We start from the raw sequence: 55,131 nt of genomic DNA, 5'->3' as shown, positions 1-55,131 counted from the left end.
GACAAGATCAATCTGGGCGGCGGGCGTCTCAAAAGCGTGAAGCAGGATCCCGACATGATCACGCTGGTAGTGGGCGACAAGTCGATGTTCGGCAACTCCACGATCACGATGATGTTCGATCCGAACAATTTCGAACTCAAGCAATGGACGATCACCGACGCGCAGAACCTCGACACCACGGTGATGGTTTTCAACCTGCGTACCGGGGTGCGCTTCACCGACGATATGTTCAAGATCGACTACCAGCGCATCGCGACCAAGGGCAAGCAGCGCTGATCTGTTCGAGCGCGGTTGCATTCACCGGATAAATGGTTAGTTTCGCGACCATCTTCAGATTGTCGCGAGTCTTTCCCATGGGTTTTTCTGTTGCTACGTGGAATATCAATTCCATTCGCCTGCGCATGCCGCTGGTCGAACAATTTCTGCGCGATTACCAGCCGGACGTGCTGTGCCTTCAGGAAACCAAATGTCCCGACAACCTGTTTCCCTTCAAGCCGCTGCGCGCGCTCGGCTATGAACATATCGAAATCAGCGGCCAGAAGGGCTATCACGGCGTTGCCACCATCTCGCGCCGCCCGCTTGTTGAGGCGGAAAAGATCGGCTTTTGCGACATGGGCGATTGCCGCCATTTGAGCGCGGTGGTCGAAGCAGGAAGCAAAAAGCTGCGCATCCATAATTTCTATGTGCCCGCCGGTGGTGACGAGCCCGACCCGGAAATCAATCCGAAATTCGCCCACAAGCTCTCTTTTCTGGAAGAAATGCGCGAGATCGTCGCCGAGCGTCCCGATGGCTATTCATCGCTTCTGGTCGGCGATCTCAATATCGCACCGCTGGAAAACGACGTCTGGTCGCACAAGCAGCTTCTCAAGATCGTCAGCCACACCCCGATCGAGACGCAGACGCTCGAAGACCTGCGGGTCAAGGGCGGCTGGAGCGATCTCATGCGCCATCTCATCCCGGCAGAAGAAAAAATCTATACCTGGTGGAGCTATCGCGCCAAGGATTGGAATGCTGCGGATCGCGGACGCAGGCTCGATCATATCTGGGGTTCTGCCGATCTGGAAAGCGACATCAAGGACTTGCAGATATTGCGTGAAGCGCGCGGCTGGGAGCGTCCCTCCGATCATGTGCCGGTGATCGCGACTTTCGATCTCGATTGAGAGCGATTTCACTTTCGACTATTTTGCGTTAGAGCTAACCCGTAGACAGGTTCAGGGAACAAAGTTGATGACAGGCCGCTCCGCCATTTCTTCCGTGCTTTTGATTGCAGCCCTTGCAACCGCGCTTGCCGCTTGCGGTCGCAAGGGGCCGCTTGAGCCGCCGCCTGCCGCCACGATCACCAACGATCAGGGCCGCACGATTGAAAAGCCGAAGGAAGACAAGCCCTTTATTCTCGACAAGCTGTTGTAATTCCTGAACCGACAGGGGCTGTTTCCCGTGAATCATTTTGAGTATCGCAATGGCGTTCTTTACGCCGAAAATGTCGCCATATCTGAAATTGCCAAGGCGGTCGGAACCCCGTTCTATGTCTATTCCCGCGCCACGCTGGAGCGCCATTATCGCGTTTTCAGCGAAGCCTTCGCCGATATGGACACCCTCATTGCCTATGCATTGAAGGCCAATTCCAATCTGGCCGTGCTCAAGACTTTGGCCAGGATGGGCGCAGGCGCCGACACGGTATCGGAAGGTGAAATCCGCCGCGCGCTCGCCGCAGGCATTCCGGCAAATAAAATCGTCTTTTCCGGTGTCGGCAAAACCCCGCGCGAAATGGATTTTGCGCTTGAGGCAGGCATTTACTGCTTCAATGTGGAATCGGAACCCGAACTGGAAATCCTCTCCGCGCGCGCGGTCGCGCTCGGCAAGACCGCCTCGGTGTCGCTGCGCGTCAATCCCGATGTCGACGCCAGAACCCATGCCAAGATTTCGACCGGAAAATCCGAAAACAAGTTCGGCATTCCGCGCGTGAAGGCCCGCGAGGCCTATGCCCGCGCCGCCAGCCTGCCCGGCCTCGACGTGGTGGGCATCGACATGCATATCGGCAGCCAGATCATCGATCTCGAACCCTTCGACGATGCCTTCGCGCTGATGGCGCAACTGGTGCGTGAATTGCAGGCCGACGGCCATAATATCCGCCATGTGGATGTGGGCGGCGGGCTGGGGATTCCCTATCGCACCGACAACAATCCGCCGCCGCTGCCGGTCGCTTATGCTCAAATCGTTGCAAGGCATATCAAGCCGCTGGGCTTGAAAACCCTGTTTGAACCCGGACGCCTGATCGCCGGAAATGCCGGGCTTCTGGTGACGGAAGTCATCTTCGTGAAGGAAGGCGACGCAAAGAACTTCATCATCGTGGATGCGGCGATGAACGATCTCATCCGCCCGACGCTCTATGAGGCGTTTCACGAGATCAGGCCGGTCAGGCTTCCTGCGGATGATGCGCCGCGCATCCGCGCCGATTTCGTCGGCCCGGTCTGCGAGACCGGCGATTATCTGGGACTGGATCGCGAGGTTGCAAAGCCCGCGCCCGGCGATCTGGTCGCGGTCTGGACCACGGGGGCCTATGGCGCAGTCTTGTCGAGCACCTATAACAGCCGCCTTCTGGTGCCCGAAGTGCTGGTCGATGACGACCGCTTCCATGTGATTCGCCCGCGCGGCACCTATGAAGAACTCCTCGCGCTCGATTCCGTGCCCGATTGGCTCTGATTTATAGGTGCAAGCCTCGCCTTTGCCATGATGCGTGTTATTCTAAGTAGGACGACTTAACCGGAACACGCATCAGAAAGCCCGGATGATCGAGCGAAGCCAGAACAGCAAGGATTTGCGTGCAAGCGACAAGACGCTTCGCCTGTTTTCCGGCGAAGATGGAGCCTTGCGCGGCCTTTATTGGCGCAGCCTGCTCACAATCGCGTTTGAACGGCTCTGGCCGCTGGTGCTGCCGCTGGTGCTTCTGGTCGCGCTTTTTACAAGTGCGGCCTGGTTCGGCCTGTTCGCGCTTATGCCGCGCTGGCTGCATATTGCCATATTGAGCCTGTTTGCGCTGGCCGCTTTGGCCGCGCTTTATCTGCCGCTGCGCTTTCGCTCTCCTTCCGCTGATGAAATCACCGCGCGGATCGAAAGGACCAATGGCCTTGTCCATGAACCGCTCGCGGTACAAAGCGCGCAACTGGCGACAGGCGCAAACGATCCTCTCGCGCGCGCCTTGTGGCACGAACACCAGCGCCGCATGGCCGAACGGCTCACCAATCTGCAATCCGGCCTGCCGCGCCCGCATATTCCCCAGCGCGATCCCTATGGCCTGCGGGCCGTGGTTGCACTGCTCTTCGTCACCGCCTTTGCCTATAGTTTTGGTTCCGGCAGCGGACTTGTTAGCGATGCATTCTATATCCCTGCCGGCAAGGGAGAAGCCGCAGCCCGCATCGACGCCTGGGTCACGCCGCCCCCCTATACCGGACGCGCGCCGATTTTTCTCAATGCGAATACGAATGTGGATACGCAGGCAACGGCGAGCGATGAGGCCATCAGGGTTCCTCAGGGCAGCATCCTCTCCCTTCGCGTGATCGGCGGCAGTTCCGAGCGCCTCACGCTCACCGACGCTACGGGTCAGCGCCGTGAAATCGCACCGGTTGCGGCCCCCGATACGGCAAAGGACGCCGCAGCGGAGACAGGCGAACAAGCCGCCGTCGATGGCAGCCGCAATTTCCGCCATGACCTTCAGCAAGACGCGACCTTGACGCTCTCGCATAGCCCGGCGCAATGGCGTTTTGTCGTAACGCCTGACAATCCCCCCACCATCCGCTTCACGAAAGAGCCGGGCCATGCCCGCAACGGCACCTTACAGCTTGCCTATGAAATCGATGACGATTACGGCCCCGCCGCAGCCTATGGCGAAATCGTGCCGCTCGACATGGACGATGAAGAGGAATTGCTGCCGCTTTATGAAGCCCCCGACCTGCCGCTTGTCCTGCCGCGGCGCGGCATCAGGGAGGCTACGACCTCGAAGGATTTGAGCGAACACCCATGGTCAGGCCGCAAGGTCGCGCTGACGCTGGTCGTCGAGGATGCCGCAGGCAATATCGGCCGCAGCGAAACGAAGATCATGACCTTGCCGGAGCGGCCCTTCTCCAACCCGCTGGCGCGCGCCATAGTCGAGCAACGCCGTATTCTGGCGCTCGACGCCATGCAGCGCGACCATGTGCGCGATATGGTCTCGGCCCTCATGCTGCGCCCGGATGAAACCATCCGGAATATGGCCCATTATCTTGGGCTTGCGACCATCCGCAGCAGGCTTCGCCTCGCGGAAAGCGACGACGCCTTGCGCGAGACGGCGGATTATATGTGGCAGGTGGCGCTGGGTATCGAAGACGGTAATCTGTCGGCTGCGGAGAAGCGGCTGCGGCAGGCGCAGGAAGCCCTGCGCGATGCGTTGCAGAACGGGGCATCGCAGGAAGAGATCGAAAAGCTCTCGGCTGAATTGCGCAAGGCGATGCAGGATTTCCTGCGTGAATTCGCCCAGCGCCAGCAGCAGAACCCCAATGCCCGCAATATGCCCATGGACCCCAATGCCCGCATGCTGACCGACAAGGACCTTGAGCGTATGATGGACCAGATCGAAAATCTGGCGCGTCAGGGCTCGCGTGATCAGGCCGAGCAGCTTTTATCGCAATTGCAGGATATGATGAACAATCTGCAAATGGGCCAGCAGGCCCGACCCGGCCAGCAGGGGCAAGGGCAGCAAGGTCAGGCGGGGCAGATGCAGCAGCAGATGAACAAGCTTGGCGAAATGATGCGCAAGCAGCAGCAATTGATGAATGAGACGTTCAAGCTCGACCAGCAGATGCAGCAGCAATTTGGCGGCAGCGATGGCGAGTTTGATGAGGATTTTTTCCCCGGCGATGATGGTTCGATGGGAGAAGGCGGACAATCAGGGGACGTTCCGCCGGACATGGCGCAAGCCATGCGCAAATTGCAGAAACGCCAGCAGGACCTTCAATCGGAACTGCAAAAACTGACTGACGACCTCAAGGGCATGGGCATCGATCCCAATCAGGACTTCTCCGATGCGGGAAAATCCATGGGCAATGCTGGTGACGCGCTGGGTCGCAGCGAAGGCGCGGAAGCAAGCGATCAGCAGGGCAATGCGCTTGATGCGCTGCGCCGCGGCGGTCGCGACATGATGCGTCAGATGCAGCAGGCCATGGGACAGGGCGAGCAAGGTCAGGGACAAAGTGGCGAGAATGGCCGTGATCCCCTTGGTCGCAGGCCCGGCAATGGCGGGCCGGACTTTGGCAATGACGTCAAGATACCCGGCGAGATCGATATTCAGCGCGCGCGCGAAATCCTCGATGAAATCCGCCGCAAGCTTGGCAATGCGCTCACCCCGCAAATGGAGAAGGAATATCTCCAGCGGCTGTTGCAATTCGACTAGAGCATTTCCAGCAAAAGTGTGAAACGGTTTTGCGTCTGGATAATGCGTAAAAACAAATAGATAGAGCGGTTCCGATGTCTCCGTTTAAACAGGAACCGCTCTAAATTAATCCCTCACATGCCCGACATAGGGCAATTGCCGGAAGGCATGGGCGACGTCCATGCCATAGCCCACGACGAAATAATCCGGGCATTCAAAGGCGACGAAATCGGCATCGAGTTCCACCTTGCGCCGCATGCTCTTGTCGAGCAGCACGGCGATGCTGACGCTGCGCGCGCCGCGTTCGAGCATCAGGTCGCGCACGAATTTCAGCGTCTTGCCCGATTCGAGAATATCGTCGATCAGCAGCACGTCGCGATCGCGCACATCACTGTCGATGTCGCGCAGCAGGCGCACTTCCCCGCTGGTCGTGCCTGCGCCATAGCTCGACACGGTGATGAATTCGACATCCGGCTCCACGCCTGCGCCATGCATGGCGCGAATGAGGTCGGCTGCGAAAATGAACGACCCCTTGAGGATTGAAACCGTCAGCAGATCGTGAAACCCGTGTTTTGCAATATCCTGCGCGAGCGCGAGATTACGCGAGGCTATATCGTCCGCGCTGAAAAGCACATCTATGGTTTTGCCGCCCACTACTGGCATTTGCGGGTCTCCTGCTCTGGCGCCGCGAGGGGATGAAAGCCACGGTCTATAGCATGGTTTTGCAAAATTCCATCCCGTGGCGTAAACAGCTTATCCGTTTCCCAATCTTTCGATTTGTTATAGCCTGCCGCCATGCACCCGGACATTATCGAACTGCGCTCTTTTTACGGCACCACGCTTGGTCATCTGACCGAGCGCGCGATCCGTATGTCGCTGGCGGCCCTTTGGGAACCCGTGGCCAATGAAAGGCTGGTCGGGCTTGGCTACAGCCTGCCCTATCTCGATCGTTTCAGCGCCGATACCGAGCGCAGCTTTGCCTTCATGCCCGCCGGTCAGGGCGCAATCGCATGGCCTTCGGCGGAAAAATCCGCGACCGCCCTGGTTTTTGACGAGGACTTGCCGCTGCCCGATTCCTCCATCGACCGCATATTGATGGTCCATGCGCTCGAATATGCGGAAAATGCCGCCGAATCGCTAAAGGAAATGTGGCGCGTACTTGCGCCCAACGGGCGGCTCGTCATCGTCGTCCCAAACCGGCGCGGCGTCTGGGCACGCCTCGACCATACGCCTTTTGGCAGCGGTCGCCCCTATAGCCGCACGCAATTGACCGCGCTGCTGCGCGAAGCCAATTTCACCGTCAACAACTTGAGCAATTCGCTGCATTTTCCGCCTGTAACCCGGCGCTGGATGATGCGGCCCTGCATGGCGATGGAAGGGATGGGGCGAAAATTATGGCCGCTTTTTGCGGGCGTTCTGGTGGTCGAGGCGCAAAAGCGGCTCTATCAGGGCCTGCCGGTCGCCCGGCGCTCCTCACGCCGCGTCTTCGTCCCCGCACTCGCCCCCCATGGCACCCCGGTCAGCGGCTTGCGCAAGGGCCTCCACAACCGCCGCAAATAAGGTTTTTCTCGACTTGCGCGCGATGGCGGTTTATGCCCGCATCGTAACCTTATCCCTAGTCCTTTTTGGCGGAGCCAAATCATGACCGAACAGCAAAACCTCACCCGTCCCCAGCCCAAGGCCGGCCTGCTCGATATTGCAGCCTATGTGCCGGGCAAGGAACATGTGGAAGGTGTTGCCAAGGTCTATAAGCTCTCCTCCAACGAGACGCCATTGGGACCCAGCCCCCATGCGATCGAAGCCTATCGATATTGTGGCGACCATCTGGCCATATATCCCGACGGGCAGGCGCTGGCGCTGCGGCAGGCAATTGCCGAAACGCAGGGGCTCAATGTCGCCAACATCATCTGCGGTAACGGCTCGGACGAGCTGCTGGGGCTTTTGTGCCAGACCTATCTTGCGCCGGGCGATGAATCCATCATCACCGAGCATGGTTTTGCCGTCTACAAGATTCAGACGATGGCTGCGGGCGCAACGCCCGTTACCGTCAGGGAAAAGAACGAGCGCATCGATGTCGATGCGATTCTGGCCGGTATCTCGCCGCGCACGAAACTGGTTTTCATCGCCAATCCGGCCAATCCGACCGGCACCTATCTGCCGTTCGAGGAAGTGCGCCGCCTGCATGCGGGCCTGCCCAAAAATGTGCTGCTGGTGCTCGATGCCGCCTATGCCGAATATGTGCGCCGCAATGATTATGAAACGGGCCTTGAACTGGTCTCGTCGAGCGAGAATGTCGTCATGACGCGCACCTTCTCCAAAATCCACGGCCTGCCGGGCCTGCGCATCGGCTGGATGTATGGGCCTTTGCATGTCATCGATGCGATCAATCGCATTCGCGGCCCCTTCAACATGAACTCGGCCGCAATCGCCGCAGGCTCCGCTGCGATCCGTGACCGCGCGCATGTCGAAAAGTCGGTGGCCTACAACGAAAAATGGCTGAACTGGCTGAGCGAGGAATTTGCGAAGCTCGGCCTGCGCGTCACGCCGTCGGTGACGAATTTCCTGCTGATCCATTTTCCCGAAGATGCCGCCCATAGCGCGGACAAGGCTGATGAGTGGCTCTCAAGGCGCGGCTATATCCTGCGCCGCGTTGGCGGATACGGTTTCCCCAACGCGCTGCGCATGACAGTCGGACCGGAAGAAGCCAATCGCGGCGTCGTGGACGCCCTCAAAGAGTTTTTAAAATAGCACCATGTCGAAAATTCATTTCAACAAGATCGCTCTGGTCGGTATCGGCCTGATAGGCTCGTCACTTGCGCGCGTCATCCGCCGCGAGGGTCTGGCCGATCATATCGCCATCGCAACCCGCAGCGCGGATACGCTGGCACGCGCCCAACAGCTTGGCCTTGGCGACAGCTATTCGACCGACAGCGCTGAAGCCGTGCGTGATGCGGATCTCGTCATCATTTCAGTGCCGGTCGGCTCGTCGGGGACGGTCGCGCGCCAGATCGCGGGCAATCTCAAGCCGGGAGCCATCGTCACCGATGTCGGCTCCACCAAGGCGTCGGTGATTGCGCAGATGCAGCCGGAACTGCCCGAAAACGTCCACTTCATTCCGGGCCATCCGCTGGCAGGCACGGAATATTCCGGGCCGGATGCAGGCTTTGCCGAGCTTTTCACCAATCGCTGGTGCATTCTCACGCCCCTGCCTCAAACGGATGCGGCAGCGCTTGAAAGGCTGACTGCCTTCTGGACGGCCTGCGGTTCGCGCCTCGACCAGATGGACCCGCAGCACCACGATCTGGTGCTGGCCATCGTTTCGCACCTGCCACACATCATTGCCTATAATATCGTCGGCACGGCCAGCGATCTCGAACAGGTGACGAAATCGGAAGTCATCAAATATTCGGCCTCCGGTTTTCGCGACTTCACCCGCCTTGCCGCATCGGACCCCACCATGTGGCGCGATGTGTGCCTGCACAACAAGGATGCCATCCTTGAAATGCTGGGGCGCTTCTCGGAAGACCTCGCTTCCTTGCAGCGCGCGATACGCTGGGGCGATGGTGATGCGCTGTTCGACCTTTTCACGCGCACGCGCGCTGTTCGTCGCGGCATCATCGATGCGGGACAGGAAATCGATGCGCCCGATTTCGGGCGTCAGGCGGCGCAAACTAAAGCTGGGGTAAGCGACCCAGCGGAATAAAGCCCGCACTGGCGCGGCCCTTGCGAACGGCAATCTCCAGCACGGGATTGCCGTTTTCGTCTTTGGGCATGGCAGAAAGCGCAAACAGGACCGTGGCGATATTGCCGCCCTGCTCGGGAAACAGCACCTGCCCCGCCTGCGCGAAGGATTGCGGATTGACCATCGTCACCTTGAGATCGGCGTCGATCAGCCCTTCCATATCGACCGAAAAAGGCCCCGCCACCGAAACCATCGCGCCATTGGGCATCGAGAGAAAAGCCTGATTGATAATTCCGCCATGCCCGCGCAGGCGCTCGCTCATTGGCGAGGGGCTTGGAGCCAGAAATGTTGCGGCATTGGAAATCTGAATATCCGCCAGACCGTCGATTTCCGGGCTTTTGGCCTGTCCGATAACCGCAGGCGCAAGCTTGAACGCCGCAAAGCGGCCATTGAGCTTCAGCAGGTCATCCACGCTGCTCAGCCGCATATACATGTGCTCCAGCATGCCAATCGGCTTGGTGGTTGTCGTTTCGGTGCGCCTGCCGACCGCGACATCGCGCGCATCAAGCTCGATTTCTGTGGGGAACGGACGCGAAAGCCGGGTATTGGAGGTAAATTTGCTCCAGTTGACTTCCAGCGGCTGCAACCCCGGAAACTCGATCAGGGCCGGTCCGGCCATCTCGTTGCTGAGCGAGCGCGGCGCATAGACCGGTGAGCCGGAAGTAAAGCGCCCTGCCCGCAAGGCCATGCCGGCCGCTGGCCGCTGCCATGAAATGCTCTCGCAGACCACGTCGATACGCAACGGATAGCCGCCCATATGCAGGTTTTCACATTGCGCGCCCACGCCCTGCGCCGCAAGCTTCGCCATATCGGCTCTGGCGCGCGTTTCGAGACGGTCTGCGACATAGAACCAGCCCGCCGTATAGGCGGCGATGACAACAAGGAGAAGAATCGCAATCGTGACAAGGCGCTTTCTGGATTTCCTATGCCCTGTTCCGGTTTGCACCATTGAAAATGCCCTGTATCTGATCGGATGACGATAAATGTGGGATATATCGACATGCACCTTCAGTGTTGCCTGACGGGATGCGAATTTCAGTTCCACCACTAGTGCTGACCATATTATGGCAGGATTGAGTCTAGGAAAGGATGGCCGCACAAAAAACCGGGACTAATCATTATTTTTGACGAAAAATCGCCATGTTCCGACAAATATTGATACATTCATGGCAATGCATACTGACAATCGACACGATAACGACTTCTGGGTATTCGGCTACGGTTCGCTGATGTGGCGGCCCGGATTCGCGCATGTGGAAACCGTGCGCGCGCGCTTGCATGGCTATCGCCGCAGCCTGTGCATCTACTCCCATGTTCATCGCGGAACCCCCGACCAGCCCGGTCTGGTGCTGGGCCTCGATGCCGGAGGCTCCTGCCTTGGCATGGGCTTTCGCGTTCCCGGCGACATGACGGACGAGGTGATGGTCTATTTGCGTGAGCGCGAAATGTCTCACAGCGTTTATCATGAAAAATGGCTGCGCCTGCAGCTGGCCGATGGCCGCAAGGTCGAGGCGGTGACCTATGTGGCCGACCGCCGCCACGCGCAATATGCCGGCCTGCTGAGCCATGAGGAAGCCGCGGCAATCATCACATCCGCGCATGGCGAATCGGGCGCGAATATCGACTATGTCACCAACACGGTTGCACATTTGCGCAATATGCGGGTGCGCGATCATACGCTCGAACATATCGATGCGCTCATTCGCAGCAATGCCGCTTAAAGCGCATCCCGAAAAGTGTGAAACGGTTTTCGGAAAAAGATGCGCGTTAAAACAAAAACTAAAAGCGTAAGAGCGAATCTGAAAGATCGCGACACGCTTTAAACCGCCCTCAACTGCATTCCAGCGCCATGGCCCTCTTGTTCTTGCGCCGGGCAAACGCTACATCTCGGCAAATTCTCAGGGAGAAATGTTTAATGATCGCATTGTTTCGCACCATTGATCTGGCGCTTGATATTTACACATGGATCATCATCGCGAGTGCCATCTATTCATGGCTCTACGCGTTTAATGTGGTCAATTCCTCCAATCGTTTTGTCGCTTCGATCGGTGAATTTCTCTATAAGGTGACAGAACCTGTCCTGCGCCCGATCCGCAATATCCTGCCCAATCTGGGCGGCATCGACATTTCGCCGATCATCCTGCTGCTGATCATCTTCTTCATCCGCCAGTTCATGTGGACGACGCTGCTTCCGGCGCTCATATAGCAGACGCAAAAAACGCCCGGCATCGACCGGGCGTTTTCATTGAACAGGGATGGGCTGATTATTTTCCCTTGGCGCGTTCGATTGCCTCGACAATGAACTTGCGCGCATAGTCTTCGTCGCCCCAGTCGCCGATCTTCACCCATTTGCCGGGTTCCAGATCCTTGTAGTGCTCGAAGAAATGCTGGATCTGCTTGAGCGTGATTTCCGGCAGGTCGGAATAGTCATGGATCTTTTCATAACGCCGCGTGAGATGCGGCGACGGCACGGCGATGATCTTCTCGTCCTTGCCGGAATTGTCTTCCATGACCAGAACGCCGATCGGGCGCACATTGATCACGCAGCCCGGAACCAGCGGACGGGTATTGCACACCAGAACGTCGATCGGATCGCCGTCTTCCGAGAGCGTATGCGGCACGAAGCCGTAATTGCCCGGATAGGTCATTGGCGTATAGAGGAAACGGTCCACAATCAGCGCGCCAGCCTGCTTGTCCATCTCGTACTTGATCGGCTGCCCGCCGACAGGAACTTCGATGATCACGTTGACGTCTTCGGGCGGATTGGAGCCGATGGAGATGGCATCAATATTCATGATGTGTCCTTTCGTGTCGCGCTCTGATAACGGGTTTGAAGGTTAGGTGCAAGAAAAACGAAACTTCAACCCAACGCGACGAATTGTCGTCACGCGCGGTCTTGTCGAAGCGGGAAAATACAGAATTTGGCCTATCGCTCACGCGCCAAGTTCCTTGAGGCGCTCAATTGCAGTGGGCGGCATGGGCGGAGGATTGGGATCGCGGCTTGCCGCAACCAGCAGTTCGTCACAGGCGCCCTCGGTCGTTTCGATCAGCCGGCGCAGAAACTCGTCCTTGTCCAGCCCGGGCGGAATCGGCGGCAGGATGCGGGCGCGGATGGTGCCGGGATGGCGCAGGAACTTGCGCCGCGGCCAGTAAAGCCCGGCATTATGGGCAATCGGCAGGACCGGAAGATCGAGCGCCTCATAAAGATGGACGATGCCGTATTTATAATGCGGCGGCGCGCCCGGCGCGCGGCGCGTGCCTTCCGGATAGATGAGTATCTGGCGGCCTTCGGCAATCGCCTTTTCCGCACCCTTGGTGATGGAATGCAGCGCCTTGACGCGCGATCCGCGATCGACGGGGATCATTTCCATCTTGGCGACATACCAGCCGAAGAGCGGAATGCGCATCAGCTCGCGCTTGAGGATCAGCACCGGATCGTCGAGCCGCGGCAGAAAGGCGAAAGTATCCCATGCGGACTGGTGCTTGGGCGCGACGATATAGGCGCCGTCGGGGATGTTCTCCAGCCCTTCGATGACGCAATCGGTGCCTGCGATATATTTTTGCAGCCACAGATTGCCGCGCGCCCAGGCTTTCGGAATAATCCACGCCTTCTTGCGCGGCAGCAGGAAATAAAACGGCGTATAGACGACCATCTGCACGGCTGTGCAGACATAGAACGCCAGATTGAAGAGAATGGAGCGCAGATAGAGAAGCATCGTATCGGCGAGGACCTTGGCTGGCTCCGCTTGACCCGCATGGCTGCGGATCGATCGGGCGAAAATTGATGGCTTTCCTTGAAAGCGACGGCACCCGATATAACAGGATGCACGGTTTTTTCCATATGGATTTCACGCATTGCCGCAAAACGGATGCGATCAGCGGTTTTCGAAAAGCGACGCCCAGCCGACACGGATAGCCGCGCCCAGATATTTGACATATTCGATGAGCAGCACCCGCAGCGTGTCGCCTTCCGCCACCCAGCCATGTTCGCGCTTTTCGCCATTGACCACCGGATAAGGAATGAATTCGACATCGTCCATGCGGCTCGACATTTCGAGAATGCTGCGCGGAATATGATAATTATTGGTGACGACGATCACGCGATGATAGTCATTGGCGCGAATCCAGTGCTCGCTTTCGGTCGCATTGCCCGCCGTATTGAGCGCGGAACGATCAAGATCGACGCAGCAATCGAATAGCGCCGGTTCGCTATGCGTCGCGCGCTGAAGCGATTTCTCATTGGTGGAAGGATGAACGCCGCTGATCAATAGCCGCTTGCCGCGCTTTTGCGCAAGAAGCTCCAGCGCGGCGCGAATGCGCGATTGCCCGCCGGTCAGAACCACGATGGCATCGGCGGGCTCTTCGAGGACAGGCGGCTGCATGCCCGTCACCTTTTCGCCAAAGACGACAAAGCCGATCAGAAAGGCGATGAGGGCCAAAAAGAGGAAAATGGATACGGGCTGAAGTCGTCGGAACACGCGCATGATGACAGACCACATGAATTTACCCACAACAGATAGAAGAGCGAACGGCGCAAGGGCGGGGCGTCGTCGACGCCAAGCCACATCTGCCATCGACGATACCGCCTCTGTCCGTCTGCCTGTAATCATATTGCTATCATAACCAGCATTGCGGCGATAAGCCGGAAGCCTGCCGGAATTTTTTGCCTTCCGGCCCATATTGGCGAAGAAGACGCTCATTCGGGACGCACTCCCGAACTATCCATCGTCGCAAGCTGGCGCACCACCGTCAGCCGACTGGTCAGCATGGTGAGAACACTCACCAATATGATGATGACCCCCGCACCGATATAACCGTCGCGCCCCATCGCGAAACTGCCGAACATCGCTGCTGCCTGATCACCTTCCGGCGTTGCCATGTGCCGCGATGCCCACCACGAAAAGACCAGAAAAACGAAAATCGCCGCCACGCCGCCGAACAGGGCGCCCTTGAGCGCGGTGCGGAAGAAATGCCATTCGAATTCGCGCGCCACGAATTTCGGTTCCGCACCGATCAGGTGCAGCACCTCGATAATATGGCTATTGCCCGACATGGCGCCGCGTGTGGCGAAAATCACCGTCAATATGGTGGCGGCAACCACCAGCGAAAGCACCGTGGTGCCGACCAGCACGGTCGTATTGGCCATGGAAACGAGCCGGTCCACCCATGTGCGGTGATCGTCGAAACTCGCGCTTGGCAGGGCGCGGGTAATCTCCGCGCGCATGGTTTCGAAATCCGGCGGCGCGGTCTCATCGATCGTCACGACCACGAGGCGCGGCACCGGCAGCTCGTCAATATCGAGGCCGCTGCCCAGCCACGGCTCCAGCAGACGCGCGGTCGCATCCTTGTCGATGATGTTCAGGCTTTTCACACCGGCAAAGCCGCGCGCGATGGTGCTTGCATCCTGCAGGGCCTTTTCCATGTCCAGCCCGTCGACGGGACGAATCTGGATCGTCGCCTCGCGGGCGATCTGGCTCTGCCAGGCGGCAGCGGAAGCACGCACCAGCGTGACGCCGCCGAGCGTGAGACAGGCAAGAAAGGTCATGATCGCGATCACCATTACCAGCGCCGTGCCGGTCACGCTGCCATCGGGCACGATAGGGCTGGGCCCCTGCCTCTTGCGGCGCTTGCCGATGCGCACCATCAGCATGTCCTTGAGATCGTCAAGACGCTCATGGAGATCGTCCTTGAATTTTCGCAAGGCGCTGCGGCGTTGGTTGGGAGCCTCAATCATAGATGTCGAGCCGCCCATGTTCGAGAATCATGCGGCGCGCATTGACCTGATCCATGAGGGAAAGATCATGCGTGGCGATTATGACGGCGGTGCCGGAGCGGTTGAGTTCGGTAAACAGGCGCAGCAGGCGCTTGGCGAGCGGCGGATCGACATTGCCCGTCGGCTCGTCCGCCAGGAGCAGTTCCGGCTGGTCGATCAGCGCCCGCGCGATGGCCGCACGCTGTTTCTCGCCGCCTGAAAGCACCGGCGGCAGCACGCTCATGCGATCACCAAGCCCGACCCAATGCAGCAATTCCTCGACCTCGTGGCGATAGGTCGCCTCCTCCTTGCCGCGCACGCGCAAAGGCAGGGCGACATTCTCATAGGTGGTCAGGTGATCGAGCAGGCGGAAATCCTGAAACACGATGCCGATGCGGCGGCGCAGCAGCGGCACGGCCTTGTGGTCGAGCCGCGCGACATCGCGCCCGAAAATATTGATCAGGCCGCGCGTGGGTTTCAGGGCCATGAAAAGCAGACGCATCAATGATGTCTTGCCCGCCCCCGATGGCCCCGTCAGGAACTGGAACGAACGCGGCGGAATATGGAAGCTGACATCCCGCAGGATCTCAGGCCCCATTCCATATCGCAGGCCGACATTCTCGAAACGTATCACAGGTGCACTTCTTCTAAACTGGCCACAGGCATATCAGCCATCGCGGATGAAATCGATAGAATATCGACCTTTATCCTACATGGTTAATGTGAGGTTAACCGAGCCGGAATCACCCTGTAAAAATATATGGGCCTGTAAAAATATATGGGAATGTGGATGGGACAGGAAGCCTGAACCCGGTCACTCCCAGCAGCCCAGATTGCGGCCCTTGAGATTATGGGCGTCTATATCGACGGCAAGGCGCGCATCCTCACGCAACAAAAACATGGCCGTGCGCTGCTTGAGATCGATCTTCTGCCAGCCCGCGCATTCAGTGGGCATTGGCGGCTTGCTGTCGATCCTGACGGTCTCGCTCCATGCTCCGGCAGCGCAGCCCGAAAGCACCGCGCCCAGCATGGCTGCAAACGCAGCACGCAGCATCGATCTGCCTGTTCGTGCCTCAGGACCATTATTCAAGGCTGGCAACTCCCTGTTAGGCGCGCCCGCATGCGCGATGCTTCACTATATCGCAACATTCAGCCGGGCCGCAATATGGGCCGCTATTGCTCCAGCGATTAATTTCAGCCGACAATCATTCGGAAGTCATTTAAAAGAATATACTAATATAAATAAAGTTCTACGATAGAAAATGTCCGTGTAGATTATAGTTTGACTATTTTCTCCCCTGACAATATCAAGATAGACTTCAATTGCCAAATGCAGAACGAAATATACATCCCAAACAACACATGATCGACACATCACTACACCAGATCGGGGGCATCCATGTCGAACAAACTCGCGGCTGAATTTTTTGGTACTTTCTGGCTTGTATTCGGAGGTTGCGGCAGCGCCATTCTCGCAGCCGCCTTTCCCGAACTCGGCATCGGCTTTCTTGGCGTGGCCTTTGCTTTCGGCCTCACCGTGCTGACCATGGCCTTTGCGGTAGGCGGCATTTCGGGCGGGCATTTCAATCCTGCCGTTTCGCTCGGCCTGATGCTTGGCGGGCGTCTTCCCTCCAGGGATCTCATTCCCTATTGGGTGGCGCAGGTGCTGGGTGCTATCGTTGCCGCCGCCGTGCTTTACCTGATTGCCTCGGGCAAGCCCGGCTTTAGCGCAGGCGGCTTTGCGTCGAACGGCTATGGCGAGCTTTCGCCCGGCGGCTACAGCCTGATGGCAGCCCTCATCATCGAAATCGTACTGACGGCATTTTTCATCATCATCATTCTGGGATCGACTTCCTCGCTCGCGCCGGCAGGCTTCGCCCCCATCGCGATCGGTCTTGGCCTCACCCTGATCCACCTGATCTCGATTCCCGTCACCAATACATCCGTCAATCCGGCGCGTTCCACCGGCGTGGCGCTGTTTGCCGAAACGGCGGCGTTGAGCCAGCTCTGGCTGTTCTGGGTCGCACCTCTGGTCGGCGCTGCAATCGGCGCGCTCATCTGGAAGGGCCTGCTCGGCAAGGACTGAACCGGACCGGTCGACAGGAAGAGAAGGCCGCTGAAAACCGGCCTTTTCGCTTAATGGCGTTTTGCTCACAAAATTGTTTCTTGTTAACAAATAGATGGGTAAGAAGGGATCGTCCTTTTCAAGATGTCCCGAGCAATGTCCCCTACAAGAGCCACTCACGCGGATCGTTACGCCGCATTTCGCCATGCAGCCTTCAGGAAATACTGGGCTGCCCGGTTTCTGAGCGCCTTTGCGGTGCAGATCGTCAGCGTGTCTGTCGGCTGGCAGATCTACGACCTTACCCGCGATGCGTTCAATCTGGGCATGGTCGGGCTGGTGCAGTTCCTGCCTGCCCTGCTGCTGGTGCTTTTCACCGGCGCTGCGGCGGATCGCTTCGGCAGGCGTCTGGTCATGGGGCTGTCGCTGGTGCTCGAAGGCATCGTGGCAGCCCTGCTGCTGGCACTCACCATCTGCGGGCTGTTCGAGCCGCTGACCGTCTTCGCAGCCCTTTTCATCTTCGGCATCGCGCGCGCCTTCCTCGGGCCTTCCTCCGCTTCGCTGGTCGTCAATCTGGTGCCGACCGAAGACTTCGCCAATGCCGTATCATGGAACTCCTCCGCATGGCAGGTCGCAACCATCGTCGGCCCGGTCGCGGGCGGGCTTCTTTACGGGGTTTCGCCGGTCGCAGCCTATAGTGTCGCCTCGGTCTTTCTCATGGCAGGCTCCGCGCTGGTCTTTGTCATTCCCCGGCCCGCGCAGCATAGCGTGATGGAAGAGCGCTCTTTTTCGACCCTGCTGGCAGGCTTTCGCTACATATGGAAGGAAAAGATCGTTCTGGGCGCGATTTCGCTCGATCTTTTCGCCGTGCTGCTGGGAGGAACGGTCGCGCTTCTGCCCATCTATGCCCGCGACATTCTCGATCTTGGCCCATGGGGCCTCGGCCTGTTGCGCTCGGCTCCGGGCATAGGTGCGGTGCTGACCGCCATCTGGCTTACCGGCCATCCGATCCGCGATCATGCCGGACGGGTGATGTTCGTCTGCGTGGGCCTGTTTGGCCTGTTCAACCTGATCTTCGGCGTTTCGACGCTGACCTGGCTTTCGATCATCGCTCTGGCGCTTGCGGGCGCTGCCGACATGATCAGCGTCTATATCCGCGAAACGCTGATCCAGCTCTGGACGCCCGACCATGTGCGCGGTCGCGTCAATGCGGTGAATATGGTCTTCGTGGGCGCATCCAACGAACTGGGCGAATTCCGCGCCGGCCTGATGGCTGCAGCCCTTGGCGCGGTACCGGCGGTGGTGATCGGCGGTGCAGGTTCGATCGCGGTGGCAGCGCTATGGGCCGCGATGTTCCCGCATTTGCGCAAGGCGCGCAATTTGCAGGGCCGGACCTGACTGCCGCTCGCAGATCAGTCAGAGATCGGGCGCGGGGCGGCTTTTGTTCATGCGCGTCTCGATCAGGCTGCGGTCCGGTTCGCTGATACCGGTCAGCTGCGCGATACGCCACATGACATCCACTTCGACCTCGCTCGCGGTACCATCGGCATAAACGATGTCCCACATGAGCGCGATGAAATCGAGCCGCGCCTGATAGTCGAGATGGCGCTTGAGCACGGAGGTAAAGGTAGACAGGCTGACAGCCTCCTGATCCGCCGCCTGCGCCGCCTTGATCAGCTGCTTGAGCGCATCGCCCTTGAGGCCGTATTTCTGGGCAAGCAGGGTCGAAAGCCGCGCGCGTTCGCTTTCGCGCGTTTCCCCGTCCGCATCCATGACGTGAAACAGCAATGCAGCGGCCGCAAGCCTTGGATCGTCGCCTGAAAATCTCTCGCCCCGATCAAGCAGCCCGCCTCCGGGCAAATCCTTGATAAAATCCAGTAAACGCTCGAACATTCACCCTCACCAGTTCGTCCACGCGGCCCAACGACCGGCAATAATGCGGATCGTTGTTTAGAAGCTTTGAAATTAGCTGGATGATCGCGCCGCACAAGGCGGCAAAGTGCTTTGCGCGGCGTTTGCAGCGCAAGACATGACAGCCGTTGTTTTTAGGCAACGTTTTGCGCCGGATGCGCTCTAAAACAGCCGCAAACCGTTCTGCGCCCTGTGCGGAACATCATCTTCCGCAATCCCCGGATCGTCCACGATAATATGGGCCGGACCAGCCGCCTCATCGTCCTTTTCTTGCGCAACGGCTTCATCCGGCATGGCGACCCTGACGGGTTCGGCTGCGGGGATAACGGGCTTCGCCTCTTGCGCGCCGTGAACCTCGACCGGCGCGGGCGATTTCCGCTCGACCGCTGCGGCAGGCGCTGGAACCGTAACCACGGCTCTGCTTTCAGCGCTCTCCTCTTCCGCTTCCATGATTTGCGGCTTTTCGACCTCGATCACGGGAGCGAGCTGTTCGACCGGCACTTTCCATTCGAAACTGTTGAGCCTTCCCGTCACTGGCGAAACAGGCGACCATTGTTCGGACACATAGCCATCGGCGGTCCATGCCGGATCGCGCGGGGCCTTGAGCGCCTGCGCGAGCCATTGCCGCACTTTGCCCTGATCGCCAGTTTCGGCTTCCTCAATATCGGCCAGCAGCAGATAGGCGCTCTCGCGCGGAGCACTGCGCACCACCTGTTCCGCATTGTCGCGCGCCAGAGAATATTCGCCCGCCTCATAGGCCGCACGCGCCAGCGCGAGACTGCCCTCGGCATTGTTGGAGCGCAGCGAGACCAGATGACGCGCGCGCTTCAGGCGATCCTGCACGGTATCGCCGGAACGCGCATAAATATAGGTCGAGGCAATATCGGGATGCGGCGAGCGCTTCCATGCCGCTTCAAGGATTTTCGAACCCTTGCGCACATCGCCATCGGCAAAGAGCGCGCGCGCGGCAACCACCGCCGCAGGCACCAGATCGGGGGCAAGCTTGTTGGCTTCGAGCGCCAGCGCTTTTGCATGCACATGATCGACATCGATGGTCGCCATGGCCTTGGCGGTGAGAAGTGCCGCGCGCTCCTGCTTGACCACATGCCTGCTATGCGCCAGCGCCTGCTTGCGTGCATCCACAAGCTTCAAGGCTCCATCCCAGTCACCTTCGGCGCAAAGCTGGCCCATGACGGAAGAAGACGCCCATTCAAGCTGCGGCGCAGTCTTGGCGGCTTCCGCGGCATAATGACGAGCCGCCTCATAGGCGCCCACGCGCTGCGCCTCGATATAAAGCCCGCGCAGGCCCAGAAGCTTTGTTTCCGGGTCTTCGATCATCTTTTCGAAACTCTTGCGCGCATCATCCGTGCGGCCTTCGAGCATCGCCGTCTGCGCTTCGAGCAGCTTTATCAGCGGCTCCTGATCCGCGCTCAAAAGCTTGCCTGCCTGCTGGGTCATGCGGCGCGCCGCTTCCGCATCGCCTGCGCCCGCAGCGATCAGCCCGGTCGAAATCGACTGATAACCGCGATCACGCTTGCGCGCGCGGAAATGACGGCGCAGCGTATAGGGCGATTGAATGATGCTTTTGACGAGCCACCACAGGATCAGGATTGCCGCGACCAGCGCCACGATACCGGCGGCAGCGGTAATCAGCGGCACATTATAATGATTGCCTGCAAAAGTGACGTCGAGTTCGCCCGGACGATCCGCCAGCCACGAGAAGCCGAAGCCGAGAGCGGCAATGAGGACGAGATAGAATATGACACGCAGCATCGACGCCCCCTTAATTTCCGGCTGGCGCCGCAGCGTTGCCCGTCGCAGCCTGCGGTTTCAGGCTTTCGGCCACAAGCTGCTGGATCAGCGCATCCGCATCACGCCGCGCCTTCAACTGACCGGCAAACTCCTCTGAAACCGCCTTGGCATCGGCTGGAAGCTGCTCCCATTCGCCAAGGGCGCGTTCAAGATCGCCGGTCTGAAGCGCTGCTTCCATGCGCGCCGTCACCGGCCCGACCCCGGAGCCGCTGACATTGCCCGCCACCGGGCGCACATTGACAAGCCCTTTCGCGCTCGCCTTGAGCTGATCCCAGATACCGGCATCTTCAGGCAGCTTGTTCTGCGTGGCGATGATCGCATTGGCGACAAGGCCGAATTGCGCATTGAGATCGGCCACGGTCGGCACGCCCTTCTCGGCAAAAGCCCCCAGCCCTTCAACCGACGCATCCTGCGGCGCAAGGGCTGCATAGGTCTCAAGCTCGGCCTTGAACGAGCCGCCGCGATCGATCGCGGTCTTGAGCGCATTGGCGGCGATCAGCACGGATGCATCCGGCTGGCGCGCTGCTTCGCTCACTCTATCCTGAAGCGAAACCAGCTTCTGTTCCAGAGAGGAAATCGTGCCGCTATTGCCCGAAACGTCTGCTGCGGCCCGCTCGGCCTGATTCTTCGCCGCATCCAGTTGCGATTCGAGCGCTTCCAGCCGCGCCGTCAGCGCTTCGACATCGGCCGGTGCGCCGCCTTCGGCAGCTTTCGGCAGTGCATCGAATTGCTGCTGCAATTCCGAAAGGGTTCCGGCAACGGCTTCCGCCTTGATTTCCGCCGCCTGCACATTCTTTTGCAATTGGGCAAATTCCGTCCTGCTCGCTTCATCGAGCGGCGCAGGCGTGGGGTTGGCGCGCAGATCAGCTACCTGCTGCTCCAGCCGCTCAAGCTGTTGCGCCGTCATGCGTGCGCCGGGAGAAGGAATGACATTGCCCCATTGCAGCGCGAACAGTCCGCCCAGCGCGATCACGCCACCGGCGACGCCTGCCAGAAGATGAGAAAGGCCCGATCCCGGTTTGCGGGCAGGCGGTGGCGGAGTATTCGATGATGAGGCGGCGGGCCTTGCCGTTTCTCGCACAGCTTCCGGCTTGACGCCTGCGGTAAAGGGCGGCTTTTCCATGGTGTCGGTTTTGGGCGGGGCTTTGGATGGCTGATCGCCGACAGGTTCGGCAGCGGGGATCGCCTTGGATGCAGCCGCTTCGTCAACGCGTTTCACATCGGAAGGATCGAGATTGATCGTTACGGGCTTACGGGCCGGTTTGGAATGTCGCGGAGTGCCGGATTTCGCCATGGGTCCTCTCGGGGTCCTCTCGTAGTCGCCGTTTACTGTTCTGAATCTTATCAGATAAAATCACCAGATGAAGGAAGGTTGCGCGCAAAATAGTCAAAGTTTGGAAAACAAACGAAAAATACCTTCCTCATCGGGATGGTCGGCGACCAGCGCCTGCGCCCGCCATTGCGGCAGCAATTGATCAGCAACCCGGCCCGAAATGCATAAAAACCGCGTTTGCGCGTCAAAAGGCGGCTCGATCTTCCGCATGGTTTCAACAAAGATCCTTGCCGCCAGCCCCGAATAAAGCAGCACCGCGACAAATGGCCCTTTGCCTGCAATAGCGTGGATTTCAGCGCTCGAATAGTCGACGGGCCGCGCGTCATAGACATCGCGCACTGTCATATCGAGGCCCGCCCTGGCGATATGTTCCTCGAAGATCGGCTGGCGCACCCGCCCGGCGAGATAAAGCACTTTCGCGCCTTCGGGCAGGGAGCGGGCCATGGTTGCGGCAAGGCGCACGGCATCGCCGCCGCCCTCGATCACCTGCGCAAAGCCCGCCTCGCGGGCAGCGCGCGCCGTGCCTTCACCGACAGCAAAAAGCGGCAATGTCTTGTAGGGCGCAAGCCTTTGCGGCGTGATATGCCGAAAGGCGCTGGCGCTGGTGACGGCGAGTGCCTCAAAGGAGAGCACAGGCATATCGAAATCAAGCGCCACGGTGCGACTGACGGGAAAAAGCACCGGCAAAAAACCCGCATCAGCAAGCCTTTGCGCCGTCCGCGCCGCAGCCACTTCCGGCCTTGTCACCAGAACCCGGCCCCCTGTTGATGTTTTTAACCGCGCTGCCAATGCTACTCCCAGCCATCAAAGAAATGCGCGCCCGCCATGGCGCGAACCCGCTTTGCCGCATCCGCGCCAAGCAGGGCTGCATCGCTTGCAGTACCTTGCGCGCTCACCTCATGCGCTTCGGTGCCATCGGGGGTCAGGATCATGCCGCGGAAGGAAACAGTGTCGCCATTCACAAGTGCAAGCGCGGCAATCGGCGTGCGGCAGGAGCCGTCGAGACTTGCCAGAAATGCGCGCTCGCAGGCAAGCGCGACATGCGTATCGCGATGGGCCAGAGGCTTGAGCAGCGCATCGATGCGGTCGTCGCCGATGCGGCTTTCAATACCGATTGCGCCCTGTCCCGGTGCAGGCAAAAAGGTTTCGGGATCGAGAAGATCGGTGATCACATCGGCAAGGCCGAGCCGCCGCAGCCCGGCGCAGGCGAGGAAAGTGCCGTCCACTTCGCCTTCTTCGAGCTTGCGCAGGCGCGTGAGCACATTGCCGCGAAACATCACCACTTGCAGATCGGGCCGCAGCCGCCGGATCATCGCCTGACGGCGCAGCGATGACGAGCCGATCACCGCGCCCTGCGGCAGATCGAGAAAGCGTTTTGCCGTGCGGCCGATGAAAGCATCGCGCGGGTCTTCGCGCTCAAGAAAGGCCGAGAGGTGCAGCCCATCGGGCAGGACGGTCGGCATATCCTTGGTCGAATGCACGGCAATGTCGATGCGGCCATCTTTGAGTGCTGCTTCGATCTCCTCGGTAAAAAGCCCCTTGCCGCCGACCTGCGCCAGCGGGCGATCCTGAATGCGGTCGCCAGCGGTGGACATGGGCAGGATTTCGATGGCGTCTTCCGCCAGCCCATGGGCTTCCTGCAAACGGCGGCGCGTTTCATAGGCCTGCGCTAAGGCCAGCTTGCTGCCCCTTGTGCCGATTTTGAGCGTGCCATTCTTCAAGGATGCTGTTTGCATATCGCGCCGTCCATGATACCGGGTTTCCAGAAATTATGTGACAGGCAGGGTCTATCCGCAAATGCGCATTCTTGGAATAGAGACAAGTTGCGACGAAACAGCCGCTGCTATCGTCGAACGCGACGATAAAGGCAGGGGCCATATTCTGTCCAATGTCGTGCTCAGCCAGATCGCCGAACACGAGCCCTATGGCGGCGTGGTGCCGGAAATTGCCGCCCGCGCCCATGTGGAAGCGCTCGACAAGCTGGTCGAGCGCGCATTGCGAGATGCGCAAATGAAGCTCGATGAGGTCGATGCCGTTGCTGCCACCGCTGGCCCCGGCCTGATCGGCGGGCTGATTGTCGGGCTGATGACCGCCAAGGCGCTGGCCATGGCGGCGAACAAGCCCTTTTATGCGGTCAATCATCTTGAAGGCCACGCGCTGACCGCGCGCCTGACCGACCAGCTTGAATTTCCCTATCTGCTTTTGCTGGTTTCAGGTGGCCATACGCAGATGGTTCTGGTGCGCGGGCTTGGAGATTATGAGCGCCTTGGCACCACGATCGATGATGCGCTGGGCGAGGCTTTCGACAAGACCGCCAAGCTTCTCGGCCTGCCCTATCCCGGCGGTCCCGCCGTCGAACGCATGGCGCTGCAAGGCGATCCCAAGCGCTTTGCACTGCCGCGTCCGCTCAAGGGCGAGGCGCGGCTCGATTTTTCCTTTTCGGGTCTCAAGACCGCGGTGCGCCAGACGGCGAGCGAAATCGCGCCGCTTTCCGATCAGGATGTGGCGGATATATGCGCCTCGTTTCAGGAAGCGGTTGCCGATACATTATCGGATCGCGTCAAACGTTCGCTGGAGCGGTTCAAGGATGAATATCCCGATTGCGCTGCGCCTTCGCTGGTCGTAGCGGGCGGGGTTGCGGCCAATAAGCGGCTGCGCGCAGCGCTGGAAGCGCTTTGCGACAGCCACGGCTTTCGCTTCATCGCGCCGCCGCTCAACCTTTGCACCGACAATGCTGCCATGATCGCATGGGCGGGCGCGGAGCGTGCAGCAGGAACGCAGCCCGATTCGCTTGATATTGCGCCGCGCTCGCGCTGGCCGCTCGATGAAAAATCCGCCCCCATATTCGGCACCGGACGGCGCGGGGCAAAAGCATGAGCGGCAAGACCAGGATTGCCGTTCTGGGCGGCGGCGCGTGGGGAACCGCCCTTGCCGCCATGACTGCCTCAAGCGGCCATGATACCCGGCTTTATGCGCGTGACCATGAAATGGTCGCGATCCTGAACGCGCAGCATCAAAACCCGCATTATCTGGGCGATATAGAACTGCCCAAAGGCATTCGCGCCAGCACCGATGCCGCAGCCGTGCTTGACGGAGCCGATACGGTTCTGGCTGTCATTCCGGCACAGGCGATGCGCGACGGGCTGTCAAAGCTCAAAACCCTGATCCCGCAATCCGCCCCCGTCATCCTCTGCGCCAAGGGGATCGAACGCGGCACCGGACGGCTGATGTCGGAGGTGGTGGCGGAGGTTCTGCCCGATCACACGATTGCAGCGCTTTCCGGGCCGAGTTTTGCCACCGATGTGGCGCGCGGCCTGCCCACCGCCGTCACCATCGCCTGCGCGGATGCAACCATTGCGGAAGAACTTGCGGCGATCCTTTCCGGCCCCGCCTTCCGTTGCTATTCCACCACCGATCTCAAGGGCGTTGAAATCGGCGGCGCGCTCAAGAATGTGCTGGCGATTGCCGCAGGCGCTGCCATCGGGCGCGGCTATGGCGCCAGCGCGCAGGCAGCGCTGGTCACGCGCGGCTTTGCCGAATTGCGCCGCATCGCGCAGGCCATGGGCGCAAAGCCCGAAACCATCATGGGGCTTTCGGGCCTGGGCGATCTGATGCTGACCTGCTCGTCGCCGCAATCGCGCAACTATTCCTATGGCCTTGCGCTCGGACGCGGCGAAGACCTTTCCAACAGGCCATTGGCAGAAGGTGTTGCGACCGCGCCCATTGCAGCCGAACTCTGCGAAAGACATGCGATTGCAGCGCCGATCATTGCGGCAGTAGCGGCATTGCTTGCTGGCAAAATCACCATCAACGAGGCCGTGACGGCCCTCATAAACCGACCACTCAAAAGCGAGGATTGACCATGCTTTTTGCAATCATGTGCAACGACAAGCCCGACCACCTGCAAGTGCGCCTCGATACGCGCGCGGTGCATCTTGAATACCTCAACGGTCTGGGTGAGACGCTGAAATTCGCCGGTCCTTTCCTTGGTGATGTCGGCAAGCCCAATGGCAGTCTGATTGTCGTGGAAGCGGCTGATAAGGCAGGAGCGGAAAAGATCGCCGCCAATGATCCTTATGCGCAGGCCGGTCTTTTCAGCGACGTCACCATCCGTCCGTGGAACTGGTCCGTCAACAATCCGGCGAATGCATAGGCGGAGCAAATGAATTACTGGCTGTTCAAGTCCGAACCGTTCAAATGGTCATGGGAAATGCAGAAGGCCCGTGGCGAAAAGGGCGAAGAATGGGACGGCGTGCGCAATTATCAGGCACGCAACAATATGCGCGCCATGCGGCTTGGCGATCGCGGCTTCTTCTATCACTCCAATGAAGGGCTGGAAGTGGTCGGTATTGTCGAAATCTGCAAGCTCGCCCATCCCGACAGCACCACCGATGATCCGCGCTGGGAATGCGTGGACATCAAGGCCGTCTGCGATGTGCCAAAGCCCGTCACGCTCAAGGACGTGAAGGCCAATCCGAAGCTTGAGAATATGGCGCTGGTCACATCGATGCGTCTTTCGGTGCAGCCGGTAACGGAAGACGAATGGATCGAAGTCTGCCGCATGGGCGGTCTGGACGCGAGCAAGATCTGATGCACGGCCCCGCACAAAGCGGCGCGCGTGATTTCATTCTGGCCAATACCGGCCTGCAAGCGCCGCCGCATGTGCCGGAAATCCGCCTCTATCTGGCCGATGAAGCCCACGCCCTCTGGCACAGGACGGAAGAAGAGCTGGCAACCATCGGCCTGCCGCCGCCCTTCTGGGCTTTTGCATGGGCGGGCGGTCAGGGCGTCGCGCGTTATATTCTCGATCATCCTCAAAGCGTGGCTGGTCAAAATGTACTGGATTTTGCATCCGGCTCAGGACTTGTCGCCATCGCCGCTATGAAAGCAGGGGCAAGAAGCGTTGTCGCATCGGACATAGACCCCTTCGCGCTGGCCGCGATGCAGATCAATGCGTGGGAAAACAGCGTTGCGCTTTGTGCCGTTCCGGATGATCTCATCGGGCAGGATCACGGCTGGGACGTGGTGCTGGCGGGCGATGTTTTCTATGAAAAGCCGCTCGCGGATCGTCTCATTCCGTGGTTTTCAAAGCTTTGCGCACGCGGCGCGCGGGTGATCGTCGGCGATCCGGGGCGCGCCTATCTGCCCAAGGAGCGGCTTGAGCAACGCGCAGTCTATACGGTGCCGGTGACGCGCGAACTCGAAGATGCCGAAGTCAAGCGCACCACGGTCTGGGCTTTTATCGCCTGACGCGAATGATCGTGCGCTCATTGATGTGGGGCAAAAGCCGCAGCATATCGGCGCGCTTCAATGCGATGCAGCCTTCGGTGGGCATATAGCCGGGCCTTGCGAGATGAAAGAAGATCGCGCTGCCGCAGCCGCGTTTGCGGGTTGCGATATTCCAGTCCATGACGATGCAGACATCGTAAAGATTGTCCTCGCGCCACATTTTTTCGTGGCTGGCTGAAAAGGGCAGCGACACCGGGCAATTATAATTGGCGTCATGCGGCGCGTCGCACCAGCCATCAAGACGGCGAATCGGCCTTAACGGCAGAGGTGAGTGAGGAAGACGGCCCCTGTCGCCACGCCGGTAGCCATAAAGCAGCCGCATGGCGGCAAGCGGCGTTGCACCGTCGCCCTCGCGCTTGAAGGCACTGATGCCGCCCTTGCCGAGCGCACAGGGGAGAACGAGATGTCCTGCAACGAGCAGCCCGCGCGTTTTATGGCCGGGTTTTGCCCGCACCTCGATCATCGCAAGGCCCCGTCTGGTTAAAGCCGTTTTCATGCCCATATCTATGTTTGGCTCATCGCTTGTGCTGGCGGCTTCAACTTGCCGCCATTAAATGCCATAAAAGCATCAAGAGCCATTTGAATCAAAGCGTAACGAGGACAGGCATGACCGAGCGCACAATTCTTATTGTGGATGACGACGAAGACCTTCGCAGCATTCTCGTCGAGCAACTGGAGCTATGCGAAGAATTCCTGATTCGTCAGGAAGACAATGCCACCAAGGGCATACAGGCGGCGCGCGAAGGCAGCGTCGATCTGCTGATCATGGATGTCGGCCTGCCGGATATGGACGGACGCGAAGCGGTGAAACTGCTGCGCAAGGGCGGGTTCAAGCCGCCGATCATCATGCTGACCGCGCAGGATACCGAATCGGATACGATTCTCGGCCTCGAAGCCGGTGCGAATGATTATGTCACCAAGCCGTTCAAATTCGCCGTGCTGCTTGCGCGCATCCGTGCGCAATTGCGCCAGCATGAGCAGAGCGAGGATGCGACCTTCACCGTCGGGCCCTATACGTTCAAGCCGGGGCAGAAATTGCTGCTGGACGAGAATGGCGGCAAGATACGCCTGACCGAAAAGGAATCGGCCATCATCAAATATCTCTATCGCGCCGGCGACAAGGTGATTGGCCGCGATATATTGCTTGAAGAGGTCTGGGGTTATAATTCCGGCGTCACCACCCATACGCTGGAAACCCATGTCTATCGCCTGCGTCAGAAAATCGAGAAAGATCCATCCAATGCGGCACTTCTGGTTACAGAAAGCGGGGGATATAAGCTTGTCCCCTGATGGACTGCGTCTGTTGCGGGTATAATGACACACTATGGCCCTTGATGACGACATCCGCATTCTTGGTACTGTAGGCCTGTTCGAGTCTTTCACGCCCGAACAGCTGAGACTGCTTGCCTTTGGCGCAGAGCGTCTCGTTCTGCGCGCGGGCCGCGAACTGTTTCGCGAAGGCCAGAGCGCAGATTGCGGCTATATCGTCGTTTCGGGCAATATCACGCTGTTTCATGAAACAGATACGGGGCGGGTCACGATCCGCCCGGTCGGCCCCGGTGCGATGCTGGGCGAGATGGCGCTGATTGCGCAGACCACGCGCCTGACCAGTGCGGTGGCTGAAGGGGAAACCGAAGTCATCCGCATCAGCCGCGCCATTTTCCGGCGGATTCTGGAAGAATATCCCGAAGCCGCCGCCTCGCTGCACACCCATATCAGCCGCAACCTGCTGCAACTGATCAGCGATATAGAACAGGTCGCGCCACGCCTTGGCGGCGAGGAATGATTGCCGGTCAGGCCCTTGCGATACGCTTCTTCCAGTAGCGAATCTGACGGCGCACTTCCTGCGGAGCCGTGCCGCCGAAGGACTGGCGGCTCCTGACCGATTTTTCCACCGTGAGATAGCCGAATACCGCATCGGTGATGCCGGGATGGATCGTTTGCAATTCTTCGAGCGAAAGCTTTGCCAGATCGACCTTCTTCCCCTCGGCCAGCGCCACCGCACGCCCCGTCACATGATGCGCCTCGCGGAAGGGCAGGCCAAGCTCACGCACCAGCCAGTCGGCCAGATCGGTCGCGGTCGAATAGCCAGAACCCGCAGCCTTCTTCATCGCCGCCACGTTGACGGTGATGTCGCGCACCATGCCGCTCATGGCGGCAATGGCGAGTTCGAGATTTTCAGCCGCGTCGAAGACCTGTTCCTTGTCTTCCTGCATATCCTTGGAATAGGCCAGCGGAAGGCCCTTCATGATGGTCAGAAGGGCGACAAGCGAGCCGTTGATGCGGCCCGTCTTGGCGCGCACCAGTTCGGCGGCGTCAGGGTTTTTCTTTTGCGGCATGATCGACGAGCCGGTCGAGAAAGCATCCGAGAGGCGCACGAAGTTGAATTGCGGCGTCGACCAGATGACGATTTCTTCGGCAAGGCGCGACAGATGCCCGGCGCAGATCGCGGCCAGCGACAAAAATTCCAGCGCATAATCGCGGTCGGAAACGCTGTCGAGCGAATTGCGGGTCGGTTCGCGAAAGCCGAGCGCCTCAGCCGTCATATGCCGGTCGATGGGAAATCCGGTTCCGGCAAGTGCTGCAGCCCCCAAAGGTGATTCGTCCATGCGCTCGATCGCATCGCGCACGCGCGACAGATCGCGTCCGAACATTTCCACATAGGCCATGCAATGATGGCCGAAAGTGACCGGCTGCGCCGTCTGCAAATGGGTGAAGCCGGGCATGACGGTCGCGGCATGTTCCTCGGCGCGCTCCAGAAAAGCCTCGATGAGATTTTTCAGCGCCTGCGCCGTCTTTTGCAATTCCTGCTTGACCCAGAGGCGGAAATCGACCGCCACCTGATCATTGCGCGAACGCGCCGTATGCAGGCGTCCGGCGGCGGCGCCGATCAGCTCGGCCAGGCGCGATTCGATATTCATGTGAATATCTTCAAGCTTGCGCGAGAAGACGAATTTGCCACCTTCGATTTCCTTGGCGATGGTTTTCAGCCCGGCTTCGATCTGCGCGTGATCTTCTGCCGTAATAATGCCGGTCTTTGCCAGCATGGCTGCATGGGCGAGCGAACCTTGAATATCCTGCGCATAGAGCTTGCGGTCATAGCCGATCGATGCATTGATCTCTTCCATGATCGCATCGGGCCCTGAGGCAAAACGGCCGCCCCACATCTGGTTGCTTGATTTTTGTTCGCTCATGCTCATATGCCCCGAATGACGTTTGGCGGAATACTGGAAAGAAGTGATACTCGATGACAGAAGACAGGGAAAAGGCGAAATCCGAACATCCGAAGCAATCGGGAAATCGCAGGATCGTCCTTCTTGCCGCCCTTGCCGGTGTCATTGCCGGTATCGGGGCGGTATACGTGATGGAACGGCCTTCTGGCAATGCGGTTGACAGCAATGTTTTGGCGCAGGTCGATGCGGCCCCCGCGCAATGCGCGCTCAAAGCCGAGGCCCTTGCAGCGCTCGATGCAGCGGCAACGGGTGATGTCGCGGCCATGCGGGCTGCGGAAAAGCCGGTTTCCGTCTCGCAGATCGCCTTTACTGGCCCCGACGGCAAACAGATGACGCTGGGCGATTACAAGGGCAAGGTGCTCTTGGTCAATCTCTGGGCGACGTGGTGCGCGCCCTGCCGCGAGGAAATGCCGGAACTCGACAGCCTTCAGGCGCAGAAGGGCGGCGAGGATTTCGAGGTGGTGGCCATCAACATCGATACCGGCTCCGATGAAAAGCCCAAAAATTTCCTCGATGAGATCGGCGTGAAAAACCTCGCGCTCAACCGCGATGCCTCCATGTCGAGCTTCAATGAATTGAAGCGCAAGAACCTTGCTTTCGGCCTGCCGGTGACACTGCTGGTCGATGGGAATGGCTGCCAGATCGCCTCCATGAACGGGCCTGCGCCATGGGACGGGCCGGATGCGATCCGCTTGATCGACGCTGCCAGAGCGCTCTGATTACGCGGCTACGAAACCCGCGCGCTTGAGGCGGACAATCGCCAGATCGAGCGCGGACAGGAACGTCGAGCGGTCACGCGGCGAAAACGGCGCAGGCCCGCCCGTCACTTCCCCGGCGGAGCGCAGGCTGTCCATCAGGTTGCGGGTGGCCAGCGTATTGCCGATGCTGGCCTGCGTGTGAACACGCCCATTCGGCGCAATGACTGACGCGCCTTTTTCGATCGCGCGGCTTGCCAGCGGAATATCGGCAGTAATGACGATTGCGCCGGGATGGGAATTTTCCGCAATCCAGTCGTCGGCAGCATCGAGACCGTCGGAAACAATCACCCTTTCAACGCGCTCGGCATCGCGCGGAATGGCCATGAAACTGTTGGCGGCCAGAATGACAGGGAGGCCATGCCGCTCCGCCACGCGGTAAATTTCCGCTTTGACGGGGCAGGCATCGGCATCAACGAGAATGCGAATTGTTTTGGCTTGAACATCCATGCTGTTTCTTAGAGCATTTCCAGCAAAAGTGTGAAACGGTTTTGCTGGAAATGCTCTAAAAGGATGGGCTTTTCTTTACGGCAATGATCAATCGATGCTGAGTTCGGGCTGCTGCTCGCGCTTGCGAAAATTCATGATCGCGGCGTTGATTTCGGCCCCGAGAATGAAAATCGCCGAGAGCATATAGAGGAAAACGATCGCCACCATGATCGAGGCGAGGCCCGCATAGGTGGTGACGTAATTGGCAAATGTTTCCAGATATTTGGCGAAAGCGGTGGCGGCGGCCAGCCATGCGAGAAGTGTCAGCCCGATGCCGGGAAGAATATCGCTCAACCGGCGTTTTCCGGCAGGCAGCCAGATATGCACGATGAAGAGCGCCAGAACCAGAACGCCGACCGCAATACCGTAGCGCCAGAAGGCGATGGTGCCGGTAAAGGGTGCTATATCGGGGAACCACTGTTCGGCAAGGCGCACGGCAAGCGGCGCGAGAACCAGCAGAAAGCTGATGACCATGAGGCTGAGCGTGCCGATCAGCACGAAGCCAAGGCTTTGCAGGCGGCAGAAAATGATCGAGCGCTGGTCGGTGACGCGATAGGCGCGGTTGAGCGCGATCCGCAGGGCCTCGATGCCGTTGGAGGCAAAATAGGCCGCAGCGATCACACTCAGCGTCAGCAACCCGCCGCGCTGCACGGTCAGCACGTTCATGACTTCATTGGCGATGGGGGCTGCGATATTGGAAGGCCACATATCGAAAATGACATGGACCGCCGTATCGGCGAACTCCTTGGTGCCGAGAAAACTGGCCAGTGATGTTGCGAAAATCAGGAATGGAAAAAGCGCCATCAGGCCCGACAGCGCGATATGGCTTGCAAATGCCCAGCCATCGTCGCTGCTGAAATGCCCATACACGTCGAAAGTGATCTGACGGAGAAAACGTTTGATTTTTCGCATCCGCAGATATTCCCCTTCTTTTCGCCGGGCAAGGAATCGAACCCGCCCTAAATCCCGCATAAGACTTAGGATTGCAAGGGCATTACCATTTTAAAGCGCAGGCGAATCAAGCACTGTTGCAAAATGGGATGATATTCCAGCTATCCATTGGAGGCGTCGAAGCCGCATCCGCATTATGTGGTTACGCAATCCGCGAAACCGGCTATTCTGGAGCAATATCTGCTTTGGTCATGCCGGGATCGCTCGGATACCGGCTGACCGCCGATTGCGGAACTTAACGCGCGCTCGGCGGGCAGGTCACGGGAAGGAAATAGAATGGACTTTTTGTTCAAGGCAGCGGCCATGGTCGCCATGGCGGCGGTGGCCATCGTGCTTATTATCGGGCTGCGCAACATGATGCGGGGCGGCGACGCCAATTTCTCAAACAAGATGATGCAGTTGCGTGTCCTTCTGCAATTTGTCGCCATAATACTGATTGTCGGGGCGATCTATTTCGCCCGCCAGACGAGTGGACAATAATTGGCAGGCGGCGAAGATGGTCAAGCTCAACAAGATTTACACCCGCACCGGCGATAATGGCACAACCGGCCTTGCCAGCGGGCCGCGGCGGCTCAAATCCGACCTGCGCGTGGAAGCCTATGGCAACGTGGACGAAACAAATGCCTGCATCGGCATGGCGCGCATTCATACGGGTGGAGACGGCAATCCCCTTGCTGAAATCGACGCCATGCTGGCGCGGGTTCAGAACGATCTTTTCGATCTCGGTGCCGATCTGGCCACGCCTGACGACGGCAAGCCGCTGGCCTATGAACCTTTGCGCATCGTTGCCTCGCAGGTCGAAAGACTGGAAGCGGATATTGACCGGCTCAATGCCGATCTTCAGCCCTTGCGCTCCTTCATCCTGCCCGGCGGCTCGCCCGCATCTGCCGCACTCCATCTGGCCCGCACCGTCTCGCGCCGTGCCGAACGGCTGATGGTCGCCCTCGCCCGCTGCGAAGGCGAAACCGTATCTTCGCAAGCGCTGCAATATATAAACCGGCTTTCCGACCTACTCTTTGTGGCCTCGCGCACCGTGAACGATAATGGCGCAAGCGATGTTCTTTGGGTGCCCGGTAAAAACAGATAAGCCAAAACAGATAAGCCAAAATAGGTAAGCGTTCATTCCTCGTGTACGCGGATCAGCCCTTCCTGCGTCACCGAGGCGATCAACACGCCTTCGCGCGTATAAAGCGAGCCGCGATTGAAGCCGCGCGCGCCCGATGCGCTCGGCGTATCCTGCGTATAGAGCAGCCAATCATCAAGACGGCAGGGACGATGAAACCACATGGCATGATCGAGGCTCGCCGCCTGCAGGTCACGATCAAAAATGCTGCGCCCATGCGGATGCAGCGCCGTGTCGAGCAGCGTCATATCCGAAAGATAGGCGAGGATCGCCGCCTGAAGCGCGCGGTCATCGGGCACGATGCCTTTTGTCCGCAGCCAGACATGCTGGCTGGGCGGCAGCTTCTCGCGTGAGAGATAATGCGTCAGCGAAACCGGCCTGATCTCGATGGGCCGCTCGCGCTCCCAGTATTTGCGCACATTGGCGGGGGCCAAATGCAGATATTTCTCCTTGAGCTCGCGCTCTCCGGCCAGATCTTCAGGCATCGGCAAGCCCTCCGGCATGGCGATCTGATGATCCAGCCCGCCTTCATCGACCTGAAACGACGCCGAAAGCGAGAAGATTGCCTTGCCATGCTGCCTAGCCAGCACACGCCTTGTATTGAAGCTTGAACCGTCGCGGATTCGGTCGACTTCATAGATAATCGGAATCGCGGGATCGCCCGGACGCACGAAATAGGCATGAAGCGAATGCACATGCCGCTCTGCGTCGACCGTGCGTTGCGCCGCCATCAACGGCTGCCCGAGCACCTGCCCGCCAAAGACCCGCTGCCAGCCGACCTGTGGGCTGTTGCCGCGAAAAAGGTCCATTTCAAGCGCTTCGAGATCGAGCGTCGCAAGCAGCGTCTCCATTGCCTTCGTCTGTTGCTGCCGGACCTCCGGTTTCTTTCTCGATGAGTGGGACTTTTCATTATCGGACATGGACAGCCTCTCCCCTGCGCCACTATATGGGCTATAGTGCGGATCAGTTCTTTGGGCCTGCATGATAGAATCTGTCAAGGGATTGGCCAAATACCGGAAAGGAAATGATATGTCTGCCGGAAAGAAGCAAGAAACAACGGCTATGGACGATGTGGTGATCGCAGGCGGCGGCTATGTCGGCCTTGTCACCGCCGTTTCCATCAAATCCGCAGCCCCGCATCTTTCCGTCACCGTCATTGACGCAGCCCCCGCAGGCGCATGGAAAACCGATCCGCGCGCCTCTTCCATCGCCGCCGCTGCCGCGCGCATGCTCGACAAGATCGGCTGCTGGCAGGAAATCGTAACCCAGGCGCAGCCCATCACCGAAATGGTCATCACCGATTCGCGCACTTCCGATCCCGTGCGCCCGGTCTTTCTCACCTTTGCCGGTGATGTGAACCCCGGCGAGCCTTTCGCCCATATGGTGGAAAACCGCGTCCTCAACACGGCCCTGCACAATCGCGCCGACGAACTTGGCATCACCTTTATCGAGGCGGTGACGGTCGAAAATTTCCAGACCGGACCGGAAGCGGTCTCGGTTCGGCTCGGCAATGGCGATACGTTGCGCACACGCCTGCTGATTGCCGCTGACGGCGCAAAATCGCGCCTGCGCGATCAGGCGGGCATCAAAACCGTCAACTGGGATTACGGCCAGTCGGGCATTGTCTGCAACGTTTCCCATGAACACCCGCACAATGGCCGCGCGGATGAGCATTTCCTGCCTGCCGGGCCTTTCGCGATCCTGCCGCTGCCGGGCAATCGCAGTTCGCTGGTCTGGGCCGAACGCACCGCCGATGCCGAACGGCTCATCCGCGCCGATGATTTCGTCTTTGAAGCCGAACTCGAACAGCGTTTCGGGCATCGCCTTGGTGCGCTGACCATCGAAGGGCCGCGCCGCGCCTTCCCGCTCGGCCTCACTCTGGTTCGCGAATATGTGAAGCCGCGTTTCGCCCTTGTCGGCGACGCCGCCCACCGCATTCATCCGATTGCCGGTCAGGGCCTCAATCTGGGCTTCCGCGACGCCGCCGCCATTGCCGAAATCGTCGTCGAAACCGACCGGCTCGGCCTCGATATAGGTTCGTTCGCAGCCCTTGAGCGCTATCAGGGCTGGCGGCGCTTCGATACGGTGCAGATGGGCGTCACCACCGATATTTTGACCAGGCTTTTCGCCAATGACAATCCGGCCATCCGCTCGATCCGCGATATTGGCCTCGGCCTCGTTGATCGCGTTCCGGCATTGAAGAACTATTTCATCAAGCAGGCGGCGGGTCTTTCGGGCGATACCCCGCGTCTTTTGCAGGGCGAACCCATTTAATACTGGAAGCGGACGGCAAGCGCCCTATGTCGATGGAAAGCAACCGACAGAGCAGGAGAAGCTTCCATGGACAGAAAAGCAACGGCCGTCTGGCAAGGCACATTGAAGGAAGGCAAGGGCACGCTGACCACGCAAAGCGGCGCTCTCAAAAACCTTCCCTATGATTTCAAGGCCCGCTTCGAGGATGAAAGCGGACAGGCAGGCACCAATCCGGAAGAGCTTCTGGGCGCGGCCCATGCAGGCTGCTTTGCCATGCAGCTTTCAGCCTTCCTCGCCGAACACGGCACGCCTGCCGAAAAACTGGAAGCAACCGCCACCGTCAGCGTCGGCCCCGCTTCGGGCGGCGGTTTTGCGATCAGCCGCAGCGCATTGACGCTCACGGCAAGCGTTCCCGGCATTTCCGCCGACGATTTCGACAAGCTGGCCAAAAAGGCCAAGGAATCCTGCCCGCTCTCCAAGGCGCTGGGCGCAATCGAAGTCACGCTTGACGCAAAACTGAACTGAACCTGCTTTTTTATGGGGGGCTGGCGACAGCCTTCCATATTTTTATTTATTCATTTTTCAGCCCGGATTTTTTCAGATGCAAAAGCCTTTTGCAATCGCTACCTTGCTGCTCATGATGACGACCGCCTCCTCGCAAGCCATAACGGCCCGTGAAAAGCGCGATGCCGAGCAACGCGACATCGGCACGGCTGCATTTACCGCGCACGACTACCGCCCCGGCACGGTGCAGCATGTCGTGCTGTTTCACTATAAAGCCTCCGTAACCCCCGCGCAGATCAAGGAGGTGCGCGAGCGCTTCCTTGCGCTGAAGGATGAGGCGCAGCGCGACGGCAAGCCCTATATTCTGCGCCTTGAAGCAGGCGCGCAGAACAGCGGCGAAGGGGTCGATTACGGCTTTCAGGAAGGCTTTATCGTCACTTTCGCTTCCGAAGGTGATCGCAATTACTATGTCGGCACGCCGGTCGTGAGTGATCCGCGCTTCTACGACCCGGCCCATCAGCGCTTCAAGGATTTCGTCGGCCCGCTTCTTGGCGAAAAAGACGGCGTTCTCGTCTTCGATTTCAACGCCTCTGAAATATAGCTATTCCGGCAGGTGGCAGACGGCCTCGATATTGTGCCCGTCGGGATCGATCACGAAGGCTGCATAATAATCGGGATGATATTGCTCGCGCAGCCCCGGTTTTCCATTGTCGCGTCCGCCTGCGGCAAGGGCCGCTTCATGAAAGCGATCCACTTCCGAACGGGTGCCTGCTGAAAAGGCGACATGCAGAACGCCTTCCAGCCTTGCGTCCTTTTGCTTGCCGATCCAGAATTCCGGCTTGCCATTGCGGCCATAGCCGACCCAGCCGCGAAATTCCATGATCTGCGTAATACCCAGCGGCGCGAGTGCAGCGTCGTAGAACGCCCGCGATCTGCTCATGGTGGAAATATTGAAGCCGATATGATCAAGCATGAAGCGACTCCGCAATAATAAGCCTCTTCCAAGGAAATAGTGCAGCCGGGCAAAGATCAAGTGCAAAAGAAAAGGGGAGGCTTGAGCCTCCCCTTCATTCATTTCATGACTGACGCGCTTACACGCGGCGTTCAACCATCATCTTCTTGATTTCGGCAACCAAGAGGCGTGGAGGCCGCAGGCCGACAGGGATACAAGAAAGCGATTGCCGCGCTTACACGCGGCGCTCGACCATCATCTTCTTGATTTCGGCAATCGCCTTGGCCGGGTTCAGACCCTTGGGGCAGGTCTGCGTGCAGTTCATGATCGTGTGGCAGCGATAGAGCCGGAACGGGTCTTCGAGATTATCGAGACGCTCGCCCTTGGCTTCGTCGCGGCTGTCGATCAGCCAGCGATAGGCCTGAAGCAGCACGGCGGGGCCGAGATAGCGATCACCGTTCCACCAATAGCTCGGGCACGAGGTCGAGCAGCAGGCGCACAGGATGCACTCGTAAAGCCCGTCGAGCTTGGCGCGGTCGTCATGGCTCTGCAACCATTCCTTCTGCGGCTCCGGCGAAACCGTCTTGAGCCATGGCTCAATCGAGCGGTGCTGGGCATAGAACGTGTTGAGGTCGGGCACGAGGTCCTTGACCACCGGCATATGCGGCAGCGGATAGACCTTGATGGACCCCTTGATGTCGTCCATGCCCTTGGTGCAGGCCAGCGTGTTCGCGCCGTCGATATTCATGGCGCAGGAACCGCAAATGCCTTCGCGGCACGAGCGGCGCAGCGTCAGCGTCGGATCGATCTTGTTCTTGATATAGAGCAGACCATCCAGCACCATCGGGCCGCAATCGTCGCGGTCGACATAATAGGTGTCGATGCTCGGATTGGCGTCGTCATCCGGCGACCAGCGATAGATGCGGAATTCCGTTACATTCTTGGCCCCATCCGGACGCGGCCAGGTCTTGCCTTCCTGCATGCGGGAATTCTTGGGAAGTGCGAGTTCAACCATTGCTCATTCCCCCGATCAATAAACGCGCTTTTTCGGCGCAATCTTGGCAAGCTCGATGCCGCCTTCATCTTCCGTGGTCAACGGATCGAGATGAACGGGGCGATAATCGAGCTTCACATCGCCATTGGGTGACAGCCAGGACAGGCTGTGCTTGCGCCAGTTGGCGTCGTCGCGGTCCGGGAAATCCTCACGCGCATGCGCGCCGCGGCTTTCCTGGCGGGCTTCCGCCGCAACCACCGTGGTCATGGCGTTGGCCATCAGGTTTTCCAGCTCCAGCGTTTCCACCAGATCGGAATTCCAGATCATCGAACGATCACTCACCTTGAGATCGGGCAGTTCGTGCCAGATCTGGTGCATGCGCTCAACGCCCTGCTGGAGCGATTCGGCTGTGCGGAACACGGCAGCGTCCTCCTGCATGGTGCGCTGCATCTTTTCACGCAGTTCCGCAGTCGGCGTCGAACCATTGGCATGACGCAGGCGGTCGAAACGATCCATGATCTTTTCGACTTCTGCCTCATTGATGTCGGGAATCTTCGTCGTGCGGTCGATAACCTCACCGGCGCGGATTGCAGCCGCACGGCCGAACACGACAAGATCGATCAGCGAGTTAGAGCCAAGACGGTTCGCACCATGCACCGAAGCACAACCCGCTTCACCCACAGCCATCAGGCCCGGCTGGACGCGGTCGGGGTCTTCTGCGGTCGGGTTGAGCACTTCGCCCCAGTAATTGGTCGGAATGCCGCCCATATTATAGTGAACCGTCGGCAGGACCGGAATCGGTTCCTTGGTCACATCGACGCCTGCGAAAATCTTGGCCGATTCCGAAATGCCCGGCAGGCGCTCATGCAGCACAGCCGGATCGAGATGGTCGAGATGCAGGAAGATATGGTCCTTGTTGCGACCGACGCCGCGACCGGCGCGGATTTCCATGGTCATGCAGCGCGAAACCACGTCGCGCGAGGCAAGATCCTTGGCGGAAGGCGCATAACGCTCCATGAAGCGCTCGCCTTCGGAATTGACCAGATAGCCGCCTTCGCCGCGCGCGCCTTCGGTAATCAGGCAGCCCGCGCCGTAAATGCCGGTCGGATGGAACTGCACGAATTCCATGTCCTGAAGCGGCAGGCCGGTGCGCGCCACCATGCCGCCGCCGTCGCCGGTGCAGGTATGGGCGGAGGTCGCCGAGAAATAGGCGCGGCCATAGCCGCCCGTCGCCAGAACCACCATCTTGGCCGAGAAGCGATGGATCGTGCCGTCATCGAGGTTCCACGCCACGACGCCGGTGCACACGCCATCGGTCATGATGAGGTCGAGCGCGAAATATTCGATGAAGAACTGCGCATTATGCTTGAGCGACTGGCCATAAAGCGTGTGCAGGATGGCATGGCCGGTCCGGTCGGCTGCGGCACAGGTGCGCTGCACCGGAGGACCGTCGCCGAAATTCTGCATATGGCCGCCAAAGGGGCGCTGGTAGATCTTGCCCTCTTCGGTGCGCGAGAATGGCACGCCATAATGCTCAAGCTCATAGACGGCAGCAGGCGCTTCACGCGCCAGATATTCCATGGCGTCGGTATCGCCGAGCCAGTCCGATCCCTTGACGGTATCGTACATGTGCCATTGCCAGCTATCCGGCCCCATATTCTTGAGCGAAGCGGCAATGCCGCCCTGCGCTGCAACCGTGTGCGAGCGCGTGGGGAAAACCTTGGTGATGCAGGCGGTCTTCAACCCCTGCTCCGCCATGCCCAGCGTCGCGCGCAGGCCCGCGCCGCCAGCGCCAACCACCACGACGTCGAATTTATGATCGACAAACTTGTAGGACTTGCCGCCCGCAGCAGGCGCCGCGTTGTTTACTGCACTAGCCATCGGGCCATCAACCTCCGAAGCTCAGCTTGAGGATCGCATAAAGACAGGCAAAGCCAACCACCACCGAAAAGAAGGTGTTGAGCATCACCAGCACGATCTTCATGCCTTCGCCATGAATATAATCTTCAATAATCACCTGCATGCCAAGGCGCATATGATAAACGCCGGTCAGCACGAACAGCGCCATCACCAGTGCGGTGAACGGATGCGCCAGAGAAGCTTTCACTTCCGCATAGCTTGCACCGTTGAGCGCAATGATCAGGCCGATGAAAAACAGCACCAGCGGCACCAGCGCCACCGCGCTCATGCGCTGGAACCAGAAATGACCGGTGCCTTCCTTGGCCGAACCCAGCCCGCGAACCTTGCCCAGAGGCGTACGCATATCGTTCATGTCAGATACCCTTTCAGCGCACCGCGAAAGCAACGACCCAGACGAGGATCGTCACAGGCAGCGAGAAGGCCAGCGTCGCCCAGGCGATCTTGCTGGCCGTATGCTTTTCAAGCCCCGCGCCCATATCCCAGATGAAATGGCGCACACCGCCAGCCAGATGATGCAGCAGCGCCCAGGTGTAGCCGAACAGGACCAGATAGCCGATCCATGAACTATAGAGAGCATTCACCGCATTGAAGGCATCTTCACCGATAGCCGCCGCAATCAGCCATGCGGCGAGAAGAAGCGTGCCGAAATAAAGCGCGCCCCCCGTGATGCGATGAATGATCGACATGGTCATCGTGATTTTTGGCCGATAGACCGACAAATGCGGCGATAATGGTCGCTGACGCGTTGCGCTCGTTTGTGTCATGGCTCTTTTGGGCTTCCCTGACGTTTTATCGATAACGACCATATTTCCGGGCGCTATTGATAGCGGGTTCATTCCGACCCCTTTTCGATGCCGCCCGGAACATGAAAGATAATTGAACCTGCCCCGGCGCAACCAAAGAATTATGGCAAGACCGTGATACACGGTCCTATGTGCCGCTTTCTACTGCGCTTTCGCCATTTCGTCAAAGATGCTTTTCGTGAAAAGAATAGCAATTGGTCGCACCTCGACGACACATTGACGTGAAAAAGCGATTCAAACGATTGAAGATCATCACATCAAAAACATGTGTAATTTCATCCACTTTAGGGAAATCAGCTCAACTGCCGAATCGAATCACATAGCTCGACCAGTCTGCCGCCGTCGCAACCTGTTCGTAGAGCTTGCGGCCATCTTCGGGCAGGCGCGGCGCATTGAGCATGAGCTTCGACCAGCTGCGCTCCTCGGCCTTGTCGGCCAGCACGTCGATCAGCGCCTTGGCGATGCCCTTGCCGCGATGATCGTGATGCACATAGATATGATCGACCTGCCCCGCGCGCAGCCCTGAGACGGGTTCGGGCAGATCGAAGAAGATCACGAAGCCGACCAGCTTGCCATCGACGCGCGCACCGAGAATTTCGGTGGCGCGGTCCTGCAACAGATGCTCGGCGTAATAATCATCCGGCCTGCGCGGCGCGCCGCGCTTCAATGCCTGCGCATAGCTGGCAAGCAGGGGCGCGAATTCGTGCGCATCCCGCAAGTGAAGCCGCGCAATATCAACGGCGTGATCCTCAGTCATTCGATGTTTCCTTCGCATCTTCCCAGGCACTTGGCACGATTGTAGAGCATTTCCGGCGCAAGTGGGAACCGCCTGTCATGATCCGCCAATAAAAAAGCCGCTGGAGCTGCCAGCGGCTTTTTGTTGCACAATATGGAAACCTATTTCCAGTCGCGAATATCGACAAAGTGACCGGCAATGGCTGCGGCAGCGGCCATGGCGGGCGAGACCAGATGCGTGCGACCCTTATAGCCCTGACGGCCTTCAAAATTGCGGTTCGAGGTCGAGGCGCAGCGCTCGCCCGGCTTCAGGCGGTCGTCATTCATGGCAAGACACATCGAGCAGCCCGGCTCGCGCCAGTCAAAGCCTGCTTCCATGAAAATCTTGTCCAGACCTTCGGCTTCCGCCTGTTCCTTGACGAGACCCGATCCCGGCACGACCATCGCGTCCACGCCATCGGCCACCTTCTTGCCTTCGACCATGCTGGCCGCAGCGCGCAAGTCTTCGATGCGCCCATTGGTGCACGAGCCGATGAACACGCGGTCAATGGCGATGTCCGTCATTTTCGTGCCGGGCTTGAGGCCCATATAATCGAGCGCGCGCCATTTGGACGAACGCTTGTTCTCATCCTCGATCTCGTCGGGGTTGGGCACGCTGCCGGTGACGGCGACCACGTCCTCAGGCGAAGAGCCCCAGGAGACGATCGGGGAAATTTGGGCCGCATCCAGATCGACGATCTTGTCGAAATGCGCGCCTTCATCCGAATGCAGCGTCTTCCAGTAGCGCAGCGCCTGTTCGAATTCCTCGCCCTTGGGCGCGCGCGGCTTGTCCTTGATATAGGCAAAGGTCGTCTCGTCAGGCGCGATCAGCCCGGCGCGTGCGCCGCCCTCGATCGACATGTTGCAGACCGTCATGCGGCCTTCCATCGAAAGCGAGCGGATGGCGTCGCCCGCATATTCGATCACATAGCCGGTTCCGCCTGCGGTGCCGATCTCGCCGATAATGGCAAGGGTGATGTCCTTGGCGGTGACGCCCGGCGCAAGCTCGCCATTGACACGCACCAGCATGTTCTTGGCTTTTTTCTGGATCAGCGTCTGCGTGGCGAGCACATGCTCGACCTCGGACGTGCCAATGCCATGCGCCAGCGAACCGAAAGCGCCATGGGTCGATGTATGGCTGTCGCCGCATACGATGGTCATGCCGGGCAGCGTGAAGCCCTGTTCCGGCCCGACAATATGCACGATGCCCTGGCGCCGGTCGCGCTCGGAATAATATTCGACGCCGAAATCGGCGGCATTCTTCGCCAGCGCCTCGACCTGAATGCGGCTTTCCTCGTTCTTGATGCCGTGAATACGGTCCGGCGAGGTCGGCACATTATGATCGACCACGGCCAGCGTGCGCTCGGGATGGCGCACCTTGCGGCCTGCCATGCGCAAGCCCTCGAAAGCCTGCGGGCTGGTCACTTCATGCACAAGATGGCGATCAATATAAAGGAGGCAGGTCCCGTCTTCCTGCTGATCCACTACATGGTCGTCCCAGATCTTGTCATAAAGTGTACGCGGCGCGCTCATTGCCAGTTCCTTTGAATAGTTCTCATCCTGCACGTCATATGGACCCACCGCCGCGCTTCGTCAAGAAATTGAAACCGCAGCAGGGTGTCGCAGTAAGAAAATTACGGCATAAAGTCGGTTTTATGTCTTAAATTACGCGAACCCCACGGGAGCGCGCAAATAAAAAGGCGGCCGAAGCCGCCTTTGAAACTTTCGCACTGTACGCAGATTTTATTCTGCGGCAGCAGCCTTGGCGGCGGCTTCAGCTTCAGCGACGCGCTTGTCGGCTTCGCGTTCGGCCTTGGTGCGGTTGTCTTTCTTCTCGGCGATACGGGCAGCCTTACCGGTGAGGCCGCGAAGATAGTAGAGCTTCGCGCGACGGACCTTACCGCGGCGAACCACTTCGACGGCTTCCACGATCGGCGAATAGACCGGGAATACGCGCTCGACGCCTTCGCCATAGGAAATCTTGCGAACGGTGAAATTCTCATGCAGGCCAGCGCCGGAACGGGCAATGCAGACGCCTTCATAGGCCTGCACGCGGGTACGCGTACCTTCGGTCACGCGGACCTGAACGCGAACGGTGTCGCCGGGCTGGAAATCGGGAAGCTTGCGCTTTTCTTCGATCTTTGCTGCCTGTTCGGCTTCAAGCTGACGAATAATATCGGTCATCGTCTTACTCCTTCTGAATTCTTCTCAAACAGTCAGAGCGCTCTGCACTTGCCGCCAAGCAACCTTGGCCTTGCGGCTATGCCTTCAATCTCAGGCAGGAGCGGTACACCATTTATTCGTTTACGGATGTCGGCAATCACCGAACCCGCGCGGCAATACACTATTGATGCCGATGAATCAAGAGCCGCCCTGTTTGCCCCGATAGGCTTCCCAAAGATCGGGACGGCGCTCGCGCGTGATGCGCTCGGCCTGCTCATGCCGCCATTTATCGATTGCGCCATGATTGCCCGAAGTCAGGATTTCAGGAATGGCGCGCTCTTCCCAGACTTGCGGGCGCGTATAATGCGGATGCTCCAGCAGCCCGGTTTCAAAGCTTTCCGTCTCGCCCGATTGCTGGTTGCCCATCACACCCGGCAAAAGGCGCACGACCGCATCAAGCAGCACGATGGCCGCCGTCTCGCCGCCTGAAAGAATATAATCCCCAATCGAGATTTCCTCAAGCGCGCGGCCTTCGATCACCCGCTCGTCGACGCCCTCGAAACGACCGCAAAGAATGATTGCGCCCGCGCCTTCCGCCAGTTCGCGCACCCGTTTTTGCGTCAACGGCGCACCGCGCGGGCTCATCAGCAGCATCGGACGCCCATCGGCCACGCTGTCGAGCGCGCGCGCCACCACATCCGCCTTCATCACCATGCCCGCACCGCCGCCCGATGGCGTGTCATCGACCATGCGGTGCCTGCCTTCGGCAAAGTCGCGAATCTGCACCGTATCGAGCGCCCATTTCCCCTCGCTGAGCGCCTTGCCCGCCAGCGAGACGCCAAGCGGACCGGGAAACATTTCCGGATAAAGGGTCAGTACGGATGCGTGAAACCCATCCGCCTCATGGCGCTCCAATGGGTCACTCATGGCTTTTTCGGCCGCTTGTTTAGCGCCTGCGGACCGTCTTCCTCATCGGCAATAAGACCCGCCGCCTGCGGATCAATCCGTATGAAACCCTGCTCGAAATCGATTTCCGGGACGGCTGCTTCTGAAAACGGGATCAGCATGGGGCGTTTGCCCTTGTCGCTCAATTCGATCAGGTCGCCGCCGCCGAAATCGAAAACCGCGCTGACCACGCCATAGGTATTTCCATCCGCATCGCGCGCTTCAAGCCCGATCAGATCGGCATGGAAAAACTCGTCCTCATCGAGTTCCTCATCGGGCAATTGCGAACGATCGATGAAGAGTGCGGTGCCATTGAGCGCTTCCGCCGCATTGCGGTCATTGACGCCCTTGAAACGCACCACCACGACATTCTTGGCCGGGCGGATTTCCAGGATTTCAAAGCTCTTGCCCTGCCCGTCATAGAGCAGGCCGTAATCGCCGATGGCCAGCGGATCGCCGGTAAAGGTCTTGACCCGCACTTCGCCGCGCGTGCCATGGGCCGCGCCGATGACGGCAAGCTGGATCGGATTTTCAGGACGCGGCATGGATCATTCCGTTTCTGGCCAGTTTCCGGCGGTAATTTCCTATCGCTTACCCAATTTCCCGCACAAACGCCAAGGAAAATAAACAGGCCCCGTTTACGGCACGGCAACCTGTCGCTGGCAGACTGTCGCCGACGCAACCCGAACGGCGAATTTCAGATCATGACCGCACAAAGCGAAATCCTCATTCCCGCCCGCGCCGATCTCATGGCCGCGCGCGAGGAATGGCTGAAAGCGCTCAAGGATATGCGTCGCCTTTCCGATAACACGCTCGAAGCCTATGAGCGCGATACGCGGCAATTCCTGCATTTTCTCACCGATCATCTGGGCGAACCGCCATCGCTTCGCGACATAGCCGGGCTGCGCGTCGCCGATCTGCGCTCCTATCTCGCCCGCCGCCGCAATGACGGCGCGGGCGCGCGAACATTGGGGCGCGGGCTTGCAGGCGTGCGCTCGCTGCTGCGCCATCTGGAAAAACGCGGCCTTGTCAATGCCGCGGGTGCGAGCGCAATCCGCGCCCCGCGCCAGCCCAAATCCCTGCCCAAGCCGCTAAGCACCGATGAAGCGCTTCGCGTCGTGGCAACAGACGGCCAGATAGCGGAAGAACCATGGATTGCCGCGCGCAACAGTGCCGTGCTGACGCTGCTTTATGGCTGCGGCCTGCGCATTTCCGAAGCGCTTGATCTTCCCGGCGATGCCTTAAATGATGCCGATGCGCGCTCGATCACCATCACGGGCAAGGGCGGCAAATCGCGCATGGTGCCGCTGCTGCCCGTCGTGCATCGGGCGCTGGCGCAATATCGCGCACTCTGCCCCTACGATCTAAGTGCCGACAAGCCGCTGTTTCGCGGAGCAAAAGGCGGCGTGCTCCATGCAGCCATCATCCAGCGCGAAATGCAGAAGCTGCGCGCGGGCCTCGGCCTGCCCGACAGTGCCACGCCGCACGCGCTGCGCCATTCCTTCGCAACCCATTTGCTTAGCCGCGGCGGCGATCTGCGCACCATTCAGGAACTGCTTGGCCATGCCAGCCTTTCCACCACGCAGGTCTATACCGGCGTGGATCAGGCGCGGCTGCTCGATGTCTATGACAAGGCCCATCCGCGCGCCTGATAAAAAAAGCGGCGGAGATTTGCTCGAAATCCCCGCCGCCGCAATATTTAGTTTAGCAATAGCTTACATATGGATCGGCTTGGCGTGGGTGGCCATGGCCGATTCGCGCACGGCTTCCGACATGGTCGGATGGGCGTGGCAGGTGCGCGCCAGATCTTCCGACGAGCCGCCAAACTCCATCAGAACCGCAAGTTCATGGATCATTTCACCGGCATTATAGCCCAGAATATGCGCGCCAAGAACGCGATCCGTCGCCTTGTCGGCAAGGATCTTCACAAAGCCGTCCATGTGCTGCATGGAGCGGGCGCGGCCATTGGCCGTGAAGGGGAACTTGCCGATCTTGTATTCCACGCCTGCGGCCTTGAGTTCTTCCTCGGTCTTGCCGACGGAGGCCACTTCAGGCTGCGTGTAGACGACGCTTGGAATGACGTCGAAATTGACGTGGCCCGCCTGTCCGGCGATGATTTCGGCAACGGCGACGCCTTCATCCTCGGCCTTGTGCGCCAGCATCGGCCCCTGCACCACGTCGCCGATGGCATAGATGCCCTCGACATTGGTGCGCCAGTGATCGTCGATCGCGACGCGGCCACGATCATCCACGACAACGCCTGCTTCCTGAAGACCAAGACCGTCCGTATAAGGACGACGACCCGTCGAAACCAGCACCACATCCGCCTCAAGCGTCTGCGCATCGCCGCCCTTGACCGGCTCGAACGTCACCTTCGCGCCCTTCTTGCCGGACTTTTCGACGCCCGTCACCTTGGCGCCCAGCTTGAAGCTGATGCCCTGCTTTTCGAGCAGGCGCTGAAACTGCTTGGAAACCTCGCCATCCATCGCGCCCAGCACCTTGTCGAGATATTCGACCACCGTGACCTTGGCGCCAAGACGCGCCCAGACCGAACCCAGTTCAAGGCCGATCACGCCGCCGCCGACCACGACCATCTGGCCGGGAACCTTGTCGAAGGAAAGCGCGCCGGTCGAGGACACGATGACTTTCTCATCGAACGCCACATCGACGCCGGGAATGCCCGCGACATCCGATCCGGTGGCGATGATGATGTTCTTCGCTTCGATTTCCTCGACCTTGCCGTCCTCGGCGGTCACGGAAACCTTGCCCTTGGCGACGATCTTGCCGGTGCCGATATAGGTCTTGATCTTGTTCTTCTTGAACAGGAATTCGATGCCCTGCACATTGGCCTTGACCGTATTGTCCTTGTGGCCAAGCATCTTTTCGAGATTGAGCTTCGGCGTTCCCACTTCCACGCCAAGCGCCTCGAAGGAATGGCCGGCTTCGGCAAAGATTTCCGAAGCGTGCAGAAGCGCCTTGGAGGGAATGCAGCCGACATTGAGGCAGGTGCCGCCGAAGGTCTTGCGCTTTTCCACCACCGCTACCGAAAGGCCGAGCTGAGCCGCCTTGATTGCGGCCACATAACCGCCGGGGCCGGTGCCGATGACAACCACATCATAAGACATTGAACCATCCTTCTTGAGTCTGTTCATGAGCGGGCCGCTTGCCGGCCCTTTTATTCTTGTTCAGGTGAGCAGGATTGAAAGCGAAATGCTTCCCATTGCAATGGTGTTTCAGGCTTTGCCGCGCCAAAATCATAGCTGTCGAGCGCGGTTACGAGATCGGGAAACAGAATGGCCTGCGCCGCGGGCTCATCGGCCTTGGGCAGCACATCGGCCTCTGCATTCTCCTTGAGCGCATAGACGACATTCTGCCAGATGCTGCATTCGTCGAAAGCCTCCGGCTCGCTGGCGCCATTCTTGCAATTATAGGTAATGAGCGCATAGGGCCGCGCAATTTCTTCTTCCGGCCAGATGACCATGCCCGAAAGCCTGAATTCCGGCTTGTCATCGGCGGTGATCGTGAATTCATTCGACGGCGCCGGAGACATGTTCAGCGCATTGGCCTGTACCGGCTGAAAGGTCAGCGTATAGGCGCCGTCGCGATCGCGATAGACCGCGCGGTTCTGCGTGCATGCTGCCTGCACCGCACTTGAAAACACCGTCAGCGCCAGCGCTGAAGCGGCCACAAGCCTGCAAAGCTTTCTTGCGTCATACATGCGTCGGTTCTCCCGTTCCGCCCATCTCCATCACCAGATCACGGCAGCGAACATCAAGGCAAGCCCCGCGAGCGATCCGATCCAGACAAGGGAGCGGATATAGGGAATGCCCGCCAGATAAAGCGGAATATAGATGATGCGGCAGGCAAACCACAGCCACGCGCCGTAAAGCCCCCAGCCTGCGTCACCGCCCCCTGCGTGATCGCCCTTGAACGCCAGCGCGAGCGCAAGTGCGATGAAGGCCGGATAGGTTTCACGGAAATTTGCCGAGGCGCGTTCCGCACGACCCGCAAGCGCACCGCGCGGCTTCAGCCCTTCGTCGCGCGGACCCGCATTCCATTCGGTGCCGAGTTCCTTCGTCGCCGTCATGCCTTGCAGCAGAATATGGGCGACCAGCAGCACCACGCTCCAGCCGACCAGCGGCAGGAAGGGCGAAGCGGAGAAGATCGTCGGCTCCATCTGCGGCTCCTTCAAGCGGAATTCCCCGGAAAGCAGCAGCCTCCGGGGAATGTATTTGCTCCTAGAGGTCCAGAACCAGACGTTCCGGGTCTTCGAGGCTTTCCTTGACGCGCACGAGGAAGGTCACAGCTTCCTTGCCGTCCACGATGCGGTGATCATAGGACAAGGCGAGATACATCATCGGACGGATGACGATCTGGCCGCCCACGACGACCGGACGCTCCTGGATCTTGTGCATGCCCAGAATGCCCGACTGCGGCGCATTGAGGATCGGCGACGACATCAGCGAACCGTAGACGCCGCCATTGGAAATGGTGAAGGTGCCGCCCTGCATGTCCGCAACCGACAATTGTCCATCGCGTGCAGCGCGTCCGAGACGGCCGATTTCCTTCTCGATTTCGGCAATCGACATCTGGTCGGCATCGCGAACGACAGGAACCACGAGGCCCTTGTCGGTGCCCACAGCCACGCCCACATGGGCGAAGTTCTTGTAGATGATGTCGGTGCCGTCGATCTCGGCATTGACCGCCGGGATTTCCTTGAGCGCATGGGTCACGGCCTTGGTGAAAAAGCCCATGAAGCCAAGCTTCACACCATGCTTCTTCTCGAAAATATCCTTGTAGCGCTTGCGCAGCTCCATCACCGCCGTCATGTCGACTTCGTTGTAGGTCGTCAGCATGGCTGCGGTGTTCTGCGCATCCTTGAGGCGCTTGGCAATCGTCTGGCGCAGGCGCGTCATGCGCACGCGCTCTTCGCGCGATGCATCGTCACCGCTTGACGCCGGACGCGCAGCAGCCGGTGCTGCGGCAGCGGGAGCAGCAGAGACACCCTTGGCGATCGCGCCCAGAACATCGCCCTTGAGCACCTGTCCGCGCTTGCCCGAGCCTTCCACCTGATCGGCAGAAATGCCGCTCTCGGCAAGAAGCTTGGCGGCGGATGGCGCAGGCTGCATGGACGGGCCCGATGAAGCAGATGCCGGAGCAGCAGCGGCTGGCTTGGCTTCTTCTTTCTTCGCAGCAGGGGCAGCAGCGGCAGCGGCGGCATCACCGGAAATCTGGCCGAGCAGCGCACCGACTTCCACAGTGTCGCCTTCCTTGGCTACGATTTCAGCCAGAACGCCCGCAGAGGCAGCCGGGACTTCCACTGTCACCTTGTCGGTTTCCAGTTCCACCAGCGGCTCATCGACGGCAACAGCTTCGCCGACCTGCTTGAACCATTTTCCGATGGTTGCCTCGGTAACGGACTCCCCAAGCGTGGGAACGCGGATTTCGGTAGCCATGGTTTTTTCTTCCGTTGTTCTACAGACTTTGGATTTCTATTCGGTTGAAGCGCGGAGCAGTCCAGACGGATGCTCCGCAGCTTAATTCGCATCAATTACCCAGCGCATCCTCAAGGAAAGCGGCCAACTGTTCAAGATGCTTTGACATCAGGCCCGTTGCCGTCGACGCCGCCGCCGGGCGGCCCGTATAGCGCACGCGCTGATGCTTGGCGTCGATATGCGCCAGCACCCATTCCAGATAGGGGTCGATGAACGACCAGGCACCCATGTTCTTGGGCTCTTCCTGACACCAGACGATTTCTGCCTGGCGGAAGCGCGAAAGCTCATTGATGAGCGCCTTGGCGGGGAACGGATAAAGCTGTTCGACGCGCAGCAGATAGATGTCGTCGATCCCGCGCTTTTCGCGCTCTTCGTAAAGATCGTAATAGACCTTGCCCGAGCACAGCACGACGCGGCGGATCTTGGCGTCCTTCTGCAGCTTGATGCCTTCGCCATCGCCCTTGTTGTACTGCGCATCGTCCCACAGCAGGCGGTGGAACGAGGAATCGCCCGACAATTCGGAGAGGGTCGAAACCGCCCGCTTGTGTCGCAGCAGCGATTTCGGCGTCATCATGATCAGCGGCTTGCGGAAATCACGCTTCATCTGGCGGCGCAGGATGTGGAAATAGTTAGCCGGCGTCGTAACATTCGCCACCTGCATGTTGTCTTCCGCACAAAGCTGGAGATAACGTTCCAGACGCGCCGATGAATGCTCCGGTCCCTGCCCTTCATAGCCATGCGGCAGCAGACAGACGAGGCCGGACATTCTCAGCCATTTGCGTTCGCCCGACGAGATGAACTGGTCGAATACGACCTGCGCACCATTGGCGAAGTCGCCGAACTGTGCTTCCCAAAGCACCAGTGCGCGCGGATCGGACAGCGAATAGCCGTATTCATAGCCGAGCACTGCTTCTTCCGAGAGCATCGAATTGATGGCCTCGTAGATCGCCTGTCCCTTCTGAAGATTGTTCAGCGGGATATAGCGGCTCTGGTTTTCCTGATCGTAGAGCACCGTATGACGCTGCGAGAAGGTGCCGCGCTCCACATCCTGCCCCGAAAGGCGGATGGGGTGGCCTTCAAGCGACAGCGAACCAAAAGCGAGTGCCTCGCCCGTCGCCCAGTCGATCCCCTCGCCCGTTTCAATCATCCTGGCGCGGTTGTCGAGGAAACGCTGGATGGTGCGATGGACATGGAAGTCCTTCGGCACTTCGACCAGCTTCTTGCCGATCTCCTTGAGCGTCTTCATCGGCACGGCGGTCTTGCCCCGGCGCTGCTCATCGGCATTGTCGGCGGTGCGAAGCCCGCTCCATGCGCCATCGAGCCAGTCGGCCTTGTTGGGCTTGTAGCTCTGGCCTGCTTCGAACTCCTGTTCGAGCCGTGCGCGCCAGTCCGCCTTCATCTTGTCGATGTCGGCCTGCGTGACGAGACCTTCGGCCATCAGCTTGTCGCTATAGAGCTGAACGGTGGTCCTGTGCGAGCGGATCGCCTTGTACATCAGCGGCTGCGTGAAGGACGGCTCATCGCCTTCATTATGGCCGAAGCGGCGATAGCAGAACATGTCGATGACCACCGGCTTGTGGAAGGTCATGCGGAATTCGATCGCAACCTTGGCTGCAAAGACCACCGCTTCCGGATCGTCGCCATTGACGTGGAAGATCGGCGCTTCGATCATCTTCGCCACATCCGACGGATAGGGCGAGGAGCGCGAGAAGCCCGGATCGGTGGTGAAGCCGATCTGGTTGTTGATGATGAAATGGACCGTACCGGCCACCCGATGCCCGCGCAGGCCCGAAAGGCCGAGGCATTCCGCCACGACGCCCTGACCGGCGAAAGCGGCATCGCCATGCAGAAGCAGCGGCAGAACCTTGGCGCGCTCGGTCAGCGGCACCAGATCGTCGCGGGTGCGGCCCACCAGCAGGTCCTGCTTGGCGCGCGCCTTGCCCATGACGACCGGATTGACGATTTCCAGATGCGACGGATTGGCGGTCAGCGACAGGTGAACCGAATTGCCGTCGAATTCACGGTCGGATGAAGCGCCCAGATGATACTTGACGTCGCCCGAGCCTTCCACATCGTCCGGCGCATAGGAACCGCCCTTGAACTCATGGAAAATAGCGCGATGCGGCTTGCCCATCACCTGTGAAAGCACGTTGAGACGGCCGCGATGGGCCATGCCGAGCACGATTTCCTTGAGGCCGAGCTGCCCGCCGCGCTTGACGATCTGCTCCAGCGCCGGAATGAGCGACTCGCCGCCATCGAGGCCGAAACGCTTGGTGCCCTTGTATTTGACATCGATGAACTGCTCGAAGCCTTCCGCCTCGATCAGCTTCGAAAGAATGGCTTTCTTGCCTTCCGCCGTGAATGCAAAGCCCTTGCCGGGGCCTTCGATGCGCTCCTGAATCCACGCCTTTTCCGTCGGGTTGGAAATATGCATGAATTCGACGCCGATGGTCGAGCAATAGGTGCGCTTGAGAATATCGAGCATTTCGGGAATGGTCGCATATTCAAGGCCAAGCACATTGTCGATGAAGATCTTGCGGTCGTAATCGGCAGGCGTGAAGCCGTAATTTTCCGGCTCAAGCTCATTATAGTCATTGGGCTTCTCCGCAAGCCCGAGCGGGTCGAGATTGGCATGCAGATGACCGCGCATGCGATAGGCGCGGATCATCATGATCGCATGGACGCTGTCGCGCGCAGCCCGCGTCAGTTCCTCGGTGCTCAAGCTGCCCGCAGCACCGTCAGCCTTGCGCGCCTCGCCCTTTTCCGACTTCGCCTTCAGCTTGTCGGTGACATGTTTTTCAATCTCGGGCCAGTTGCCGTCCAGTGCAGATACAAGCTCGCCATTCTCCGCGATCGGCCAGTTCTTGCGCGTCCAGCTTGCGCCCTGCGCATTTTTCCTGACGTCTTCGGGGCTGTCCTTGAGCTGCGCGAAGAAATCGCGCCACTCGGCATCGACCGAATTCGGATCGCTTTCGTAACGCGCGTAGAGTTCCTCGATATAATCGGCATTACCGCCATAAAGGAACGAGGTGAGCGCGAAAATGTCGTTCGCTTGTTCCTGCCTTGCCATGTCCTTACCGGAGCGACGCTCCGTCTCCTGTTTGCGGTTCGAAATCGCGCGGGTCGAAAGCCTCTCCCCTCACGCGGTCAGGGCTGAACCGCCGCGGACGCCCTGACATTGTCGCTTATGCCAAACCCGGCAGAGGCTTTCGCCGCTGCCGGGATATTCATTACAAGGTGCGGTCTCAGCCCTTGAGGACTTCAACCAGCGTCTTGCCGAGCTGCGCGGGCGAAGGCGACACGCGAATGCCTGCCTCTTCCATCGCAGCGATCTTGTCTTCCGCGCCGCCCTTGCCGCCCGAAATCACGGCGCCTGCATGGCCCATGGTGCGGCCTTCGGGCGCGGTGCGTCCGGCGATGAAGCCGACCATCGGCTTCTTGCGGCCGCGCTTGGCTTCGTCTTTCAGGAACTGCGCCGCATCTTCTTCCGCCGAGCCGCCGATTTCGCCGATCATGACGATCGACTTGGTTTCGTCGTCCGCGAGGAACATTTCCAGCACGTCGATGAATTCGGTGCCCTTGACCGGATCGCCGCCGATGCCGACAGCGGTGGTCTGGCCCAGACCTTCATTGGTGGTCTGGAACACTGCTTCATAGGTAAGCGTGCCGGAGCGCGATACAACACCCACCGAGCCCTTCTTGAAGATATTGCCCGGCATGATGCCGATCTTGCATTCTTCAGGGGTCAGGATGCCGGGGCAGTTGGGTCCGAGCAGGCGCGACTTCGAGCGTTCCAGACGCTCCTTGACGCGAACCATGTCCATGACCGGAATGCCTTCGGTGATGCAGACGATGAAGCCGATTTCAGCTTCGATGGCTTCGATGATCGCATCGGCTGCACCTGCTGGCGGAACATAGATCACGGAAGCGTCGGCGCCCGTGCGTTCCTTGCCTTCGGCGACAGTCGCAAAGATCGGCAGGCTTTCGCCATTCGAGCCGGACCAGGTTTCGCCGCCCTTCTTGGGATGAACGCCGCCGACCATCTGCGTGCCGTAATAGGCGAGCGCCTGTTCGGTGTGGAAAGTGCCGGTCTTGCCGGTCAGGCCCTGTACGAGAACCTTGGTGTCCTTGTTGACGAGAATGGACATGCCTTAATTCCCCTTCACTGCGGCGACGATCTTCTGCGCCGCGTCGTCGAGATCGTCAGCCGAAATGACGTTCAGCCCGCTCTCGTTGATGATCTTCTTGCCCAGTTCCACATTGGTGCCTTCAAGACGCACGACCAGCGGAACCTTGAGGCCCACTTCCTTGACCGCGGCGATCACGCCTTCGGCGATCACGTCGCACTTCATGATGCCGCCGAAAATATTGACCAGAATGCCTTCGACAGCCGGATCGGCGGTGATGATCTTGAATGCAGCCGTCACCTTCTCCTTGGTCGCGCCGCCGCCAACATCGAGGAAGTTGGCAGG

General features: G+C 59.4%; 61 protein-coding genes (2 of these 61 running past the window's edge). 26 read left to right on the top strand and 35 right to left on the bottom strand.

From position 1 onward, the window contains the following. The 5 genes from DKP76_RS03810 to DKP76_RS03790 all read left to right on the top strand — a co-directional run. Positions 1-276 carry the end of an outer membrane lipoprotein carrier protein LolA gene (locus DKP76_RS03810; RefSeq protein WP_109705061.1) on the top strand. 429 nt of this gene lie to the left of the window's left edge, so 276 of the gene's 705 nt are visible here — the last part of the coding sequence; its start codon lies off the left edge, out of view; the stop codon is at positions 274-276. 77 nt (positions 277-353) lie between these two features. After that, complete coding sequence (gene xth, locus DKP76_RS03805; RefSeq protein WP_109705060.1) at positions 354-1,160, top strand: exodeoxyribonuclease III; 807 nt, start codon at positions 354-356, stop codon at positions 1,158-1,160. Positions 1,161-1,227: 67 nt separating this feature from the next. Continuing rightward, complete coding sequence (lptM, locus tag DKP76_RS03800; RefSeq protein ID WP_109705059.1) at positions 1,228-1,410, top strand: LPS translocon maturation chaperone LptM; 183 nt, start codon at positions 1,228-1,230, stop codon at positions 1,408-1,410. A 27-nt stretch (positions 1,411-1,437) separates the two neighbouring features. After that, on the top strand, positions 1,438-2,703 hold the full coding sequence (gene lysA, locus DKP76_RS03795) for a diaminopimelate decarboxylase (RefSeq protein WP_109705058.1): 1,266 nt from the start codon (positions 1,438-1,440) through the stop codon (positions 2,701-2,703). 85 nt (positions 2,704-2,788) lie between these two features. After that, positions 2,789-5,425, top strand: a complete 2,637-nt coding sequence (locus tag DKP76_RS03790) for a TIGR02302 family protein (protein WP_109705057.1) — start codon at positions 2,789-2,791, stop codon at positions 5,423-5,425. Between the two features lie 105 nt (positions 5,426-5,530). On the opposite strand, the gene hpt is transcribed toward DKP76_RS03790, so the two are convergent. After that, positions 5,531-6,067, bottom strand: coding sequence for a hypoxanthine phosphoribosyltransferase (hpt, locus tag DKP76_RS03785; RefSeq protein ID WP_109705056.1), 537 nt, complete (start codon positions 6,065-6,067; stop codon positions 5,531-5,533). Between the two features lie 132 nt (positions 6,068-6,199). On the opposite strand from hpt, the gene DKP76_RS03780 reads away from it, so the two are divergent. The 3 genes from DKP76_RS03780 to DKP76_RS03770 all read left to right on the top strand — a co-directional run bounded on the left by DKP76_RS03780 (position 6,200) and on the right by DKP76_RS03770 (position 9,107). Next, positions 6,200-6,964: a class I SAM-dependent methyltransferase gene (locus tag DKP76_RS03780; protein WP_109705055.1), complete on the top strand. Its 765-nt coding sequence runs from the start codon at positions 6,200-6,202 to the stop codon at positions 6,962-6,964. A gap of 81 nt (positions 6,965-7,045) precedes the next feature. Further along, entirely contained in the window at positions 7,046-8,152 is a 1,107-nt protein-coding gene (gene hisC, locus DKP76_RS03775; protein WP_109705054.1) for a histidinol-phosphate transaminase, read from the top strand. A 4-nt stretch (positions 8,153-8,156) separates the two neighbouring features. Next, positions 8,157-9,107 carry a prephenate/arogenate dehydrogenase family protein gene (locus DKP76_RS03770; protein ID WP_109705053.1) on the top strand — a complete coding sequence of 317 codons (951 nt, stop codon included), beginning with the start codon at positions 8,157-8,159 and terminating at the stop codon, positions 9,105-9,107. Here the strand turns inward: DKP76_RS03770 and DKP76_RS03765 are convergent. Then, positions 9,076-10,095, bottom strand: a complete 1,020-nt coding sequence (locus DKP76_RS03765) for a DUF2125 domain-containing protein (protein WP_109705052.1) — start codon at positions 10,093-10,095, stop codon at positions 9,076-9,078. The genes DKP76_RS03770 and DKP76_RS03765 overlap by 32 nt on opposite strands. 223 nt (positions 10,096-10,318) lie before the next feature. On the opposite strand from DKP76_RS03765, the gene DKP76_RS03760 reads away from it, so the two are divergent. Both DKP76_RS03760 and DKP76_RS03755 read left to right on the top strand, forming a co-directional pair. Then, positions 10,319-10,867: a gamma-glutamylcyclotransferase gene (locus DKP76_RS03760; protein WP_425349363.1), complete on the top strand. Its 549-nt coding sequence runs from the start codon at positions 10,319-10,321 to the stop codon at positions 10,865-10,867. A gap of 194 nt (positions 10,868-11,061) precedes the next feature. Then, positions 11,062-11,352 (top strand): YggT family protein, encoded by a 291-nt coding sequence (locus DKP76_RS03755; protein ID WP_109705051.1) that lies wholly within the window; start codon positions 11,062-11,064, stop codon positions 11,350-11,352. A gap of 58 nt (positions 11,353-11,410) precedes the next feature. On the opposite strand, the gene ppa is transcribed toward DKP76_RS03755, so the two are convergent. The 6 genes from ppa to DKP76_RS03725 form a co-directional block, all read right to left on the bottom strand. Continuing rightward, positions 11,411-11,941, bottom strand: a complete 531-nt coding sequence (gene ppa / locus DKP76_RS03750) for an inorganic diphosphatase (RefSeq protein WP_109705050.1) — start codon at positions 11,939-11,941, stop codon at positions 11,411-11,413. A gap of 138 nt (positions 11,942-12,079) precedes the next feature. Beyond that, positions 12,080-12,862 carry a lysophospholipid acyltransferase family protein gene (locus DKP76_RS03745; protein WP_109705049.1) on the bottom strand — a complete coding sequence of 261 codons (783 nt, stop codon included), beginning with the start codon at positions 12,860-12,862 and terminating at the stop codon, positions 12,080-12,082. A 159-nt stretch (positions 12,863-13,021) separates the two neighbouring features. After that, entirely contained in the window at positions 13,022-13,846 is an 825-nt protein-coding gene (locus DKP76_RS03740; RefSeq protein ID WP_109705048.1) for a YdcF family protein, read from the bottom strand. Next, positions 13,843-14,796, bottom strand: coding sequence for a cell division protein FtsX (locus DKP76_RS03735; protein ID WP_199224746.1), 954 nt, complete (start codon positions 14,794-14,796; stop codon positions 13,843-13,845). The genes DKP76_RS03740 and DKP76_RS03735 overlap by 4 nt, the downstream gene beginning before the upstream one ends. Positions 14,797-14,872: 76 nt before the next feature. Continuing rightward, positions 14,873-15,496, bottom strand: coding sequence for a cell division ATP-binding protein FtsE (gene ftsE / locus DKP76_RS03730; protein ID WP_245410138.1), 624 nt, complete (start codon positions 15,494-15,496; stop codon positions 14,873-14,875). A gap of 216 nt (positions 15,497-15,712) precedes the next feature. Further along, positions 15,713-15,952 carry a hypothetical protein gene (locus DKP76_RS03725; protein ID WP_109705045.1) on the bottom strand — a complete coding sequence of 80 codons (240 nt, stop codon included), beginning with the start codon at positions 15,950-15,952 and terminating at the stop codon, positions 15,713-15,715. Between the two features lie 345 nt (positions 15,953-16,297). Here DKP76_RS03725 and aqpZ point away from each other — a divergent pair, with 345 nt between their 5' ends. Both aqpZ and DKP76_RS03715 read left to right on the top strand, forming a co-directional pair. Beyond that, complete coding sequence (gene aqpZ / locus DKP76_RS03720) at positions 16,298-16,984, top strand: aquaporin Z (protein ID WP_109705044.1); 687 nt, start codon at positions 16,298-16,300, stop codon at positions 16,982-16,984. Between the two features lie 135 nt (positions 16,985-17,119). Further along, positions 17,120-18,358 carry an MFS transporter gene (locus tag DKP76_RS03715; protein WP_109705043.1) on the top strand — a complete coding sequence of 413 codons (1,239 nt, stop codon included), beginning with the start codon at positions 17,120-17,122 and terminating at the stop codon, positions 18,356-18,358. Between the two features lie 18 nt (positions 18,359-18,376). Here the strand turns inward: DKP76_RS03715 and DKP76_RS03710 are convergent, their stop codons facing one another. The 5 genes from DKP76_RS03710 to hemC all read right to left on the bottom strand — a co-directional run bounded on the left by DKP76_RS03710 (position 18,377) and on the right by hemC (position 23,752). Beyond that, positions 18,377-18,853 carry a tellurite resistance TerB family protein gene (locus tag DKP76_RS03710; RefSeq protein ID WP_109705042.1) on the bottom strand — a complete coding sequence of 159 codons (477 nt, stop codon included), beginning with the start codon at positions 18,851-18,853 and terminating at the stop codon, positions 18,377-18,379. Positions 18,854-19,033: 180 nt separating this feature from the next. After that, positions 19,034-20,644 (bottom strand): heme biosynthesis protein HemY, encoded by a 1,611-nt coding sequence (locus tag DKP76_RS03705; RefSeq protein ID WP_109705041.1) that lies wholly within the window; start codon positions 20,642-20,644, stop codon positions 19,034-19,036. A gap of 10 nt (positions 20,645-20,654) precedes the next feature. Further along, positions 20,655-21,977, bottom strand: coding sequence for a mitofilin family membrane protein (locus DKP76_RS03700; RefSeq protein WP_109705040.1), 1,323 nt, complete (start codon positions 21,975-21,977; stop codon positions 20,655-20,657). 93 nt (positions 21,978-22,070) lie between these two features. Next, positions 22,071-22,805: a uroporphyrinogen-III synthase gene (locus tag DKP76_RS03695; protein WP_109705039.1), complete on the bottom strand. Its 735-nt coding sequence runs from the start codon at positions 22,803-22,805 to the stop codon at positions 22,071-22,073. Positions 22,806-22,807: 2 nt separating this feature from the next. Beyond that, entirely contained in the window at positions 22,808-23,752 is a 945-nt protein-coding gene (gene hemC / locus DKP76_RS03690; RefSeq protein WP_109705038.1) for a hydroxymethylbilane synthase, read from the bottom strand. A gap of 61 nt (positions 23,753-23,813) precedes the next feature. Here hemC and tsaD point away from each other — a divergent pair, with 61 nt between their 5' ends. Genes tsaD through DKP76_RS03665 form a run of 5 tightly spaced genes read left to right on the top strand, consistent with a single transcriptional unit; the run spans position 23,814 to position 27,266 of the window. Beyond that, positions 23,814-24,893, top strand: a complete 1,080-nt coding sequence (gene tsaD / locus DKP76_RS03685; protein ID WP_109705037.1) for a tRNA (adenosine(37)-N6)-threonylcarbamoyltransferase complex transferase subunit TsaD — start codon at positions 23,814-23,816, stop codon at positions 24,891-24,893. Next, the gene (locus DKP76_RS03680) at positions 24,890-25,876 is read left to right on the top strand and encodes an NAD(P)H-dependent glycerol-3-phosphate dehydrogenase (protein ID WP_109705036.1); all 987 of its coding nucleotides are present in this window, start codon (positions 24,890-24,892) and stop codon (positions 25,874-25,876) included. The genes tsaD and DKP76_RS03680 overlap by 4 nt, the downstream gene beginning before the upstream one ends. A 2-nt stretch (positions 25,877-25,878) precedes the next feature. After that, the gene (locus DKP76_RS03675) at positions 25,879-26,169 is read left to right on the top strand and encodes a YciI-like protein (RefSeq protein WP_109705035.1); all 291 of its coding nucleotides are present in this window, start codon (positions 25,879-25,881) and stop codon (positions 26,167-26,169) included. 9 nt (positions 26,170-26,178) lie between these two features. After that, a complete protein-coding gene (locus DKP76_RS03670; RefSeq protein ID WP_109705034.1) occupies positions 26,179-26,607 on the top strand; it encodes an EVE domain-containing protein in 429 nt (142 codons plus the stop codon). Then, complete coding sequence (locus DKP76_RS03665) at positions 26,559-27,266, top strand: class I SAM-dependent methyltransferase (protein WP_109705033.1); 708 nt, start codon at positions 26,559-26,561, stop codon at positions 27,264-27,266. Before DKP76_RS03670 ends, DKP76_RS03665 begins: the two co-directional genes overlap by 49 nt. Here DKP76_RS03665 and DKP76_RS03660 read toward each other — a convergent pair. After that, complete coding sequence (locus DKP76_RS03660) at positions 27,256-27,801, bottom strand: L,D-transpeptidase family protein (RefSeq protein ID WP_109705169.1); 546 nt, start codon at positions 27,799-27,801, stop codon at positions 27,256-27,258. The two genes, DKP76_RS03665 and DKP76_RS03660, sit on opposite strands and share 11 nt — an antisense overlap. Before the next feature lie 110 nt (positions 27,802-27,911). Between DKP76_RS03660 and optR the strand changes: the two genes are divergently transcribed. Continuing rightward, positions 27,912-28,595: a response regulator OptR gene (gene optR, locus DKP76_RS03655; RefSeq protein ID WP_109705032.1), complete on the top strand. Its 684-nt coding sequence runs from the start codon at positions 27,912-27,914 to the stop codon at positions 28,593-28,595. A 34-nt stretch (positions 28,596-28,629) separates the two neighbouring features. After that, positions 28,630-29,091, top strand: a complete 462-nt coding sequence (locus DKP76_RS03650; protein WP_109705031.1) for a cyclic nucleotide-binding domain-containing protein — start codon at positions 28,630-28,632, stop codon at positions 29,089-29,091. 7 nt (positions 29,092-29,098) lie between these two features. Here DKP76_RS03650 and argH read toward each other — a convergent pair whose 3' ends face one another. After that, positions 29,099-30,499, bottom strand: coding sequence for an argininosuccinate lyase (gene argH, locus DKP76_RS03645; protein WP_109705030.1), 1,401 nt, complete (start codon positions 30,497-30,499; stop codon positions 29,099-29,101). Between the two features lie 53 nt (positions 30,500-30,552). Here argH and tlpA point away from each other — a divergent pair, with 53 nt between their 5' ends. Further along, the gene (gene tlpA / locus DKP76_RS03640; protein WP_109705029.1) at positions 30,553-31,257 is read left to right on the top strand and encodes a thiol:disulfide interchange protein TlpA; all 705 of its coding nucleotides are present in this window, start codon (positions 30,553-30,555) and stop codon (positions 31,255-31,257) included. Here the strand turns inward: tlpA and DKP76_RS03635 are convergent, their stop codons facing one another. Together DKP76_RS03635 and DKP76_RS03630 are read right to left on the bottom strand one after the other, a co-directional pair. After that, positions 31,258-31,743, bottom strand: a complete 486-nt coding sequence (locus DKP76_RS03635; protein ID WP_109705028.1) for a YaiI/YqxD family protein — start codon at positions 31,741-31,743, stop codon at positions 31,258-31,260. A gap of 87 nt (positions 31,744-31,830) precedes the next feature. Further along, on the bottom strand, positions 31,831-32,694 hold the full coding sequence (locus DKP76_RS03630) for a YihY/virulence factor BrkB family protein (protein WP_109705027.1): 864 nt from the start codon (positions 32,692-32,694) through the stop codon (positions 31,831-31,833). Between the two features lie 315 nt (positions 32,695-33,009). Here DKP76_RS03630 and DKP76_RS03625 point away from each other — a divergent pair, with 315 nt between their 5' ends. Next, positions 33,010-33,213, top strand: a complete 204-nt coding sequence (locus tag DKP76_RS03625; RefSeq protein WP_109705026.1) for a twin transmembrane helix small protein — start codon at positions 33,010-33,012, stop codon at positions 33,211-33,213. A 16-nt stretch (positions 33,214-33,229) separates the two neighbouring features. Beyond that, positions 33,230-33,820, top strand: a complete 591-nt coding sequence (locus DKP76_RS03620) for a cob(I)yrinic acid a,c-diamide adenosyltransferase (RefSeq protein WP_109705025.1) — start codon at positions 33,230-33,232, stop codon at positions 33,818-33,820. A 32-nt stretch (positions 33,821-33,852) separates the two neighbouring features. On the opposite strand, the gene tesB is transcribed toward DKP76_RS03620, so the two are convergent. Continuing rightward, on the bottom strand, positions 33,853-34,776 hold the full coding sequence (gene tesB / locus DKP76_RS03615; RefSeq protein ID WP_109705024.1) for an acyl-CoA thioesterase II: 924 nt from the start codon (positions 34,774-34,776) through the stop codon (positions 33,853-33,855). Positions 34,777-34,885: 109 nt separating this feature from the next. On the opposite strand from tesB, the gene DKP76_RS03610 reads away from it, so the two are divergent. The 3 genes from DKP76_RS03610 to DKP76_RS03600 all read left to right on the top strand — a co-directional run bounded on the left by DKP76_RS03610 (position 34,886) and on the right by DKP76_RS03600 (position 37,214). After that, positions 34,886-36,130: a ubiquinone biosynthesis hydroxylase gene (locus DKP76_RS03610; RefSeq protein ID WP_109705023.1), complete on the top strand. Its 1,245-nt coding sequence runs from the start codon at positions 34,886-34,888 to the stop codon at positions 36,128-36,130. Positions 36,131-36,196: 66 nt separating this feature from the next. Next, on the top strand, positions 36,197-36,634 hold the full coding sequence (locus tag DKP76_RS03605) for an OsmC family protein (RefSeq protein WP_109705022.1): 438 nt from the start codon (positions 36,197-36,199) through the stop codon (positions 36,632-36,634). 76 nt (positions 36,635-36,710) lie between these two features. Further along, positions 36,711-37,214 carry a Dabb family protein gene (locus tag DKP76_RS03600; RefSeq protein ID WP_109705021.1) on the top strand — a complete coding sequence of 168 codons (504 nt, stop codon included), beginning with the start codon at positions 36,711-36,713 and terminating at the stop codon, positions 37,212-37,214. On the opposite strand, the gene DKP76_RS03595 is transcribed toward DKP76_RS03600, so the two are convergent. The 10 genes from DKP76_RS03595 to rimM all read right to left on the bottom strand — a co-directional run bounded on the left by DKP76_RS03595 (position 37,215) and on the right by rimM (position 45,709). Next, positions 37,215-37,586, bottom strand: a complete 372-nt coding sequence (locus DKP76_RS03595; protein WP_109705020.1) for a VOC family protein — start codon at positions 37,584-37,586, stop codon at positions 37,215-37,217. It abuts the gene before it with no gap. Between the two features lie 214 nt (positions 37,587-37,800). Continuing rightward, the gene (locus DKP76_RS03590) at positions 37,801-38,580 is read right to left on the bottom strand and encodes a succinate dehydrogenase iron-sulfur subunit (RefSeq protein ID WP_109705019.1); all 780 of its coding nucleotides are present in this window, start codon (positions 38,578-38,580) and stop codon (positions 37,801-37,803) included. 15 nt (positions 38,581-38,595) lie between these two features. Then, positions 38,596-40,440: a succinate dehydrogenase flavoprotein subunit gene (gene sdhA, locus DKP76_RS03585; protein WP_109705018.1), complete on the bottom strand. Its 1,845-nt coding sequence runs from the start codon at positions 40,438-40,440 to the stop codon at positions 38,596-38,598. 7 nt (positions 40,441-40,447) lie between these two features. Then, entirely contained in the window at positions 40,448-40,831 is a 384-nt protein-coding gene (gene sdhD / locus DKP76_RS03580) for a succinate dehydrogenase, hydrophobic membrane anchor protein (protein ID WP_109705017.1), read from the bottom strand. Positions 40,832-40,844: 13 nt separating this feature from the next. Continuing rightward, a complete protein-coding gene (sdhC, locus tag DKP76_RS03575) occupies positions 40,845-41,243 on the bottom strand; it encodes a succinate dehydrogenase, cytochrome b556 subunit (protein WP_109705168.1) in 399 nt (132 codons plus the stop codon). Between the two features lie 337 nt (positions 41,244-41,580). Then, positions 41,581-42,039 (bottom strand): GNAT family N-acetyltransferase, encoded by a 459-nt coding sequence (locus tag DKP76_RS03570; RefSeq protein WP_109705016.1) that lies wholly within the window; start codon positions 42,037-42,039, stop codon positions 41,581-41,583. Between the two features lie 140 nt (positions 42,040-42,179). Beyond that, positions 42,180-43,589 carry a 3-isopropylmalate dehydratase large subunit gene (leuC, locus tag DKP76_RS03565; protein WP_109705015.1) on the bottom strand — a complete coding sequence of 470 codons (1,410 nt, stop codon included), beginning with the start codon at positions 43,587-43,589 and terminating at the stop codon, positions 42,180-42,182. Between the two features lie 210 nt (positions 43,590-43,799). Next, positions 43,800-44,240 carry a 50S ribosomal protein L19 gene (gene rplS, locus DKP76_RS03560; RefSeq protein WP_109705014.1) on the bottom strand — a complete coding sequence of 147 codons (441 nt, stop codon included), beginning with the start codon at positions 44,238-44,240 and terminating at the stop codon, positions 43,800-43,802. 177 nt (positions 44,241-44,417) lie between these two features. Then, a complete protein-coding gene (gene trmD, locus DKP76_RS03555) occupies positions 44,418-45,146 on the bottom strand; it encodes a tRNA (guanosine(37)-N1)-methyltransferase TrmD (protein WP_109705013.1) in 729 nt (242 codons plus the stop codon). Further along, entirely contained in the window at positions 45,143-45,709 is a 567-nt protein-coding gene (gene rimM / locus DKP76_RS03550) for a ribosome maturation factor RimM (protein ID WP_109705012.1), read from the bottom strand. Before rimM ends, trmD begins: the two co-directional genes overlap by 4 nt. Positions 45,710-45,868: 159 nt before the next feature. On the opposite strand from rimM, the gene DKP76_RS03545 reads away from it, so the two are divergent. Next, positions 45,869-46,816, top strand: a complete 948-nt coding sequence (locus DKP76_RS03545; RefSeq protein ID WP_109705011.1) for a tyrosine recombinase XerC — start codon at positions 45,869-45,871, stop codon at positions 46,814-46,816. Between the two features lie 63 nt (positions 46,817-46,879). Here DKP76_RS03545 and lpdA read toward each other — a convergent pair whose 3' ends face one another. The 7 genes from lpdA to sucC form a co-directional block, all read right to left on the bottom strand. Then, a complete protein-coding gene (gene lpdA / locus DKP76_RS03540) occupies positions 46,880-48,289 on the bottom strand; it encodes a dihydrolipoyl dehydrogenase (RefSeq protein WP_109705167.1) in 1,410 nt (469 codons plus the stop codon). A gap of 50 nt (positions 48,290-48,339) precedes the next feature. After that, positions 48,340-48,882 carry a hypothetical protein gene (locus tag DKP76_RS03535; RefSeq protein WP_109705010.1) on the bottom strand — a complete coding sequence of 181 codons (543 nt, stop codon included), beginning with the start codon at positions 48,880-48,882 and terminating at the stop codon, positions 48,340-48,342. Positions 48,883-48,912: 30 nt separating this feature from the next. Continuing rightward, positions 48,913-49,341, bottom strand: coding sequence for an MAPEG family protein (locus DKP76_RS03530; RefSeq protein WP_109705009.1), 429 nt, complete (start codon positions 49,339-49,341; stop codon positions 48,913-48,915). 61 nt (positions 49,342-49,402) lie between these two features. After that, a complete protein-coding gene (gene odhB / locus DKP76_RS03525) occupies positions 49,403-50,620 on the bottom strand; it encodes a 2-oxoglutarate dehydrogenase complex dihydrolipoyllysine-residue succinyltransferase (protein WP_109705008.1) in 1,218 nt (405 codons plus the stop codon). Between the two features lie 91 nt (positions 50,621-50,711). Then, a complete protein-coding gene (locus DKP76_RS03520; protein ID WP_109705007.1) occupies positions 50,712-53,729 on the bottom strand; it encodes a 2-oxoglutarate dehydrogenase E1 component in 3,018 nt (1,005 codons plus the stop codon). Positions 53,730-53,904: 175 nt separating this feature from the next. Then, the gene (gene sucD, locus DKP76_RS03515) at positions 53,905-54,807 is read right to left on the bottom strand and encodes a succinate--CoA ligase subunit alpha (protein WP_109705006.1); all 903 of its coding nucleotides are present in this window, start codon (positions 54,805-54,807) and stop codon (positions 53,905-53,907) included. A gap of 3 nt (positions 54,808-54,810) precedes the next feature. Then, positions 54,811-55,131, bottom strand: the final stretch of a protein-coding gene (gene sucC, locus DKP76_RS03510; protein WP_109705005.1) for an ADP-forming succinate--CoA ligase subunit beta. 876 nt of this gene lie beyond the right edge of the window; only the last 321 of its 1,197 coding nucleotides appear in the window; its start codon lies beyond the right edge, outside the window; the stop codon is at positions 54,811-54,813.

It is taken from the genome of Falsochrobactrum shanghaiense (assembly GCF_003149535.1).
Taxonomy (GTDB): Bacteria; Pseudomonadota; Alphaproteobacteria; order Rhizobiales; family Rhizobiaceae; genus Brucella; species Brucella shanghaiense.
The sequence above is the reverse complement of the archived record's forward strand: the minus strand, read 5'-3'. Positions and strand labels throughout refer to the sequence as shown.

Coding starts and splice junctions, on each gene's coding strand:
- DKP76_RS03770 (WP_109705053.1), top strand. CDS start 8,157: ATGTCGAAAATTCATTTCAACAAGATCGCTCTGGTCGGTATCGGCCTG.
- DKP76_RS03745 (WP_109705049.1), bottom strand. CDS start 12,862: ATGCTTCTCTATCTGCGCTCCATTCTCTTCAATCTGGCGTTCTATGTC.
- DKP76_RS03595 (WP_109705020.1), bottom strand. CDS start 37,586: ATGCTTGATCATATCGGCTTCAATATTTCCACCATGAGCAGATCGCGG.
- DKP76_RS03545 (WP_109705011.1), top strand. CDS start 45,869: ATGACCGCACAAAGCGAAATCCTCATTCCCGCCCGCGCCGATCTCATG.
- rplS (WP_109705014.1), bottom strand. CDS start 44,240: ATGACCGATATTATTCGTCAGCTTGAAGCCGAACAGGCAGCAAAGATC.
- sdhD (WP_109705017.1), bottom strand. CDS start 40,831: ATGAACGATATGCGTACGCCTCTGGGCAAGGTTCGCGGGCTGGGTTCG.
- optR (WP_109705032.1), top strand. CDS start 27,912: ATGACCGAGCGCACAATTCTTATTGTGGATGACGACGAAGACCTTCGC.
- DKP76_RS03710 (WP_109705042.1), bottom strand. CDS start 18,853: ATGTTCGAGCGTTTACTGGATTTTATCAAGGATTTGCCCGGAGGCGGG.
- hisC (WP_109705054.1), top strand. CDS start 7,046: ATGACCGAACAGCAAAACCTCACCCGTCCCCAGCCCAAGGCCGGCCTG.
- DKP76_RS03665 (WP_109705033.1), top strand. CDS start 26,559: ATGGATCGAAGTCTGCCGCATGGGCGGTCTGGACGCGAGCAAGATCTG.
- DKP76_RS03535 (WP_109705010.1), bottom strand. CDS start 48,882: ATGTATGACGCAAGAAAGCTTTGCAGGCTTGTGGCCGCTTCAGCGCTG.
- DKP76_RS03660 (WP_109705169.1), bottom strand. CDS start 27,801: ATGAAAACGGCTTTAACCAGACGGGGCCTTGCGATGATCGAGGTGCGG.
- hpt (WP_109705056.1), bottom strand. CDS start 6,067: ATGCCAGTAGTGGGCGGCAAAACCATAGATGTGCTTTTCAGCGCGGAC.
- aqpZ (WP_109705044.1), top strand. CDS start 16,298: ATGTCGAACAAACTCGCGGCTGAATTTTTTGGTACTTTCTGGCTTGTA.
- DKP76_RS03705 (WP_109705041.1), bottom strand. CDS start 20,644: ATGCTGCGTGTCATATTCTATCTCGTCCTCATTGCCGCTCTCGGCTTC.
- DKP76_RS03765 (WP_109705052.1), bottom strand. CDS start 10,095: ATGGTGCAAACCGGAACAGGGCATAGGAAATCCAGAAAGCGCCTTGTC.
- DKP76_RS03780 (WP_109705055.1), top strand. CDS start 6,200: ATGCACCCGGACATTATCGAACTGCGCTCTTTTTACGGCACCACGCTT.
- trmD (WP_109705013.1), bottom strand. CDS start 45,146: ATGAGTGACCCATTGGAGCGCCATGAGGCGGATGGGTTTCACGCATCC.
- DKP76_RS03605 (WP_109705022.1), top strand. CDS start 36,197: ATGGACAGAAAAGCAACGGCCGTCTGGCAAGGCACATTGAAGGAAGGC.
- DKP76_RS03630 (WP_109705027.1), bottom strand. CDS start 32,694: ATGCGAAAAATCAAACGTTTTCTCCGTCAGATCACTTTCGACGTGTAT.
- lpdA (WP_109705167.1), bottom strand. CDS start 48,289: ATGTCTTATGATGTGGTTGTCATCGGCACCGGCCCCGGCGGTTATGTG.
- DKP76_RS03610 (WP_109705023.1), top strand. CDS start 34,886: ATGTCTGCCGGAAAGAAGCAAGAAACAACGGCTATGGACGATGTGGTG.
- DKP76_RS03570 (WP_109705016.1), bottom strand. CDS start 42,039: ATGACTGAGGATCACGCCGTTGATATTGCGCGGCTTCACTTGCGGGAT.
- DKP76_RS03590 (WP_109705019.1), bottom strand. CDS start 38,580: ATGGTTGAACTCGCACTTCCCAAGAATTCCCGCATGCAGGAAGGCAAG.
- DKP76_RS03650 (WP_109705031.1), top strand. CDS start 28,630: ATGGCCCTTGATGACGACATCCGCATTCTTGGTACTGTAGGCCTGTTC.
- DKP76_RS03715 (WP_109705043.1), top strand. CDS start 17,120: ATGTCCCCTACAAGAGCCACTCACGCGGATCGTTACGCCGCATTTCGC.
- DKP76_RS03635 (WP_109705028.1), bottom strand. CDS start 31,743: ATGGATGTTCAAGCCAAAACAATTCGCATTCTCGTTGATGCCGATGCC.
- DKP76_RS03675 (WP_109705035.1), top strand. CDS start 25,879: ATGCTTTTTGCAATCATGTGCAACGACAAGCCCGACCACCTGCAAGTG.
- DKP76_RS03670 (WP_109705034.1), top strand. CDS start 26,179: ATGAATTACTGGCTGTTCAAGTCCGAACCGTTCAAATGGTCATGGGAA.
- xth (WP_109705060.1), top strand. CDS start 354: ATGGGTTTTTCTGTTGCTACGTGGAATATCAATTCCATTCGCCTGCGC.
- DKP76_RS03755 (WP_109705051.1), top strand. CDS start 11,062: ATGATCGCATTGTTTCGCACCATTGATCTGGCGCTTGATATTTACACA.
- rimM (WP_109705012.1), bottom strand. CDS start 45,709: ATGCCGCGTCCTGAAAATCCGATCCAGCTTGCCGTCATCGGCGCGGCC.
- DKP76_RS03740 (WP_109705048.1), bottom strand. CDS start 13,846: ATGAGCGTCTTCTTCGCCAATATGGGCCGGAAGGCAAAAAATTCCGGC.
- DKP76_RS03530 (WP_109705009.1), bottom strand. CDS start 49,341: ATGGAGCCGACGATCTTCTCCGCTTCGCCCTTCCTGCCGCTGGTCGGC.
- odhB (WP_109705008.1), bottom strand. CDS start 50,620: ATGGCTACCGAAATCCGCGTTCCCACGCTTGGGGAGTCCGTTACCGAG.
- argH (WP_109705030.1), bottom strand. CDS start 30,499: ATGAGCGAACAAAAATCAAGCAACCAGATGTGGGGCGGCCGTTTTGCC.
- tlpA (WP_109705029.1), top strand. CDS start 30,553: ATGACAGAAGACAGGGAAAAGGCGAAATCCGAACATCCGAAGCAATCG.
- DKP76_RS03790 (WP_109705057.1), top strand. CDS start 2,789: ATGATCGAGCGAAGCCAGAACAGCAAGGATTTGCGTGCAAGCGACAAG.
- DKP76_RS03725 (WP_109705045.1), bottom strand. CDS start 15,952: ATGCTGCGTGCTGCGTTTGCAGCCATGCTGGGCGCGGTGCTTTCGGGC.
- DKP76_RS03520 (WP_109705007.1), bottom strand. CDS start 53,729: ATGGCAAGGCAGGAACAAGCGAACGACATTTTCGCGCTCACCTCGTTC.
- sucD (WP_109705006.1), bottom strand. CDS start 54,807: ATGTCCATTCTCGTCAACAAGGACACCAAGGTTCTCGTACAGGGCCTG.
- DKP76_RS03700 (WP_109705040.1), bottom strand. CDS start 21,977: ATGGCGAAATCCGGCACTCCGCGACATTCCAAACCGGCCCGTAAGCCC.
- DKP76_RS03620 (WP_109705025.1), top strand. CDS start 33,230: ATGGTCAAGCTCAACAAGATTTACACCCGCACCGGCGATAATGGCACA.
- hemC (WP_109705038.1), bottom strand. CDS start 23,752: ATGCAAACAGCATCCTTGAAGAATGGCACGCTCAAAATCGGCACAAGG.
- sdhA (WP_109705018.1), bottom strand. CDS start 40,440: ATGGCTAGTGCAGTAAACAACGCGGCGCCTGCTGCGGGCGGCAAGTCC.
- DKP76_RS03735 (WP_199224746.1), bottom strand. CDS start 14,796: ATGCTGATGGTGCGCATCGGCAAGCGCCGCAAGAGGCAGGGGCCCAGC.
- tsaD (WP_109705037.1), top strand. CDS start 23,814: ATGCGCATTCTTGGAATAGAGACAAGTTGCGACGAAACAGCCGCTGCT.
- DKP76_RS03680 (WP_109705036.1), top strand. CDS start 24,890: ATGAGCGGCAAGACCAGGATTGCCGTTCTGGGCGGCGGCGCGTGGGGA.
- DKP76_RS03625 (WP_109705026.1), top strand. CDS start 33,010: ATGGACTTTTTGTTCAAGGCAGCGGCCATGGTCGCCATGGCGGCGGTG.
- DKP76_RS03760 (WP_425349363.1), top strand. CDS start 10,319: ATGCATACTGACAATCGACACGATAACGACTTCTGGGTATTCGGCTAC.
- tesB (WP_109705024.1), bottom strand. CDS start 34,776: ATGTCCGATAATGAAAAGTCCCACTCATCGAGAAAGAAACCGGAGGTC.
- ftsE (WP_245410138.1), bottom strand. CDS start 15,496: ATGGGGCCTGAGATCCTGCGGGATGTCAGCTTCCATATTCCGCCGCGT.
- ppa (WP_109705050.1), bottom strand. CDS start 11,941: ATGAATATTGATGCCATCTCCATCGGCTCCAATCCGCCCGAAGACGTC.
- leuC (WP_109705015.1), bottom strand. CDS start 43,589: ATGAGCGCGCCGCGTACACTTTATGACAAGATCTGGGACGACCATGTA.
- sdhC (WP_109705168.1), bottom strand. CDS start 41,243: ATGACACAAACGAGCGCAACGCGTCAGCGACCATTATCGCCGCATTTG.
- DKP76_RS03600 (WP_109705021.1), top strand. CDS start 36,711: ATGCAAAAGCCTTTTGCAATCGCTACCTTGCTGCTCATGATGACGACC.
- lptM (WP_109705059.1), top strand. CDS start 1,228: ATGACAGGCCGCTCCGCCATTTCTTCCGTGCTTTTGATTGCAGCCCTT.